General features: G+C 68.9%; 57 protein-coding genes (2 of these 57 only partly in view). 27 read left to right on the forward strand and 30 right to left on the reverse strand.

The window, feature by feature from the left end; genetic code table 11:
* Positions 1-429, forward strand: the end of a protein-coding gene (locus WKR98_RS06805) for a fimbria/pilus outer membrane usher protein (RefSeq protein WP_341432436.1). It extends 2,118 nt beyond the left edge of the window; only the last 429 of its 2,547 coding nucleotides appear in the window; its start codon lies off the left edge, out of view; it ends in the stop codon at positions 427-429.
* Complete coding sequence (locus tag WKR98_RS06810) at positions 426-1,436, forward strand: fimbrial protein (protein ID WP_341432437.1); 1,011 nt, start codon at positions 426-428, stop codon at positions 1,434-1,436. Before WKR98_RS06805 ends, WKR98_RS06810 begins: the two co-directional genes overlap by 4 nt.
* On the opposite strand, the gene WKR98_RS06815 is transcribed toward WKR98_RS06810, so the two are convergent.
* Positions 1,417-2,976 carry an MFS transporter gene (locus tag WKR98_RS06815; RefSeq protein ID WP_341432438.1) on the reverse strand — a complete coding sequence of 520 codons (1,560 nt, stop codon included), beginning with the start codon at positions 2,974-2,976 and terminating at the stop codon, positions 1,417-1,419. The two genes, WKR98_RS06810 and WKR98_RS06815, sit on opposite strands and share 20 nt — an antisense overlap.
* Before the next feature lie 7 nt (positions 2,977-2,983).
* The gene (locus tag WKR98_RS06820) at positions 2,984-3,724 is read right to left on the reverse strand and encodes a 3-oxoacyl-ACP reductase family protein (RefSeq protein ID WP_124687418.1); all 741 of its coding nucleotides are present in this window, start codon (positions 3,722-3,724) and stop codon (positions 2,984-2,986) included.
* Positions 3,725-3,823: 99 nt separating this feature from the next.
* On the opposite strand from WKR98_RS06820, the gene WKR98_RS06825 reads away from it, so the two are divergent.
* Complete coding sequence (locus tag WKR98_RS06825; protein ID WP_124687419.1) at positions 3,824-4,417, forward strand: TetR/AcrR family transcriptional regulator; 594 nt, start codon at positions 3,824-3,826, stop codon at positions 4,415-4,417.
* Positions 4,418-4,451: 34 nt separating this feature from the next.
* On the opposite strand, the gene WKR98_RS06830 is transcribed toward WKR98_RS06825, so the two are convergent.
* A complete protein-coding gene (locus tag WKR98_RS06830) occupies positions 4,452-6,593 on the reverse strand; it encodes a xanthine dehydrogenase family protein molybdopterin-binding subunit (protein ID WP_341432439.1) in 2,142 nt (713 codons plus the stop codon).
* The gene (locus WKR98_RS06835; protein WP_124687421.1) at positions 6,590-7,057 is read right to left on the reverse strand and encodes a (2Fe-2S)-binding protein; all 468 of its coding nucleotides are present in this window, start codon (positions 7,055-7,057) and stop codon (positions 6,590-6,592) included. The genes WKR98_RS06830 and WKR98_RS06835 overlap by 4 nt, the downstream gene beginning before the upstream one ends.
* A gap of 110 nt (positions 7,058-7,167) precedes the next feature.
* Here WKR98_RS06835 and WKR98_RS06840 point away from each other — a divergent pair, with 110 nt between their 5' ends.
* Positions 7,168-8,100: a LysR substrate-binding domain-containing protein gene (locus tag WKR98_RS06840; protein ID WP_341432440.1), complete on the forward strand. Its 933-nt coding sequence runs from the start codon at positions 7,168-7,170 to the stop codon at positions 8,098-8,100.
* A gap of 25 nt (positions 8,101-8,125) precedes the next feature.
* On the opposite strand, the gene WKR98_RS06845 is transcribed toward WKR98_RS06840, so the two are convergent.
* Both WKR98_RS06845 and WKR98_RS06850 read right to left on the reverse strand, forming a co-directional pair.
* Positions 8,126-8,593, reverse strand: a complete 468-nt coding sequence (locus WKR98_RS06845) for a nucleoside deaminase (RefSeq protein ID WP_124687423.1) — start codon at positions 8,591-8,593, stop codon at positions 8,126-8,128.
* Between the two features lie 38 nt (positions 8,594-8,631).
* Positions 8,632-9,096 carry a nucleoside deaminase gene (locus WKR98_RS06850; RefSeq protein ID WP_124687424.1) on the reverse strand — a complete coding sequence of 155 codons (465 nt, stop codon included), beginning with the start codon at positions 9,094-9,096 and terminating at the stop codon, positions 8,632-8,634.
* A 124-nt stretch (positions 9,097-9,220) separates the two neighbouring features.
* Here WKR98_RS06850 and cynR point away from each other — a divergent pair, with 124 nt between their 5' ends.
* Positions 9,221-10,114 (forward strand): transcriptional regulator CynR, encoded by an 894-nt coding sequence (gene cynR / locus WKR98_RS06855; RefSeq protein ID WP_124687425.1) that lies wholly within the window; start codon positions 9,221-9,223, stop codon positions 10,112-10,114.
* A gap of 3 nt (positions 10,115-10,117) precedes the next feature.
* On the opposite strand, the gene WKR98_RS06860 is transcribed toward cynR, so the two are convergent.
* Positions 10,118-11,041 (reverse strand): Bug family tripartite tricarboxylate transporter substrate binding protein, encoded by a 924-nt coding sequence (locus WKR98_RS06860; RefSeq protein ID WP_341432441.1) that lies wholly within the window; start codon positions 11,039-11,041, stop codon positions 10,118-10,120.
* Positions 11,042-11,206: 165 nt separating this feature from the next.
* On the opposite strand from WKR98_RS06860, the gene WKR98_RS06865 reads away from it, so the two are divergent.
* Entirely contained in the window at positions 11,207-12,118 is a 912-nt protein-coding gene (locus tag WKR98_RS06865; protein ID WP_124687427.1) for a LysR family transcriptional regulator, read from the forward strand.
* Between the two features lie 9 nt (positions 12,119-12,127).
* Here the strand turns inward: WKR98_RS06865 and WKR98_RS06870 are convergent, their stop codons facing one another.
* The 5 genes from WKR98_RS06870 to WKR98_RS06890 all read right to left on the reverse strand — a co-directional run bounded on the left by WKR98_RS06870 (position 12,128) and on the right by WKR98_RS06890 (position 18,019).
* Complete coding sequence (locus WKR98_RS06870) at positions 12,128-13,093, reverse strand: tripartite tricarboxylate transporter substrate binding protein (protein ID WP_341432442.1); 966 nt, start codon at positions 13,091-13,093, stop codon at positions 12,128-12,130.
* Positions 13,094-13,128: 35 nt separating this feature from the next.
* On the reverse strand, positions 13,129-14,832 hold the full coding sequence (locus WKR98_RS06875; RefSeq protein WP_341432443.1) for a thiamine pyrophosphate-requiring protein: 1,704 nt from the start codon (positions 14,830-14,832) through the stop codon (positions 13,129-13,131).
* Between the two features lie 35 nt (positions 14,833-14,867).
* The gene (locus WKR98_RS06880; protein WP_341432444.1) at positions 14,868-15,863 is read right to left on the reverse strand and encodes a DODA-type extradiol aromatic ring-opening family dioxygenase; all 996 of its coding nucleotides are present in this window, start codon (positions 15,861-15,863) and stop codon (positions 14,868-14,870) included.
* A 114-nt stretch (positions 15,864-15,977) separates the two neighbouring features.
* Positions 15,978-16,424 (reverse strand): MarR family winged helix-turn-helix transcriptional regulator, encoded by a 447-nt coding sequence (locus tag WKR98_RS06885; protein WP_124687430.1) that lies wholly within the window; start codon positions 16,422-16,424, stop codon positions 15,978-15,980.
* The gene (locus tag WKR98_RS06890) at positions 16,421-18,019 is read right to left on the reverse strand and encodes an MDR family MFS transporter (RefSeq protein WP_124687431.1); all 1,599 of its coding nucleotides are present in this window, start codon (positions 18,017-18,019) and stop codon (positions 16,421-16,423) included. The genes WKR98_RS06885 and WKR98_RS06890 overlap by 4 nt, the downstream gene beginning before the upstream one ends.
* A 133-nt stretch (positions 18,020-18,152) precedes the next feature.
* Between WKR98_RS06890 and WKR98_RS06895 the strand changes: the two genes are divergently transcribed.
* From WKR98_RS06895 to WKR98_RS06905, 3 genes are all read left to right on the forward strand, one after another.
* Positions 18,153-18,941, forward strand: coding sequence for an EcsC family protein (locus WKR98_RS06895; protein ID WP_341432445.1), 789 nt, complete (start codon positions 18,153-18,155; stop codon positions 18,939-18,941).
* 133 nt (positions 18,942-19,074) lie between these two features.
* The gene (locus WKR98_RS06900) at positions 19,075-19,689 is read left to right on the forward strand and encodes a DUF937 domain-containing protein (protein ID WP_124687433.1); all 615 of its coding nucleotides are present in this window, start codon (positions 19,075-19,077) and stop codon (positions 19,687-19,689) included.
* A 1-nt stretch (position 19,690) separates the two neighbouring features.
* Positions 19,691-20,371 (forward strand): cysteine hydrolase, encoded by a 681-nt coding sequence (locus WKR98_RS06905; protein ID WP_341432446.1) that lies wholly within the window; start codon positions 19,691-19,693, stop codon positions 20,369-20,371.
* On the opposite strand, the gene WKR98_RS06910 is transcribed toward WKR98_RS06905, so the two are convergent.
* Positions 20,343-21,122 (reverse strand): phosphatase PAP2 family protein, encoded by a 780-nt coding sequence (locus WKR98_RS06910; RefSeq protein WP_341432447.1) that lies wholly within the window; start codon positions 21,120-21,122, stop codon positions 20,343-20,345. The genes WKR98_RS06905 and WKR98_RS06910 overlap by 29 nt on opposite strands.
* A 142-nt stretch (positions 21,123-21,264) precedes the next feature.
* Between WKR98_RS06910 and WKR98_RS06915 the strand changes: the two genes are divergently transcribed.
* Entirely contained in the window at positions 21,265-22,224 is a 960-nt protein-coding gene (locus tag WKR98_RS06915) for a Bug family tripartite tricarboxylate transporter substrate binding protein (protein WP_124687435.1), read from the forward strand.
* Positions 22,225-22,276: 52 nt separating this feature from the next.
* On the opposite strand, the gene WKR98_RS06920 is transcribed toward WKR98_RS06915, so the two are convergent.
* Both WKR98_RS06920 and WKR98_RS06925 read right to left on the reverse strand, forming a co-directional pair.
* Positions 22,277-23,587 (reverse strand): YfaP family protein, encoded by a 1,311-nt coding sequence (locus tag WKR98_RS06920; RefSeq protein ID WP_341432448.1) that lies wholly within the window; start codon positions 23,585-23,587, stop codon positions 22,277-22,279.
* Entirely contained in the window at positions 23,580-24,086 is a 507-nt protein-coding gene (locus WKR98_RS06925; protein WP_124687437.1) for a hypothetical protein, read from the reverse strand. Before WKR98_RS06925 ends, WKR98_RS06920 begins: the two co-directional genes overlap by 8 nt.
* A 215-nt stretch (positions 24,087-24,301) precedes the next feature.
* Between WKR98_RS06925 and WKR98_RS06930 the strand changes: the two genes are divergently transcribed.
* On the forward strand, positions 24,302-25,330 hold the full coding sequence (locus WKR98_RS06930) for a porin (protein WP_341432449.1): 1,029 nt from the start codon (positions 24,302-24,304) through the stop codon (positions 25,328-25,330).
* Between the two features lie 77 nt (positions 25,331-25,407).
* On the forward strand, positions 25,408-26,331 hold the full coding sequence (locus WKR98_RS06935) for a DUF808 domain-containing protein (protein ID WP_341432450.1): 924 nt from the start codon (positions 25,408-25,410) through the stop codon (positions 26,329-26,331).
* 7 nt (positions 26,332-26,338) lie between these two features.
* Here the strand turns inward: WKR98_RS06935 and WKR98_RS06940 are convergent, their stop codons facing one another.
* Both WKR98_RS06940 and WKR98_RS06945 read right to left on the reverse strand, forming a co-directional pair.
* The gene (locus WKR98_RS06940) at positions 26,339-27,376 is read right to left on the reverse strand and encodes a DUF5924 family protein (protein WP_341432451.1); all 1,038 of its coding nucleotides are present in this window, start codon (positions 27,374-27,376) and stop codon (positions 26,339-26,341) included.
* Positions 27,377-27,489: 113 nt separating this feature from the next.
* Positions 27,490-27,912: a VOC family protein gene (locus tag WKR98_RS06945; protein ID WP_341432452.1), complete on the reverse strand. Its 423-nt coding sequence runs from the start codon at positions 27,910-27,912 to the stop codon at positions 27,490-27,492.
* A gap of 108 nt (positions 27,913-28,020) precedes the next feature.
* Here WKR98_RS06945 and WKR98_RS06950 point away from each other — a divergent pair, with 108 nt between their 5' ends.
* Positions 28,021-28,665 (forward strand): TetR/AcrR family transcriptional regulator, encoded by a 645-nt coding sequence (locus tag WKR98_RS06950; RefSeq protein ID WP_341432453.1) that lies wholly within the window; start codon positions 28,021-28,023, stop codon positions 28,663-28,665.
* Positions 28,666-28,676: 11 nt separating this feature from the next.
* Here the strand turns inward: WKR98_RS06950 and WKR98_RS06955 are convergent, their stop codons facing one another.
* From WKR98_RS06955 to WKR98_RS06965, 3 genes are all read right to left on the reverse strand, one after another.
* On the reverse strand, positions 28,677-29,159 hold the full coding sequence (locus WKR98_RS06955) for an LEA type 2 family protein (protein WP_341432454.1): 483 nt from the start codon (positions 29,157-29,159) through the stop codon (positions 28,677-28,679).
* 99 nt (positions 29,160-29,258) lie between these two features.
* Complete coding sequence (sigJ, locus tag WKR98_RS06960; protein WP_341432455.1) at positions 29,259-30,143, reverse strand: RNA polymerase sigma factor SigJ; 885 nt, start codon at positions 30,141-30,143, stop codon at positions 29,259-29,261.
* 46 nt (positions 30,144-30,189) lie between these two features.
* A complete protein-coding gene (locus tag WKR98_RS06965) occupies positions 30,190-30,621 on the reverse strand; it encodes a carboxymuconolactone decarboxylase family protein (RefSeq protein ID WP_124687446.1) in 432 nt (143 codons plus the stop codon).
* Positions 30,622-30,798: 177 nt separating this feature from the next.
* On the opposite strand from WKR98_RS06965, the gene WKR98_RS06970 reads away from it, so the two are divergent.
* Both WKR98_RS06970 and WKR98_RS06975 read left to right on the forward strand, forming a co-directional pair.
* Positions 30,799-32,007 carry an FAD-dependent oxidoreductase gene (locus WKR98_RS06970; RefSeq protein WP_202865579.1) on the forward strand — a complete coding sequence of 403 codons (1,209 nt, stop codon included), beginning with the start codon at positions 30,799-30,801 and terminating at the stop codon, positions 32,005-32,007.
* A 10-nt stretch (positions 32,008-32,017) separates the two neighbouring features.
* Positions 32,018-33,517, forward strand: coding sequence for an aldehyde dehydrogenase (locus tag WKR98_RS06975; protein ID WP_341432456.1), 1,500 nt, complete (start codon positions 32,018-32,020; stop codon positions 33,515-33,517).
* 41 nt (positions 33,518-33,558) lie between these two features.
* On the opposite strand, the gene WKR98_RS06980 is transcribed toward WKR98_RS06975, so the two are convergent.
* Positions 33,559-34,317 (reverse strand): maleate cis-trans isomerase family protein, encoded by a 759-nt coding sequence (locus WKR98_RS06980; protein ID WP_124687448.1) that lies wholly within the window; start codon positions 34,315-34,317, stop codon positions 33,559-33,561.
* A gap of 7 nt (positions 34,318-34,324) precedes the next feature.
* Positions 34,325-35,335 (reverse strand): Bug family tripartite tricarboxylate transporter substrate binding protein, encoded by a 1,011-nt coding sequence (locus WKR98_RS06985; protein WP_341432458.1) that lies wholly within the window; start codon positions 35,333-35,335, stop codon positions 34,325-34,327.
* Positions 35,336-35,445: 110 nt separating this feature from the next.
* Here WKR98_RS06985 and WKR98_RS06990 point away from each other — a divergent pair, with 110 nt between their 5' ends.
* The 6 genes from WKR98_RS06990 to WKR98_RS07015 all read left to right on the forward strand — a co-directional run bounded on the left by WKR98_RS06990 (position 35,446) and on the right by WKR98_RS07015 (position 40,614).
* Complete coding sequence (locus tag WKR98_RS06990; protein ID WP_192901787.1) at positions 35,446-36,231, forward strand: GntR family transcriptional regulator; 786 nt, start codon at positions 35,446-35,448, stop codon at positions 36,229-36,231.
* Positions 36,232-36,355: 124 nt separating this feature from the next.
* Entirely contained in the window at positions 36,356-37,633 is a 1,278-nt protein-coding gene (locus WKR98_RS06995; RefSeq protein ID WP_341432459.1) for a 3-isopropylmalate dehydratase large subunit, read from the forward strand.
* Positions 37,630-38,157, forward strand: coding sequence for a LeuD/DmdB family oxidoreductase small subunit (locus WKR98_RS07000; protein WP_124687451.1), 528 nt, complete (start codon positions 37,630-37,632; stop codon positions 38,155-38,157). Before WKR98_RS06995 ends, WKR98_RS07000 begins: the two co-directional genes overlap by 4 nt.
* The gene (locus tag WKR98_RS07005; protein ID WP_341433818.1) at positions 38,157-38,777 is read left to right on the forward strand and encodes a cysteine hydrolase family protein; all 621 of its coding nucleotides are present in this window, start codon (positions 38,157-38,159) and stop codon (positions 38,775-38,777) included. Before WKR98_RS07000 ends, WKR98_RS07005 begins: the two co-directional genes overlap by 1 nt.
* Before the next feature lie 13 nt (positions 38,778-38,790).
* On the forward strand, positions 38,791-39,654 hold the full coding sequence (locus WKR98_RS07010; RefSeq protein WP_341432460.1) for an isocitrate lyase/PEP mutase family protein: 864 nt from the start codon (positions 38,791-38,793) through the stop codon (positions 39,652-39,654).
* 51 nt (positions 39,655-39,705) lie between these two features.
* Positions 39,706-40,614, forward strand: a complete 909-nt coding sequence (locus WKR98_RS07015) for a LysR substrate-binding domain-containing protein (RefSeq protein WP_124687453.1) — start codon at positions 39,706-39,708, stop codon at positions 40,612-40,614.
* 32 nt (positions 40,615-40,646) lie between these two features.
* On the opposite strand, the gene WKR98_RS07020 is transcribed toward WKR98_RS07015, so the two are convergent.
* Genes WKR98_RS07020 through WKR98_RS07035 form a run of 4 tightly spaced genes read right to left on the reverse strand, consistent with a single transcriptional unit; the run spans position 40,647 to position 44,045 of the window.
* Positions 40,647-41,624, reverse strand: coding sequence for a Bug family tripartite tricarboxylate transporter substrate binding protein (locus WKR98_RS07020; protein ID WP_341432461.1), 978 nt, complete (start codon positions 41,622-41,624; stop codon positions 40,647-40,649).
* Positions 41,621-42,475 (reverse strand): class III extradiol dioxygenase family protein, encoded by an 855-nt coding sequence (locus WKR98_RS07025; protein WP_341432462.1) that lies wholly within the window; start codon positions 42,473-42,475, stop codon positions 41,621-41,623. The genes WKR98_RS07020 and WKR98_RS07025 overlap by 4 nt, the downstream gene beginning before the upstream one ends.
* Positions 42,475-42,840, reverse strand: a complete 366-nt coding sequence (locus tag WKR98_RS07030; RefSeq protein WP_124687456.1) for a protocatechuate 3,4-dioxygenase — start codon at positions 42,838-42,840, stop codon at positions 42,475-42,477. The genes WKR98_RS07025 and WKR98_RS07030 overlap by 1 nt, the downstream gene beginning before the upstream one ends.
* Positions 42,841-42,866: 26 nt before the next feature.
* Entirely contained in the window at positions 42,867-44,045 is a 1,179-nt protein-coding gene (locus WKR98_RS07035; protein WP_124692182.1) for a 4-hydroxybenzoate 3-monooxygenase, read from the reverse strand.
* A gap of 234 nt (positions 44,046-44,279) precedes the next feature.
* On the opposite strand from WKR98_RS07035, the gene WKR98_RS07040 reads away from it, so the two are divergent.
* Positions 44,280-44,786, forward strand: coding sequence for a PRC-barrel domain-containing protein (locus tag WKR98_RS07040; RefSeq protein WP_124687457.1), 507 nt, complete (start codon positions 44,280-44,282; stop codon positions 44,784-44,786).
* Between the two features lies 1 nt (position 44,787).
* Here the strand turns inward: WKR98_RS07040 and WKR98_RS07045 are convergent, their stop codons facing one another.
* A complete protein-coding gene (locus WKR98_RS07045) occupies positions 44,788-45,837 on the reverse strand; it encodes an adenosine deaminase (protein ID WP_341432463.1) in 1,050 nt (349 codons plus the stop codon).
* 12 nt (positions 45,838-45,849) lie between these two features.
* Complete coding sequence (locus WKR98_RS07050) at positions 45,850-46,206, reverse strand: nucleotide pyrophosphohydrolase (RefSeq protein WP_341432465.1); 357 nt, start codon at positions 46,204-46,206, stop codon at positions 45,850-45,852.
* A 121-nt stretch (positions 46,207-46,327) separates the two neighbouring features.
* On the opposite strand from WKR98_RS07050, the gene WKR98_RS07055 reads away from it, so the two are divergent.
* Positions 46,328-47,176, forward strand: a complete 849-nt coding sequence (locus tag WKR98_RS07055) for an AraC family transcriptional regulator (RefSeq protein ID WP_341432467.1) — start codon at positions 46,328-46,330, stop codon at positions 47,174-47,176.
* A 1-nt stretch (position 47,177) separates the two neighbouring features.
* On the opposite strand, the gene WKR98_RS07060 is transcribed toward WKR98_RS07055, so the two are convergent.
* Together WKR98_RS07060 and WKR98_RS07065 are read right to left on the reverse strand one after the other, a co-directional pair.
* Complete coding sequence (locus WKR98_RS07060; protein WP_341432469.1) at positions 47,178-48,155, reverse strand: Bug family tripartite tricarboxylate transporter substrate binding protein; 978 nt, start codon at positions 48,153-48,155, stop codon at positions 47,178-47,180.
* 119 nt (positions 48,156-48,274) lie between these two features.
* The gene (locus WKR98_RS07065) at positions 48,275-49,156 is read right to left on the reverse strand and encodes a pirin family protein (RefSeq protein ID WP_341432470.1); all 882 of its coding nucleotides are present in this window, start codon (positions 49,154-49,156) and stop codon (positions 48,275-48,277) included.
* A gap of 117 nt (positions 49,157-49,273) precedes the next feature.
* On the opposite strand from WKR98_RS07065, the gene WKR98_RS07070 reads away from it, so the two are divergent.
* The 4 genes from WKR98_RS07070 to WKR98_RS07085 form a co-directional block, all read left to right on the forward strand.
* Positions 49,274-51,691 (forward strand): AsmA family protein, encoded by a 2,418-nt coding sequence (locus WKR98_RS07070; protein ID WP_341432471.1) that lies wholly within the window; start codon positions 49,274-49,276, stop codon positions 51,689-51,691.
* A gap of 22 nt (positions 51,692-51,713) precedes the next feature.
* A complete protein-coding gene (locus WKR98_RS07075) occupies positions 51,714-52,586 on the forward strand; it encodes an MOSC domain-containing protein (protein ID WP_341432472.1) in 873 nt (290 codons plus the stop codon).
* A 217-nt stretch (positions 52,587-52,803) separates the two neighbouring features.
* Positions 52,804-53,781 (forward strand): Bug family tripartite tricarboxylate transporter substrate binding protein, encoded by a 978-nt coding sequence (locus tag WKR98_RS07080; RefSeq protein WP_124687465.1) that lies wholly within the window; start codon positions 52,804-52,806, stop codon positions 53,779-53,781.
* A gap of 58 nt (positions 53,782-53,839) precedes the next feature.
* A protein-coding gene (locus WKR98_RS07085) for a Bug family tripartite tricarboxylate transporter substrate binding protein (RefSeq protein WP_161567662.1) crosses the window boundary here: on the forward strand, positions 53,840-53,927 show its start. The gene runs 860 nt beyond the window's last position; only the first 88 of its 948 coding nucleotides appear in the window; its start codon is at positions 53,840-53,842; its stop codon lies beyond the right edge, outside the window.

Here is a 53,927-nt window from a genome sequence, read left to right on the forward strand (position 1 = left end):
TACCTGACGCCCTATGCGCTGAACAGCGTGGAGCTCGATCCCAAGGGCTTGCCGCTGGACGTCGAGCTGTCGGCCACCCGCGCCCGGATCGCCCCGCGCGCCAACTCGGTCGTCATGGTGCGCTTCGCCACCGTTGCCGGCCGTTCCGCGATGGTGACGGTGGCGCTGCCCGACGGCTCCCATCCGCCTTTCGGCGCCAGCGTCCGGGATGCCAGCGGAGCGGAAGTGGGCCTGGTGGGACAGGGCGGCCGCGCGCTGGTGCGCGGCGTGGCCGACACCGGTTCGCTCGACATCCGTTGGGGCGAGCAGCCCGACGCCCGGTGCCGCCTCGACTATCGCCTGCCCGAGCGCGGCCAGCCGAGCCTTTCCTATTTCCATTTGAAGGCGGTGTGCACGATGCCCGAGGTATCCACCGCCCTGCGACCATGAAACATTCCTTCCTTCGCCGCATCCGCCATCCGCTACGCGCCGCGGCGGGACTGGCCGTGCTTGGTGCCGCGACGCTGGCCGGCGCGCCCGCGCGGGGCGCCGACGGCATCGCGCAGGCTGCTCCCTTGAGCGGGAGCAGCTATGTCATCACCCTGAGCCCGTCCTATACGCCGCAGGGCGACCCCCCGGTCGGTACCATCCTGCAGGATAAGGAGGGGGCGTTCGTCCAAACCATCATCCTGACCCGGGTCAGGACCTGCACGGTCCAGAAGCGAATGCGGGTGAACGGCACGCTGGTACCGGGCATGGAGAAGACCTATCGCACCAACGTGGCCGGTATCGGGGTGCGCTTCTATACCACCCGAGGGTGGGCCGGCGGCTGGGAACTCGGTCCGGTCGACACCAACTACTACGTGCCGCCTTCCTCGCGCACGACGTGGCGGGCCGCCGCCGAACTGGTGGTGACCGGTCCCGTGGAGGGCGGCACGCTGATCACGCTCCCCAGTCTCTACGTCACGATGAGCGATTGCTACAACAACTTCCTTCCCTTCGACATCACCATCGCCCCCGGGGCGCGGATCGTGAGCGGGACCTGCCTCGTCACCACGCCGTCGGTGGCCGTGACCTTGCCGCCGGTCAACACGCGGGACTTTGCCGGCGTGGGGTCGACCCGTGGCGATACGAACCTGCGCATCGGCCTGGACTGCAAGCGGAGCGCGGATGTCTACGTCACGTTGACCGATGCCACCAATCCCGGCAACCGCGGCAACCTGCTGACGCCGGCGGCCGGTTCCACCGCCGAGGGCGTGCAACTGCGCCTGCTGCACGACGGCGTGCCCGTCGCCTACGGCCCGGATTCCGCCGCCGCGGGCAACCCGAACCAATGGCGCCTGGGCGCCACGGGCAGCGTGGCCGAGGTGCCGCTGACGGCGCAGTACGTCGCCACCGGCACGGTCAAGCCCGGGGTCGTCAAGGGCATCGCCACGTTCACGTTGAGCTACCAGTAGCGGCGGGGCCGCGGTCGGCCACGCCGGCCCGGCCGGGCCGGAGCAGCAGCCAGGCGGCCAGCGCCCCGGCCAGGGTCACCGCGGCCAGGACCCGCAGCAAGGCGCTGAAGGATTCGGCGTACACCGCCACCAGCAGTGCCCGCCCTTCACCGCCCAATTGCGTGGCCGCATGCCCCAATGCCCCCGCCGCCATATCGTTGGCCAGGGCCGGGATGGCCGCCACTGTGCCCGGCTCGTGCAGGACATGCGCCAGTCCCGACTGCGTCAGGGCCAGCAGCAGCGCCGCGGCGGCCGCCAGCGCGACCGCCTCGCCCGCGAGCCGCATGGTCGAGAAGATGCCGGTGGCCATGCCGGCGCGTTCCTTAGGCACCACGCTGACCGACAGGTCGTCCATCAGTCCCCAGGGCAGGCCGGTACCCACGCCGATCAGCAGCATGGGCCAGACGATGGCCGTGGACTGCTGCCCCAAGGGTATCGCGGCCAGCCATGCCAGGCCCGCGGCAGCCACCACCAGGCCCGCCGCGGACAGCGCGCCCGCCGGGTACCTGCGCGCCAGCATCCCCGCCAGGAACGGCACGATGGCCATAGGCAGCGACAGCGGGATCATCATCAGGCCGGCCTGGATTTCCGAATAGCCCTCGACGCCGATGAACCCGATGGGCAGGAGGATCAGCAGCACGACGAAGCACACCGCCGTGGCGAGCGGCAGCAATTGCACGCCTACGAAGCGGCGGTAGCGGAACAGCGACAGGTCCAGCATGGGCCGGACCTGCCGCCGCTCGACGGCGACGAATGCGGCCAGCAGGGCAACCGATCCGCCCAGCAGCGCGAGCACGGCCGGACTCGACCAGCCGTACTGGGGCCCGGTCACGATGCCGAAGATCAGCAGACACAGCGCGGCGGTGAAGGCCGCGGTTCCCCAGGCGTCGATGCCGCGCGCACCGGGATCGCGCGTTTCGCGCATCCGCGGCACGCCGGCGAGCAGCACCAGCAGCCCGATGCCCGTGCCCGACAGGAAGATGGCCCGCCAGCCGAAGTGTTCGATCAGCAGGCCCGACCAGAGCGGGCCGAAGGCCAGGCCGACGCCGAAGGTGGTGCCCAGCAGGCTGAAGGCCCGCGTGCGCGCCGGACCGTCGAACTCCTGGGCCAGCGAGGCCGCGCCGCCTGCCATCGCCATCGCCGCCGCGATGCCTTGCGCGCCGCGCAGCAGGTCCAGCACCAGCAGGCTGGGAGCGAAGGCGGTCACGGCCGACAGCAGGGTGAAGCCCAGCACCCCCAGACGGAAGATGCGTTTGCGGCCATACTGGTCGGCCAGCGTTCCGGCCGCCAGCACGAAGCTGCCGAACGCGAGCACGAAGGCGTTCACGACCCAGCCCAGGGCGATGGGGCTGCCGCCCAGGTCCCGCGCGATGGCCGGGGTGGCCACGGCGGGACCGGTGAAGCTGAGCGGCATCATGAGCCCCGCCAGGCAGACGGCGGCCAGGACGATGGCCTGGCCGGCGGTGTCGGAACGATGGGGAGTGGAGGCGGTCGTTTCCATGTCCGGCTCAGATGTTGTAGCCGCCGTCTATGGTCAGCGCGGTACCGGTGATGAATCGGCTCTCGGCGCTTGCCAGATAGGCGACCAGCCCCGCCACGTCCTCGCCTTCGCCGTAGTGTCCCAGCGCCATCAGCGCGCGCAGGCCGTCCGCGCGTTCGCCGTCGGCCGGATTCATGTCGGTGTCGATCGGGCCGGGCTGGACCAGGTTGGCGGTGATGCCGCGCGGGCCCAGGTCGCGCGCCATGCCCTTGGTCAGGCCGATCAGCGCCGACTTGCTCATTGCATAGAGCGTCGAGCCGGGGGCCGGCACGCGATCGGCGTTGCAACTGCCGATCGTGATGATGCGGCCGCCTTGCCCCATGCGCGCCGCCGCGGCCTGGGCGCCCGTGAAGGCCGCGCGCACGTTCACCGCCATCACGCGGTCGAATTCCTCGATGGTGAAATCCTCCAGCGCCTTCCAGTAGCCGATCCCGGCGTTGCTGACCAGGATGTCGAGCTGGCCGAATTCCTCGACCACGCGCGCCACCGCCTGCGCGGGAGCGTGGGGTTCGGCGCTGTCGCTGCGCAGGGCCACGGCGCGGCGGCCCGTCTCGCGCAGTTCGCCGGCCACCGCCTCGGCCTTGTCCGGCGAACTGGCGTAGGTGATCGCCACATCCGCGCCCTCGCGCGCCAGGCGCAACGCGATGGCCGCGCCTATGCCACGGCTCGCGCCGGTTACCAAGGCTACTTTTCCTGTCAATCGGGACATGCTGTGCTCCATTTCCGTAATGATCGTTATAAAATGATCCATGACCTCTTCACGGAGCGTCAAGGATTTTTATATCGATCGTTACAAAAAAGGTGCGATATGGCTGAACGGGGACGCCCGCGCGGCTTCGACCGCGACGCTGCCTTGCAGCGGGCAATGGAAGTTTTCTGGGAGCGTGGCTATGAAGGCACGTCGCTGTCGGATCTGACGACGGCGATGGGCATCAACGCGCCCAGCCTGTACGGGGCCTTCGGCGGCAAGGAGGCCTTGTTCCGGGAGGCCGTGGAACGCTACCGCCACACCGATGGCGGGATGACCGACGTGGCGCTGCGCGAGGGCAAGACCGCGCGGGCGGCGGTCGAAGGCATGCTGATGGCCGCCGCGACGGCGCTGACGCTGCCGGGCAAGCCCAAGGGATGCTTCATGGTGCTGGGGGCGACCAATTGCACGCCGGCCAATCAAGGCATGGCGGCTTTCCTGCGGAGCCATCGGCTGGCCTCGACCCAGCACGTGCGCGAACGCCTGGAGCAGGGCGTGGCCGATGGGGAGCTGTCGCCGGAGGTCGACCTGGACACCCTGGCCCGGTATTTCACGACGGTCGTGCAGGGGATGTCGCTGCAGGCCAGGGACGGCGTCAAGCGCGGGGAGCTGGAGCGGGTGGCCCGCGCGGCGATGGCGATCTGGCCCGCCTAGGCGGAGGCTTCCCCCGGAAGGGAAGCCTCGTTTCCTACACCAGTTCGTACCCGTGCCGCGACAGCGGCAACGACCGGATGCGTTCGCCCGTGGCGGCGAACAGCGCATTGGCCAGCGCCGGCGCCAGCGTCGGCACCGCCGATTCGCCCACGCCGCCGATGCGCTCACCGCTGGGGGCCAGCACGGCCTCGAACGGCGGCACCTGCGACAGGTACAGAAGCGGATAGTCGTGGAAGTTCGACTGCTGCACGGCGCCGTCGCGGATGGTGATGTCGCCCGACATGGCGGCGGTCAGGCCCCAGATGCTGGCGCCTTCGAGCTGGCGTTCCACCGTGGCGGGGTTGATGACGGTGCCGCAGTCGATGGCGTTGACGATGCGGTGCAGCGTGATCTGCTTGTCCTTCACCGACAGCTCCACCATCGTGGCGCACAGCGAGCCCCAGGCCTCGGTGATCGCCAGGCCCTGGAAGCGCCCGGCGGCGGCCTTGCCCCAGCCCGCCTGCTCGCCCAGCCTGCGCAGCAGCGTGGCGTGGCGAGGACGGCTGGCCAGCATGGCGAGCCGGAATTGCAGCGGGTCGCGCTGCTGGCGCGCGGCCAGTTCATCGATGAAGCTTTCGGCGAAGAAGGTGTTCTGCGTGTAGCCCACCCCGCGCCAGAAGCCCACCGGTATCGCCGTGTTGACCATCGCATAGCGCACGGCGAAGTGGGGCAGGTCGTAGATCAGGTCGACCGCGCCTTCGACCGACTTGGGATCGATGCCGCCCTTGACCCGGTCGGTGAAGTTGCGGATGTAGATCGACGAGCAGGACAGCCGGGCCTCCAGCGCCAGGATGTTGCCGTCCTTGCCGGGAGCCATGGTAGCGCTCAGGCGGGCCGCGGCGGCGGGGCGGTAGAAGTCGTGGCGGATGTCTTCCTCGCGCGACCAGATCAGCTTGACCGGACGGCCCACCGCCTTGGAGGCCAGCGCGGCCTGGGTGAAGACGTCGAATTCCTCGCGCCGGCCGAAGCCGCCGCCCACCAGGGTCGAGTGCACGGTGATGCGGTCGGCGGGCAGTTCCAGCGCCGGCGCCAGGCGTTCGGCGATCTCCCCGCAGACCTGGGTGGGGCCCCACAGCTCGGCCTTGCCGCCGCGCACGTCGGCGGTGGCGTTCATGGGTTCCATGGTGGCGTGGGCCAGGTACGGCACCTCGTACTCGGCGCTGTAGACGGTCTCGCCTTGCAGGTGTTGGTCGGGGTTGCCGACACGCCGCGCCTCGGCCGTCGCGTTGCGCGCCGCTTCGCGGTAGCCCTGCATCAACGCGTCGCCGTCCAGCGGTGTGCCGTCCGGCATCCGCCATTCGGGCTCGAGGGCGAGCACGCCCTGGCGCGCGGTCCAGTAGCTGTCGCCCAGTACGATCACCGCGTCATGCAGCGGGACCACGTGCTTGACGCCGCGCACCGCCAGGGCCGGCTTGGCATCGACCTTGGCCAGCTTGCCGCCGAACGCGGGGCAGGCCACGATGGTGCCGATCAGCATGCCCTCGCGCTTGACGTCCACGCCGAAGGTCGCGGCGCCGCGCGTCTTCTCGGGGATGTCGAGGCGGTCGATCGAATGGCCGATCAGTTTCCAGTCGCGCGGCTCCTTCAGGACCACGTTGGCCGGGCGGGGCAGGGCGGCCGCGCGCGCGGCCAGTTCGCCGTAGCCGAGCGTGCGGCCGCTGGGCGTGTGGCGGACCAGGCCCTGGGAGGCCAGGCATTCGGCCACGGGCACCTTCCACGTTTGCGCCGCGGCTTCGCGCAGCATCTCGCGGGCGGTGGCGCCGATGCGCCGCAGCGGCTCGAACGACCAGCGGGCCGAGGTGCTGCTGGAGGTGGCCTGCACCTTGAAGATGCGGTTGGCGTAGACCGGGTCGGTGGGGGCCAGTTCGGCCCGCACGCGGGTCCAGTCGCATTCGAGTTCCTCGGCGACCAGCATGGGCGCGGAGGTCGTCACGCCCTGGCCCAGTTCAGCCGACGGCACCATGATGGTGACTTCGCCATCGGTGGCGATGCGCAGCCAGGCGTTGACGTCGTCCGGGTCGCGCGCGGGCGCGCCGGCGGCCTGGACCACGGGGATGCGAAAGCCCAGCACCAGTCCGGCCGACACGGCGCCGGCCGCCTGCAGGAACTGGCGGCGATTGACGGCGGGCGCGTTCATGATTGGCCCCCGTTGGTGGCCGCGGCCACGCGCAGGATGGCGCGCTCGACGCGCGGATAGGTGCCGCAGCGGCACAGGTTGCTGATGCCGTCGTGGATGTCCTGGCGCGTGGGCGTGGGGTTTTCCTTCAGCAGGGCGCAGGCGGCCATGATCATGCCCGACTGGCAATATCCGCATTGGGGGACCTGCTCGGCGATCCACGCCGCCTGCACGGGATGCGTGCCGTCCTTGGACAGGCCTTCGATGGTGGTGATGTCGGCGTCCAGCACGGTACCGACCGGCGTGACGCACGACCGCGTGGCCTTGCCGTCGACGTGCACCGTACAGGCGCCGCACAGGCCCATGCCGCAACCGAACTTGGTGCCGGTATAGCCAAGGTAGTCGCGCAGTACCCACAGCAGGGGCATGTCGCCGTCGGCGTCGACGGCGAGGGGCTCGCCGTTGACCTTGAGCTGCAATTTCATAGGATCTCCTCCCGGCCTGCAGGCCGGCTGTCCGGCGCCGAGTATCGGCGAGTCCGCGCGGCCGGGACAATCGACTTGTTTTGGCATGACCTGTGAGGCAGAATCACAGGATGGTTCGCCGCCTTCCCTCCATGCAGATCCTGCAGGCATTCACCACCACGGCCCGCTACGGCAGCATGACGCGCGCGGCGGACGCCTTGTACGTCACGCACGGGGCCATCAGCCGGCATATCCGTTCGCTGGAGGATCAGCTGGGTTGCGAGCTGTTCCAGCGCGCCGGCCGCCAGGTCGAGCTCACGCCCGCGGGGCGGCAGCTGGCCGACGGGCTGGAAAGCGCGCTGCGCGCGGTCGAGGCCTCGCTCACGGACGCGGCCGAACGCCGCAAGCGTGACCGCTCGTCACTGAACGTCAACGTCAGCCCGGAACTCGCGGGGGCCTGGCTCGTCCCGCGCCTGTCGCAGTTGCGCGCGGCCCTGCCGGAACTCGACCTTTCCATCGCCACGACCACCGACGATCCGGACTTCGAGCGGGCGGACCTGGACGTCGGCCTGCGCTATGCGGCCGCGCCCTTCACGGGCTACCAGTGCGCCAAGCTGTTGGATGACGAGATAGTCGTGGTTTGCAGTCCCGAGTTCGCGCAGCGGCATTCCGGCATGCGCATCGATGACGTCGCCCGGCTGCCGAGGCTGAGGCACGCGCGCTTTCGCTGGTCGCAATGGGGCGCCGCGGCGGGCGTGGAACTGGACGAGCCAGAGGACGGTATCGTGTTCGACAACCGGGCGCTGATGGCCGAGGCAGCGGCCAGCGGCCTCGGGCTCGCGCTGACCCGAGCGCTGCTGGTGCGCGACGCGCTGGCGGCGGGACGGCTGGTGCGTCCGCTGGCCGCGTGTTTTCCGGCCAGCGTCAATTGCTACATCGTCTGGCGCGGGGACAATCCCAAGCAGGAGCTGATACGCCGCTTCGCCCGGTGGCTGCGCAACGCGGCGCTGCCTCCTGGCGCGCCGCTCTCGTCCGATCGCGGCGTGTTTCCGGACCAGGCCTGACGGCCGGGACCGGCATGGGGGCGCTTCAAGCCCGTTCGATGGTCGCGGCGCGCCACGACTCGTACAACTGCGGCGCGGGCGAGATCGGATGGTGGACGATGCGGATGGACTGTTCGGACAGCGGCAGGGCCAGTTCGCGGTAGACGGGCGCGGACGACAACCCGTAGGGTTCGGCGTCGTCGTTCGAGTAGGCGTAGACGACCTCGCGTATGCCGGTCATGTGGATCGCGGCCAGGCACATCGGGCAGGGCTGCGCGCTGGCGTACACCACGCAGCCGTCCAGGCGCGGTGACTCCAGCGCGCGGCAGGCCGCGCGGATGGCGGACAGTTCGGCGTGGGCGGTGGGGTCGGCGCACGAGAGTATCTGGTTGACCCCGGTGCCGATGACCGAACCGTTCCTGACTATGACCGCGCCGAAGGGGCGGCCGCCGCATTCCGCGTTCTTGCGGGCGAGATCGACCGCCATGCGCAGGAAATGCTCGGGCATGTTCATGTTGCTGTCTCCCAATGAGGCCGGGTCGGCCGGTGTCTTCAAGCGTTCAGTTCCTTCCACCGCCGGTAGACTTCGATCGCATCCTGGTGTCCCTGCCGCACCATGGGCAGCCGCCGCTCGTCCATGGGCTTGGCGAATTCGGCGTAGAGCGTATCGAGTTCGAAGTACTTGCGGTCGTCCCGGTAGAACGGCGCATAGTCTTCGCGGGTGGTGATGTAGATCACCTGCCTTGGGCTGCAATAGTAGAGCGAACCCAGGCACATGGGGCACGGGCTGGCCAGAATGTAGATATCGCAATCGGACAGGTGTTCGGTGCCGAGTTTCGTGCAAGCCTGACGGATGGCCAGGATTTCGGCGTGCGCGGTGGGGTCGGACGTTTGCGCGACCAGGTTGGGGCTCTCGGCAAGGATCTCGCCGTCCCGGACGATCACGGTGGCGAAGGGTCGGCCGCCTTCCTCCACGTTCTTCATCGCGAGATTGATAGTGTGTTTCACGAAATCCATCTGGGGTTTCCTGGGGTATTTGAAGCGGGGCCGGCGCAGTGACATCAAGCTTACGTCGCGCTATTAATAAGGTAAAAGACGGATTTGTTATATTTTCGATAATCAAATCTTATAGGATTCGTCCATGCTGCTTCGCCCCATCCACTATTTCCTGGCCGTGGCCGAACATCGCAGCTTCACGCGCGCCGCGGCGGCGATGCATGTTTCGCAGCCGGCGCTGTCGCAGCAGATACGGCAACTGGAAGAGATGCTGGGGGCATCGCTGTTCGACCGGACGGGACGGGCGACGCGGCTGACGGACGCGGGCCACGTCTATTTCAAGCATGCCCGCAAGGCCTTGCAGGACCTGGAGGAAGGCCGGCGCGCGATCCACGACGTAAGCGACCTGAGCCGGGGGTCGCTGCGGCTGGCGGTCACGCCGACCTTCGCCTCGTACCTGGTCGGGCCGCTGGTCGAGCGCTTTCACGCCCGCCACCCCAAGGTTTCGCTGATCCTGCGCGAGATGCCGCAGGAGCGCATCGAGGCGCTGCTGGCGGACGACGAGTACGACGTGGGCATAGGCTTCGAGGAAGTGCGCTCGCCCGAGATCGCCTCGCAGCGGCTGCTGGTGGAAACGCTGGCGCTGGTGGTCGGCAGCCGGCACCCGCTGGCCGGGCGGCGGCGGATGGCGCTGAAGGCGCTGGATGCCGAATCGCTGGTGTTGCTGACCGCGGAGTTCGCGACGCGCGAGCAGATCGACCGCTATTGCCGCCGGCATGGCTTGCGTCCCCGCGTCCTGATGGAGGCCAACTCGCTGGGCGCCGTCATCGAGATCGTGCGGCGCACCTCGTTGTCCACCCTGCTGCCGGCCACCATCGCCAGCGGCCGGGACGGCCTCGTGTCGATCGCGCTTACGCCGTCCCTGCTGGAAAGGACCGCGGTGCTGATGCAGCGGCGCGGCGCCTACCAGACGGCGGCGGCGCGCGAATTCGTCCGGCTCGCGCTCGAACACGAGGGCGAGCGCGTCGCCCGCGGCTAGGGCCTATTCCGGCCGTATCCGCATTTTTCGCAGCACCTCGCCCCACATCCGGTGTTCGGCGGCCGCCTTGCGGCGCAGGTCGTCGACGGTGCCCGGCGTGGGCACGACGCCGTGGCGGGCCAGGGCACCGCCGACCTCGGCCTGGCCGATGGCCTCGTTCAGCAGCCCGTTGTAGCGCGCCAGCGCATCGGGCGGCGTGCCGCGCGGCGCCCATAAGGCGAACCAGGGTTCGACGTCGAATCCCGCCAGCCCCTGGTCGTGCAGCGAGGGAATGTCCGGGTACAGCGGAAAGGGCGTCCTGCTGGTGGCGCCCAGGATGCGCAGGTCGCCGCTGCGCGCGTGCTCGGCGGCGATCTGTATGGGCACGATCATGATGCGGACTTCGCCGCGCAGCAGGTCCGCCATCGCGCCGGCCGAACCCTTGTAGAACACGGGGTTCAACTGGATGCTCGCCATGGCCTGGATCATGGCCATGCACAGATGATGATGGGTGGCCAGGCCCGGCGCCGCGTATTCCATGCCGGGGTGCCGGGCGGCGTAGGCGAGGAAGTCGCGCACGTTCTCGACCGGCACGCTCCGGTGCACCACCAGCGCGTGGTTGCCGTAGCCTTCGATGCCGACCGGTTCCAGGTCGGCCAGCACGTCGAACGGCAGGTTCTTGTAGAAGTAGGGCAGCGCCAGGGTGTTCGAGACGTTGTTCAGCAGCGTCAGGCCGTCGGGGGCGGACTTGGCCGCGGCATCCATGCCGAGCATGCCCGAGGCGCCTTCGCGGTTCTCCACCAGAAAGGGGCGGCCGGCCAGCGCCGCCAGCCCGGGTGCGATGGCGCGGGCCAGCAGGTCGTTGGTGGTGCCCGCGGTTTGCGGGACCAGGATCCTGGCGGGCCGGCCGGTGCCGGCGCCTTCGGCCGTCGATGCGTGCGATGCCATGGCTTGTGCGCCTGTCGAGTCATGCCCCGTCGTCGATGCGGCATCCGCGTCGGCCGGAGGGATCGTCACGTTCACGGCTGGGGGCGGTTGCCATTATAGTGGTCGCCTATGCCCGGCACGGCGACACCACGATCCGCGCAAGGAACCCCATCGCAGGCACAGCCCATGCCCATGAGCCTCAGGCAGTTGAGAATCTTCGTTGCCGTTGCCAAGACCGGCAGCACCATGGGCGCGGCATCGGAAATCGCCCTGTCCCAGTCGGCCGTCAGCGCGGCGCTGAACGAGCTCGAAGGCCTGCTGCATACGCGTCTGTTCGACCGGGTGGGCAAGCGCCTGATCCTCAACGACAACGGCCGAGGCCTGCTGGCCGAGGCCACGGCGCTGCTGGACAACGCCCAGCAGATCGAACGCGGCTTCTTCGACAAGCTCGGGCACGCGGCGGCCACCCTGAAGCTCGGATGCAGCACCACCATCGGCAACTACGTGCTGCCGGGACTGCTGGCGCGCTATCGGCTGCGCGCGCCGCACACGCCCATCGAGGTCACCATCGCCAACACCGCGCAGGTGTCGGCCGCCGTGGCGGGGTTCGACGTCGACATGGGCCTGATCGAAGGGCCGTGCCAGGATGCCGACATCCAGCCGACGCCGTGGCTGCTGGACGAGATGGTGATCGTATGTTCCGCGCGGCATCCGCTTGCGTCCGAATGGCATACGCGCCGCATCACCCGCGAGCAGTTGCGCGAGTCGCGCTGGCTGCTGCGCGAGCGCGGCTCCGGCAGCAGGCTGGCGGTGGAGCAGGCGCTGCTGCCCTATCTGCACCAGCTCAACATGGACATCGAACTGGGCAGCACGGAAGCCATCAAGTACGCGGCCGCCGAAGGGCTGTGGCTGGCCTGCCTGTCGCGCTGCGCGGTGAAGGACATGGTGGCCGCCGGCCAGTTGAGCATACTGGACACCGATCTGCCGCCGCTCACCCGCCGCTTCTATCTCATCCACCACAAGAAGAAATTCCTGTCGGACAACCTCAAGGACTTCTTCGAGCATTGTCGCGGCGACACGGTCATCCAGGGCGCGTGAGCAGCCGTTTCAATCGACGCGCACGCCGGCGTCCTTGACCACCTTCTTCCATTTGGGCGACTCGGACGCGATCAGCGCGGCGAATGCCTCGGGCGTGCTGCCCACCGCTTCCACCCCCTGTTCGGCCAGCTTCTTCTTGACGTCCGGCGCCTGGACGACCTTGGCCAGTGCGGTGCTCAGCCTGTGGACGATTTCGGACGGCGTGCCGGCGGTCGTCATGATGCCGAACCAGGGCGTGACGTCGAAGCCGGGCACGCCCGACTCCGCCACCGTGGGCACGTCGGGCAGCATGGGGGAGCGCCGGGCCGCCGGCATCGCGAGCGCCTTGAGCTTGCCGGCCCGGATATGGGGCAGGGCCACGGCCATCTGCAGGAACATCAGCGAGACCTGTCCGCCCAGCAGGTCGGTCGTGGCGGGGCCCACGCCCTTGTAGGGCACGTGCAGCAGGTCCACGCCCAGGTCGGATTCCAGCATCTCCATGGCCAGGTGCGCGCCGCTGCCGTTGCCCGGCGATGCATAGGCGATCTTGCCCGGAGTCTTGCGCGCGGCGTCGAGCAGTTCGCGGAAGTTGCCGACCGGCAGGGACGGGTGGGCCACCAGCACCATGGGCGACCACACCAACTGGCTGACCGGCGCGAAATCGCGGTCGGGGTCATAGGGCAGCTTGTCGTAGAGCGCGCTGCGCAGGGTGACGTCGCGGCCGGTGACGAAGAGGGTGTAGCCGTCCGGCGCGGCGCGCGCGACGAAGTTCTCGGCAATGGTGCTGCCGCCGCCGCCCTTGTTCTCGACGATGACCTGCCAGCCTTCGTCCTCGCCCAGCTTCTGGCTGACCAGGCGCGCCAGGATGTCGGTGAAGCCGCCGGGCGGATGCGGGACGATAAGGCGTATCGGCTGGTTCGGGTAGGCCGGTGCCTGCGCCAGCGCGGGGGCCGCGCATCCGGCGATCAGCGTGGCGATCAGGGATCTCGTGAACATGGTGCTCTCCTCCTCGTCTTGTATGAGGGCGCCCTTCAATGGGTCGCCGAAAGGGACGTGCGGACCTCCACCAGCGCCTGCCGGCGTTCGTTGCGGATGACGTCGATCGCCCGTTCGAGCGCGCCGGCAAGCCGGGCGCCGTCCTCCACCACTTCCACGTGGGCACGGCTGGCGGCCGCCACCATCGAATAGGACGGAGAGGGTTCGAGCGACGTGAGCGGCATGGCTGCCGCCCGCGCGGCGTGGCCGTCCCGATGCACGCCCAGCGTGGAGCGGCGCACGGCGTTCCACATGCCGTTGTTCTTGACGATGGTCAGGATGGGCAGCGCCTGCGCCTCGGCGATCTGGTGGCAGGCGACGGGGTTGGCGAACACGTAGGAGCCGTCGCCCACGCACGCCACCACGAGCCGGTCGCGGTCGGCGAGCTGCGCGCCCAGGGCGGCAGGCATGCCCCAGCCCAGCGCGCCGGAATAAGGCGTGAAGAAATAGCGGTTGGGACCCTTGAGGTCCATGTAGTCCGGCACGGTGCCAAGTTCGCTGAAGCAGAGGCCGTCGTCGCCGAGCACGTCGGACACGCAAGCGGAGATGTAGGCGCCGGAGACCGGCTTGCCGCCACCGCGCAGGGCCTCTTCGCGTGCGTGCTGCCGGCGCTGTCCGGACAGCCGGGTGTAGTGGGCCCGGCGCCGCTCCACCTCGGCCGTCGGCGGCGGCAGGGCGGCCAGCAGGGCATCCAGCCCGGCGGCGGTATCGCAGCAGATCGCGAGATCGGTCTGGAAGCTGCGCACGGGCTGCCGTCCCGCCAGCGGATCGGGACCCAGGTGCGCGATGCGCTTGCCGGGGCTCGGGCGATGCAGCCGTTCCACCCAGGGCGTGGAGGCGTCGACGACCAGGATGACGTCGGCCGCCTCGAGATGGTCGCCGGCGGCATGGCCCAGCATCATCGGGTGGGACGAGGGCATGACGTTGCGCACCGGCATGATCTCGATGACGGGAATGGCATGGGCCTGCGCCAGCCGGGCCAGCGATGCCCCCACCTTGCCGGCCGGATCGCCGCGTTCGGCCACGATCAGCGGACGTCGCGCCTGCGCCAGCCATTGCGCGAGTTCATCGATGGCGGCCGGATCCGGGTGCGGGGCCGTGGGACGGGCCACCGGGAACGGTTCGAAGCGCACGCCCGGCGGCAGGGGGTCGAGCAGCGGTTCGCGCGGAAAGCCCAGGAAGACCGGTCCGCGCGGTTGCGCCATCGCCAGCGCGGCCGCCCGGGCGACCAGTCCGCACGCCTGTTCGGGATAACGCAGCTCGTATTCCCACTTGACCAGCTCGCGCACCATGGCGTGCTGGTCGTACAGCTCCTGCCCGTACTGCACGGGAGTCAGCCGCGCGCCGTCGCGTCCATGCTCGGTCAGCGGCGTGCGCCCGGCCAGCAGGAACACCGGCACGTTGTCGCTGTGGGCGTTCAGCAGGCCGCACAGCGCATTGGCCATGCCCACGTTCACGTGGACCATCACGGCCTGCATGCGGCCGCTGGCCAGGTAATGGCCGTGCGCCATTCCCATCGCGGCGGTCTCGTGCATGCAGGTGACGGGCACGGGCACGGCGTCGCGCAGCCGGGGGTTGGCCAGCGCCTCGATGATGGGGGCGAAGTCGTTGCCGGCATTGGCGAACAGGTAATCGATGCCGCTGGCCTTCAAGGCCATCAGCAGGGCTTCGGCCGCCGTCGTGTCCTGCTCGATCCGCATGCTGGCTCCTGTCGGGTGGGGCATGGCCCGCGATGTCAATCCTGTTTCCAGACCGCGAAGGCCATGCCGCAGCCCGTCCCCGCGGGTGTCCGATAGCACGGTTCGTAGGCCTGCCACGCAAAGTCCAGGTGCTCGGCCGCGCCCGCCGTGGTGATCCAGTTGCGGATCTCGGAAGATCCCGAGTTCAGGCGAGCCGGATCGATGCCGGCCAGCGCGGCCGCGTCCTTCTCGGCGCAGGCGCGCAGCACCAGGTGGTCCAGATCCTCGTCCACCGTGAAATGGCTCAATCCGCCCGAGGCGACGATGCCGACGCGGGCCGGCGTGTCCCAGCTGTCGACCGCGCGCGCGATGGCCCGGCCGAGTTCATAGCACCGGCGCGGCCGGGGCTGGTTGGGCGGGTAATAGGTGTTCAGGGAAATCGGCAGCATGGGAATCGGCCGCGCCGGCATCAGGCGCCGGTGCACGAAGCCGAAGGCGTGGCCCTCGCCATGGGCCTTGGCCAGGTGGCGGGAGGTGCTGAGGTCGAAGTCCTCGTCCATCAGGGAGCCGATGAGATGCCGGCCCAGTTCGTGGGCGACGGGATACTCGCGCGGCGTTTCGTCCTCATGGTATTGGGACCGCGCGTGGCGCCAGAACGGCGGGGCGTCCGCCGGCATGGACAGCGGCCGGTTGGCGATGGTCTGCCCCCAGTAGACCAGGATGGCCGGCAGGTTTTCCTCGCCGTACTGTTCGTTCTGGTCGTCGCCGATCACGATCAGCGCGTCCAGCGCCGCGGCCTCGATCGTGCCGGCCAGGCGGCGGATGTGGGCGTCGCAGGCGGCGGCCTTGCGCGTCAGCTCGTCCGGCTCGAGCGCCCGGGCCAGGCTGTCGCCGCGGCGCGCCAGCAGCGCGTCGTAGCTGACCGGCCGGCCGTCCAGGTCCAGCAGCTTGCGGCCGGCCAGGTCGATCGCGCCATGCTTGGCGTAGTCCTCGGCGGGACTGTTGAGCATGGGGCTGTGTGAGGATCCGATACCCAGGACGATTCTTGCCATGGCCTGCGTCGCGCCTTGCTAGGGGAACAGGCGCCCAGTGTAGGCAGGCGCATCGGCGCGGGATAACGGATTCTTTGTATAGGCCTTAGCAAAAAAGCAGATAGAACGGCGAAGCTAGTTGCCCGCGGGCCCCGTGGCCGCCCGCCGGAAATTGCCCTCCAGCGTCTCCAGCGTTCGCAGCAGCGCATCCAGCTCCTTCTCCGACAAGCCCTGCAGGACCTCGTCGAGGAAGGCGGCCCGCCGGGGCATGGCTTCGTCCACCACTTCCTGCCCCGCCGCGGTCAGGCTGACGTTGGTCTGGCGGTTGTCCTGGGCATCCACCTGCCGCGCGAGCCAGCCCAGTTGTTCCATGGCATGGAGCAGCCGCGTCAGCGACGCCGGATCCAGGCGGCAGCGCTCGGCCAGGAGCTTCTGCGGGCAGGTGCCGTGCTCGGACAGCGTCAGCAGGATGCGCCAGCGCGGCAGCGCATGGCCGATGCGGCCGCTGAAGCCCGCCTGCATGGCGCGGTAGGTCTGGCCCAGGCGCTGGATGACCTGCAGGCCGCGCTGTTCGCGGTTCACGATTCGTCCCCGGAGGCCGGCTGCTTGCCGCGCTCGGGGCGCACGATCTGGATGGCCGGCACGCGCCGCACCAGCCACAGCCCGACCAGGGCGATCAGCACCGCCAGGATCTGGCCGTTGTGAATACCCGAAACCAGGGCCTCGCGCACGTGCTCGAGCAGTTCGGTGGCCTGGCCGCCATGCTGGGCCAACTGCTCGGCCAGCGTGCGCTGCGCTTGCGGGTCCACCAGGACCTGCGGGTTGTGCAGCTGCGGCAGCCATTGCAGCGCGTTCTCCGACTGCAGCACGTCGGTGACGCGCCACAGGTAGCTGTGCGAGACGATGGTGCCCACGATGGCCGTGCCCAGCATGCCGCCCACCATGCGCGTCGATTGCAGCGTGGCGGTGGCGATGCCCAGGTGGGTGCGATCGGCCGTGTGCTGGGCGAAGATCGTCAGGTTGGGCATGGTGAAGCCGATGCCTATGCCGGCCAGGAACATGTAGAACGCGAAGAGTGCGTGCGGCGTGTCGTGGTGGGTGGTGACGACCCCCAGGCAAGCCAGCGCCAGCGTGGAAAAGCCCGCATACAGCATGCGGTTGGGCTTGTCGATGTGGCTGATGATGCGGCCGTTCAGGATGCTGCCCACGGTGATGCAGGCGGCCATGGGCGTGATGAGCAGGCCGGCCTCCTGGGGCGACAGCCCGAAGCCGCCCTGCAGCAGCAGCGGCGCGTAGAACATCAGCGCGAAGATGATGAAGCCGACCAGCGTCGCCAGCACGAACAGCACGGCCAGCGCCGGGTTGCGGAACATGTCGATGGGCAGCAGCGGCTGCGGGCAGCGCTGTTCCCAGAAATACAGGCCGGCGAACGCGGCCAGGCTGCCGGCCCCCAGCAGCAGCACGGTGGTCGAGGCGGCGCCCTTGGGCAGGAGTTCGACGACCATCTGCAGGCAGCCCAGCGCCACCGCGATCAGCAGCGCGCCGGGCCAGTCGAGCTGAATCTTGCCGGCCGTGTGGTGGCGGATTCGGGGCAGGAAGCGCGCCACGAACAGGATCCCCAGGAGGCCGACCGGCAGGTTGACGTAGAACACCGATCGCCAGCCGTACTGCTCGGTCATCACCCCGCCCAGCGAGGGGCCGATGGCGTTGGCGATGCCGAAGGCCGAACTGACGATGATCTGCCAGCGCAGGCGCACGCGCGGCTCGGGGAACAGGTCGGGGATGCACGCGAACGCACACCCCACCAGCATGCCGCCGCCTATGCCCTGCAGGCCCCGCGCCACGACCAGCCACAGCATGCTGGTGGCCGCGCCGCACAGCACCGAGGCCGCCGTGAAGACGAAGATGGCGGCGATCACGAACGGCTTGCGGCCGTAGTAGTCGCCCAGCCGGCCGAAGATGGGCACGGTGATGACGGACGGCAGCAGGTAGGCGGTGGCCACCCACGCGTACAGGTCGAATCCCCGCAGTTCGGCCACGATGGTGGGCAGCGCGGTGCCCACGACGGTCTGGTCGATGGCGACCATCATCATGACGAAGCACATGCCGAGGACGGCCATCAGCGATTGCCGGAAGGGCAGGACCTGGCCTTCGGAATGCTGGGGAAGCGTGGACATGGGAAGATGCCAAAATCATTGATTGATCAATGATTGTAGTCCTCCCGGCGTTTCGGGGCAGCGCCGCCGGGTCGCGGCAGGCATGGGAGCTTTTTTGTTTAACATGGACCAGGACGTCTTCCGAGGACTTTCCATGCCGCTTTCCGAATCCGACCTGCAGGAACTGGCGCGGGCCCGGCACCTGCTGGAGCACCCGGGCATCGCCGCGCGCATCGCGGGGATCGCCGGCAAGCCCATCGAGCGCACGCTGGCCGCGCTGCCGGACCGGGTGTCGTCGATGATCGACGAGATCGCCCGCCGCTCCATCAGCAAGGCGCTGGACGTGGCGGTCAGGACCATGGATCCGACCCGGCCGGCGGCCGCCGCCGACTGGTGGCACAAACTGGCGGCCGGGGCCTCGGGCGCCGCGGGCGGCGCTTTCGGCATGGCGGGGTTGGCCGTGGAACTGCCGATCTCGACCACCATCATGCTGCGTTCCATCGCCGACATCGCCCGCAGCCAGGGCGAGGACCTGAAGACGCCGGAATCGCGGCTGGAGTGCCTGCACGTGCTGGCGCTGGGCGGTTCCTCGAAGTCCGACGACGCGACCGACGCCGGCTACTTCGCCTCGCGCGCCGCGCTGGCGCAGGCCATCGCCTCGGCCAGCCAGTACCTCGCGCAGCATGGCACGGCCAAGGGCAGCGCGCCGGTGCTGGTCCGGCTGATCTCCGAGGTCGCCTCGCGCTTTTCGATCGCGGTGTCCGAGAAGGCGCTGGCCCAGGCGGTGCCGATGATAGGAGCCATCGGCGGCGGGGCGATCAACGCGCTGTTCATCGATCATTTCCAGGACATGGGGCGGGGCCACTTCACCGTGCGGCGATTGGAGCGCGTCCATGGGACCGACGCCGTGCGCGAGGCGTACCTGGCGCTGCCGCGGCGTTGACCCCGTGCGGGCGCGGTCGAAACAATCGGGTCCGCCAGACGTATCAGTCTGTTAACGCCATGCGCGCTCATGCATGGCGAGCTACGATGGCCCCTGTGCCGGCACAGCGCCGGCGTCTTCAGCGAGAATCGCCATGAACGCCTCCTCTTCCCTGTCAGACGAACTGATGTCCCAGCTGCAAGGCGCCCCCCTGCAGCAGCTCGCGCAGCAACTGGGCACGGACACCGCCCAGACCCAGCAGGCCGTGGGCGCCGCGCTGCCCCTGCTGCTGGGCGCGATGGGCAACAACGCGGCCCAGCCGCAGGGCGCCCAGGCGCTGTTCGGCGCGCTGCAGGACCACGGCGGGGGCGGCGGCCTGGAAGGCATGCTGGGGTCGCTGCTGGGCGGCGGCAATGCGGGCGCGCAATCGGATGGCGGCGCCATCCTGGGCCACATCTTCGGTGCCGGGCAGCAGCGCGCCGAGGCTGGTCTGGGCGAGGCCACCGGCCTGGGCGGCGGCAATGCCGCCAATCTGCTGAAGATGCTCGCCCCCATCGTGATGGCCTTCCTGGCGCAGCGCGTGCAGTCGGGCGGCATGACGCCGGACAGCCTAGGCAACACGCTGGGCCAGGAGCGCGATGCCGCGCGCCAGCAGGGCGGCCTGGGCGGCGGCCTGCTGGGTTCGTTGCTCGACCAGAACGGCGACGGGCAGGTAGGCCTGGAGGACCTGATCAAGATCGGCGGCAGCCTCCTGGGTGGCCGGCGCTAGCATGCATACGCTACCGATACGCCAGCACATCGTCGATCGCGTCGTCGCCCGGCGCGGCCGCGTCCACCTGCACGAGCGGCTTGATCCGGCCAGGACCGCCCTCGTTGTCATCGACATGCAGCCCACCTTCGTCGCTCCAGGCAGTCCGGCCGAGGTTCCCGAGTCCCGCTCCGTGGTCGGCAACATCAACGCCCTGGCCCGCGTGCTGCGCCGCCGGGGCGGGTTGGTCGTGTGGGTCACGCACGCGAACCTGCCGGTGGGGCAGGGATCGGACTGGTCCGGTTTCTACGACCATTTCGTGGCCGCCGACGTACGCGCCCGCACCATCGAGGCGAACGCCCCGAGGCCGGTGTCCGAGGCGCTGTGGCAGGGCATGGAGCCCGCCCCGGGCGACGTCCACCTGGCCAAGAACCGCTACAGCGCCCTGGCGCACGGTTCGTCCGGGCTGGAGCGGGTGCTGCGCAGCGCGGGGATCACCCATCTGCTGATCGCCGGCACCAAGACCAACATCTGCTGCGAGTCCACCGGCCGCGACGCCATGATGCTGGACTTCTTCCCCATCATGGTGGCGGACTGCCTGGCGGCCCTGTCCGACGAGGAGCACCGGGCGGCGCTGGAGACCTTCGTGCAGAACTTCGGAGACGTGCGCGAGGTCAGCGAGCTCGAGGGCCTGATGGCGTGAGCCCGCGCGAGCGGTCCGCCCGCTCGCGCACGGCCACGCATGCCATCAGCCAGGCCGCCGTGACGGCGAAGGCGGCGATGACGTCGCTCAGGTAGTGCACCTGCAGCATCACCCGGCTGTAGCCGACGCTGGCGATCAGGCCGGCCGCGAACATGGCCATGGCCTGGCGCCACGCCGGCGGCGCCAGGCCCGCCAGCAGATAGGCCAGCATGCCGTAGACCGCCATCGCGCCGGTGGCGTGTCCGCTGGGAAAGCTCCACCCCAGTTCCTGGGTGAATCCGTGCAGGTGTTCGGGGCGAACCCGCTGGAAAGCGCCCTTGAGCAGCACGTTCAGCCCCGCCGCGCCCAGCGTTCCCGCCAGCCAGAGCACCGCGTCGCGCCCGCGGCGGCGCCACAGCAGCAGGGCCAGCACGACGGTGCCCAGCCCCAGCAGGAAGTCCCGGTCGCCAGCCACGGTCAGCACGGCCAGGAACCGCAGCCACGCCGGCGAGGCCCGTTCGGCCAGGGTTTCGGCCAGGGTCTTGTCCAGGACCACCAGCCGTGACTCGGTCACGACGTTGGCGGCGATGAGTCCGAACACGGCAACGCCGCCCACGATCAGCGCCGCCATCACGCGCGACCGGCGTGCCGGCGAGACCCGGCTCGCGTCCAGCAGTCCGCCCACCCACAGGCCGAGCGCGCACGCGCCGGCCAGCCAGGCGAGAAAGGCAAGACCGGCATGGCGGCCGGCGATCAGTTCCAGGGTTGTCATCGTGCGATCTCGCGTCCGTACGGCGTCATCACCTGCCGGCAATGGCCGCATTGCCTCGCGCCGATGGCGGGAGAGGCGCCCGCCTTCTACAGTGCTGCGATCGGGCGCGCACCACGATACATGACAACAACGGAGACGGCACATGATCCGAGCGTTCTGGCACGGCCTGACGGCGGCCATTCTTCTGGCACCGCTCGCCCCGGCGGTGGCCGCTTACCCGGAACGGCCGATACGGCTCATCGTTCCTTTCGTGGCGGGCGGTTCGATCGACCGCGTGGCGCGCCTGCTGGCCGAGCGCATCCAGGCCCGGGTGGGGCAGCCGGTCATCGTCGACAACCGGACCGGCGCGACCGGCAACATCGGCACCCAGGCCGTCGTGGCGGCGCCGCCGGACGGCTATACGCTGCTGATGCAGACCTCGGCGCTGGCCATCACCCCCTGGTTGTCCCGGCTGCCGTTCGACGTGGAGCGCGACCTCGTGCCCGTGACCCGCATCGCGCGCACCCCCTATGCGCTGGTCGTCAGGGCGTCCCTGCCGGTGGATTCGTTCGAGGCCTTCGTGGCCTATGCGGCGGCCCACCCCGGCAAGCTGACCTGTTCGAGCTACGGCGTGGGATCGCCGCCGCACCTGGCGCTGGAACTGATCAAGCAGGCGGCCTCGGTCGATATCGTCCACGCCCCGTACCGGAGCTTCTCGCAGGCCGCGCCCAGCCTGGCGTCCGGGCAGCTCGACTGCGGCATCGACACACCCACGAACGTGCAGCCTCTGGTCGGCACGGGCACCGTCCGCGTGCTGGGCGTGACCTCGGCCGAGCCCTTTTTCCTGTTCCCGTCGGCCCAGCCCATGGCTGGCCGCTATCCGGGCACGGAGGTCGAGGGCTTCCAGCTGCTGTTCGTCGCCAAGGGCACGCCGCCGGACATCGTGGACCGCATCCACGCCGAGTTCGCCCGCGCCCTGCGCGATCCCGAGGTCGGGAAACAGCTCGGGGCCATGGGCTTCGTGCCGGTGGGCGACGACCCCCGCTCGGCGGCGGCCGGTTTCGCCAAGGACTACGCGCGTTTCGGGCGGGTGATCAAGGAGCGGGGCATACGCGCCGAGTGAGCCGTGCGCTGCCTTGGGGCCTGTGCGAGGCTCCTTTTGGCGCGAACAGGCCCTAGTGGACGGAGACCGTCCACGCCGGGCCGGACCGGGCCACCGCCACGCGCAGGACGATGAGCGGCGACGTATCCCCCGCTTCGCCGCGCGGCGGGCCCGCATCCACCTGGACGGTGCGGATCACGCCGTGGTCGGCGGTGGCGACCTGCAACATCGCCTGCCTGCCCGCGGGCGCCGCATAGTTGTTCAAGCCCACGCTGAAGATGCCGGCCTGCAGGCGCTGCGGGTCGCAGGTCGCGTGATAGTGCTCCGGACCATGGCCCGCGGTGTTGTCCAGATCGAGGGTGCCGCTGGCGCCGACGCGCGCGCCATAATGGACGTGGTCGCCGCCCGGCTCCATCACGTGGAGGTCGATGTCGCCTTCGCCGTCCCAGGCCAGCGTGGCGGTGAAGTATCCCGGGCTGGCCCGGGGTTCGGGGGTCTTCAGCGCCAGCAGGCCGTCGGCCATCAGGGTACCGGCGGAGGACCGGCCGTTGCGGTCAGCGTCGAGATAGGTCTCGATCAACTGATGGCCGGAGGCATCGCGGGCCGAAGGCGGGATCCAGAGATTGGGCGGCGGCGGGGTGCCTGGCACCACGCCGCGCAGTGCCGCGATGACCATGTCGTTGCCTGACAGCAGGTGCGGGCCACTGGTACGGGCCGAGGCGGGCGCGAGGTGGACGGCCGCGAGCGCCGCCGGATCGGGCAGGGTCCGGTAAGCGGCGTTCAGGAAGAAGTTGCCCTGCGAATGGCCCACCAGCAGGACGCCCCGCCTCAACGCATGCAGCGCGCGCAGGCGCAGCCGATGGGCGGCGTAGTCGATCCCGGTGGGCGGGTCGGCCGCGAACGAGGTGGCCTGGGCAAGCAGGCGCGCGTTGCGCGCCTCGGTCAGCGCGACGGCGGTGTCGTAGGCGCGAGGCAGCACGGCGGCTATCCGGCGCCAGCCGTTCTGGCGGCCATCGACGATTTCCCAGAACAGCTCCCAGCGCTGGCGCACGGCGTCGTCGAGTTCCGCGGCGCGCTGCGCGAAGACCTCGACCAGGTCTTCGATGCCCTGGCGCCTTCCACGCTGCAATCCGCTGGCGTTGTAGAACACCTCGGCCCCGATGGCCAGCGTGGCGCGGGCCGGGTGCGGGCGCAGCGCCTCGTCCAGCGTGGCGAGCAGGGCCCGCGCGCCCCCGGCGGCGGCGTCGGGCGTGTTCCAGACGCCGTTGAAGAAGGCCAGGGTGTGGGTATGGGCCGGGCACAGGCTCGTTGCCCAAGCACCCTGCGCCAGCAGGCTCGCCGCCGCCAGCAGCGCCCGTGCGAATTGGCGCGGTGTCTTATTCATCGCAGCCGTCTCCGGCGGGCAGCGACAGGATGGCGCCGTCCAGCGCGGCGGAGTAGTCGAGATAAGCCAGGACCCGGGCCTGGGTGTTGGCGGACATCTTGCGCATGTCGGCCACGGCGTCGGCCCCTTCGGTGCTGGAGCCGCTGCGCGCCATCACGCAGGACACGCCCCGGGTGGTGCGCCAGGCGGCCTCCTGCGCCGCGACGGAATCGCCTCGGGCCAGCAGGGCATCGCGGAAGGACCGGGCGAGCTGCCTGAGCGCGTCCTGCCGCGCGGGCGCCCCGCCCTGGCGCGCGATCCACGCATCGATGTCGTCGCGCACGCCGTTGCCGTCGGCATCGGGACCGCCCAGGTCCTCGGAGCGATCCAGCACGGGAAGTTCGCCCTGGCGTTCCAGGTCGGCGATGGAGCGGGCCTGCCGCGGGGCGGGATCTTCGCCGCCGCAGGCGGCAAGCAGGAGCAGGCAGGGGGCCAGGATGGCCCGGTGGCGTGGTGTCATGGCGATCCCCATGCGTGGCGTTCCTTCGCCCGCATGGCGAAGGCGTCCCGGCCGATGCGGCGTGGGCGAGGTGCCATTAGGCCGGGACCCGCGCACGCGCGGAGCGTGGACGCGGCAATTTGTCCGTCGGGGGTGGCGCGTAGGCGGCGCTTTGCCAAGCCGCGCCGATCGCGCCACACTTGCGTCGGGTTTCGTTTTTCCAGGCATGTCCGAACATGACAAGATCGCATCGCATCCGGCTGGCCGTACTGTCCGCGTGGCTGGTGCCGGCAAGCGCGGCGTACGCCCAGTCGTCCCTGACCCTGTACGGCGTGGTCGACGCCGGCATCTACCGCCTGGCGCGCGGCGCCACCTCCATCGGCAACATCCAGCGCAGCTACTGGGGCATCAAGGGGATGGAGGATCTGGGCAATGGCTATACCGCCCTGTTCCATCTCCAGTCCCGCTTCGAGATAGACACCGGCCGCCTGGAGGCCAGCGGCGGCGCTCCCCTGTTCTACGGCGAGTCCACGGTGGGGATGAAGGGGCCCTTCGGCCAGTTGCGGCTGGGGCGGGCCATGACGCCCATGTGGGCGCTCGATTGGCAGTTCGACCCCTGGTACAACTTCGACCGCGTGGCCTCCATCGCGTGGCAGATCTATCACCCGGCGTACCGGACGGATCCCTATCGCAACGGCCCGCTGGGCGACTACAACCGCGCGAACAACGGCGTGTTCTACGACTCGCCGGCGGCGCGCGGCTGGTCGGTACACCTGGCGGCCAACGGCGAGCGCAGCAAGGTGCCCGACGCGAACGGCACGGTCGAAAGCAGGCGCGGGCTGGCGGCCGGAATCAACTACGACGACGGCGCGGCGACCTTCCTGCTGTCCGCCGAACGCAACAGCGTGAACGACAAGACCTATTTCGTCGGCCTGGCCTACGGGTCGGGTCCGACGCGGGTCATGGCCTCCGCCAACCTGACCGACCTGACGGCGGCCAGCCAGGTGTTCCTGGGCGAGAGCCGCCGGCGCCGCACCAGCGCCATGCTGGCCGCCTCCCACCGCATCGGCGCGGCCACGTTCAAGGTCGGCGTGGGCCGCGACTTCCAGGGCTACGGCCGCAGCGGCGCGACGAACTACGTCAGCGCCGGCGTCTCGTATGCGCTGTCCAAGCGCACGCAGGTCTACGCCGGGCTGGGCCACGCACGGCCGTCCAGCGAAGGCAGCCGGACCAACGTCGGCATGGGCGTGAACCATAGTTTCTGAGGACACCGCTGTCGCCAGGCGTTACAGACGTCCCGGCGCGGCGCCCCTACCATGGCTGCGACGTTCAAGGAGCCTCGATGGCAGGAAGCAGCTTCTTCGCCTTGCTCGACGATATCGCGTCGGTTCTGGACGACATCTCGTTGATGACCAAGGTCGCCGCCAAGAAGACGGCGGGTGTGCTGGGCGACGATCTCGCCCTGAACGCGCAGCAAGTGACCGGCGTGTCGGTGAACCGCGAGCTGCCGGTGGTATGGGCGGTGGCCAAGGGCTCGCTGCGCAACAAGGCCATCCTGGTGCCGGCGGCGCTGCTCATCAGTGCCTTCGCGCCATGGGCGATCCTGCCGCTGCTGATGGTGGGCGGCGCCTTCCTGTGCTTCGAGGGCGCCGAGAAACTGGCGGAGAAATTCCTGCCCGGGCACGACAAGGAGGCCCGGCACGATGAGCGGCGCAAGGCGCTGGAGGACCCGGGCGTGGACATGGTGGCCTTCGAACGCGACAAGATCCGCGGCGCCGTGCGGACCGACTTCATCCTGTCCGCCGAGATCGTCGCGATTGCCCTGGGGACGGTGGCCGGCGCGGGTTTCGGCACGCAGGTGGCCGTGCTGGTGGGGATCGCGCTGCTGATGACGGTGGGGGTCTACGGCATCGTGGCCGGCGTGGTGAAGCTGGACGATGCCGGGGCGTACCTGGGCGCGAGGCGCTCCGCGCTGGCCCGCGCGGTGGGGCGGGGCATCGTCGGCGCCGCGCCGTTCCTGATGCGCAGCCTGTCGGTCATCGGCACGGTGGCGATGTTCGCGGTGGGAGGCTCCATCCTGACGCACGGGCTGGACCCGGTGCACGGCGGCATCGAACGCCTGGCGCATGCGGCGGCCGGCCTGCCGGCGATCGGCGCCGTCGCGGCGGCGGTGCTGCCCGTGCTGCTCAACATCGCGTTCGGCGTGGCCGCCGGAGCGCTCATCGTGCTCGTCGTCGAACTCGTCCGCAAGCTGCTGCGGAAATAGCGGCGGGCTACGGTGCGGCGGCCGGCGTCTCTTGGTTCTCCACGCGGAATCGCAGCATGCCTATCATCTGCCCGGCGTTCGTCACCACCTTGACCTGCCAGCGGCCGCGCACGTCGGCGGGGAAGTTCTGCTTGTGGGTCCAGGCCCGGTAGCCTTCCTTGCGCCCGCCGCGTATGTCCAGCGCGATGCGATCCACCTCGTGCCCGTCGTGCAGCCAGACGTGGTAGATGTGTTCCTCCAGGCCCAGTGGAGCATTGATCGCGGTATAGGCGTAGATGCCCTGGTCGCGCATCTGGGCGGGCGTCACGGTGCGCAGGCGCTCGCCGGCCTTCATGTTGAGGCTGTCCATGCTGGTTGAAATGGCGACCTCGGTCAGCCACAGCGTGGCGGGGGGGACCCACAGTCGCAGCAGCCATCCGCCGGAGCCGAGCGCCAGCATCAGCGCCACGACCGCCCATTTGCGCCAGCGGGCTTCCAGCGGCACCAGCTCGGCCAGCGTGGGAAAGGACAGCAGCACGGCGACCGCCAGCGCGAGCTTGTAGCTGTTGCCCGTCGGGATGTGCAGGACCAGGGGCAGCGCGGTCAGCAGCACCGCGAACAGCGTGAAGGTGTGATACGTCAGGAACACCCAGCGGCGGGTCGACAGCCACCGGAAATACAGCGGATCGACCAGGGCCACCAGCGCGGCGGCGCCCACGAGGCCGGTGAACAGGGCCTGGCCGCTGTTCCAGGTGGTGGCGGTGTACAGGAAGGGCAGCACGAAGAACAGGCCTTCCTGGTGGATCATCTGCGTGCCGTAGCGCAGCACCGGTATCGGTATGGTCCAGCCGAAGCGCCGTGCGATGCGCCGCCGCAGCGCCCGCTCGAGCATCAGCCAGAGCCAGCTCAGCAGCATCACCGCGGCGATCACGCGGGCAAAGGCCTCGTGGCGCTCGACGGTGAAGAAGCTGACCACCCCGGAAGCGAAGCCGAAGGCCGCGATGGTGCCGGGGTAGCGCTGGGCCAGCGCGATGAGTCGAAGGGGGATGGTCTTCCAGATAGGCACGGTAAAGCCAGCCGGGCATGTAAAAAATGCCGGGTGCCACTCATGTTAGCACCGGCGGAACGTCGCTTCGCGCGGTCCGCCCGGTGCCGTGCCAGCCCCTTCCCGGACCCCGGTCAGGGGGCGACCTGCACCATCCAGGTCACGCCGAAGCGGTCGGTCACCATGCCGAAGCGCGACGAGAAGAAGGTGGGCCCCATCGGCGCGATCACGGTGCCGCCCTCGCCCAGGGCGGCGAACTTGCGTTCGGCGTCGGCGTCGTCGGCCACGCTCAGCGCCAGCGAGACGCCCTTGAATTCGGCCGGGCCCTTGCACATGCCGTCCGATCCCATCACGACGGCGCCGCCGATCTGCAGCGACATGTGCATGACCTTGTTTTCCGACCCCGGCGGCGGTGCGCAATTCTCGTCATCGCCCGAGGCCGGCGGAGCGTCCTTGAAACGCAGCATTATCGTGACCTGGGCGCCGAGCGCCTTGGCGTAGAACTCGGCCGCTTCCTCGGCCCGGCCTTCGAAGAACAGATAGGGCTGGATGTGCATGACGGTCTCCTCGTCTGACTGCTGGATGAAGGGGGGGGAGGTGAAAAATTGTGGACGCTGTACACATAAGTTATCAGAGATAATGTACAGTGTCCACATGGAGTTCCCATGACCAGCGCCGTTACCCCGCCCGCCTCGCGCAGCACCTACCGCCACGGCGACCTGCGCCGCGCCCTGCTGGAAGCGGGCATCGAGCTTGCCCGCCAGGGCGGCCCGTCGGCGATCGTGCTGCGCGAAGCCACCCGCCGCGCCGGCGTCGTCCCGAACGCCGCCTACCGCCATTTCGCCAGCCGGGAAGACCTGCTGCTGGCGGTGCGGGCCGCCGCGTTGTCCGAGCTGGCAAGCGCCATGGAAACCGAACTCGACAAACTGGACGGCAACAGCCCGCCCGCCGACTACGCCCGCGCCAGCCTGCGCGCGGTGGGCGCGGGCTACCTGCGTTTCGCCTGGCTGGAGCCCGGCCTGTTCCGCACCGCTTTCGCCCCGGCCGACGGGCCGCTGAAGGTACCTCCCGCCGACAAGGCCGGCCGTGGCGGGCTGGATCCGTTCCAGTTGCTCAGCGCCGCGCTGGATCGCATGGCGGCGGCGGACCTGCTGACGCCGGAGCGGCGCCACGCCGCCGAATACCTGGCATGGTCGTCCGTCCACGGGTTGGCCATGCTCGTGATAGAAGGGCCGCTGCGCGGCTTCGGTCCCGCGCAGGTGGAAGCGGTAAGCCAGCGGCTGCTGCAGATGGTCGAGAAGGGCTTGTAGTAGGGCCTCGTTCAGTAACCGGGCAGGCTCAGGCTGCCCTTGTCCGAAAACCGCGTCGTGCCGAACATGCCGCCCGACAGCTTGCCGCGGACCACATAGGGAATGTTGTCCAGGCTGGAGCCATCGGCCAGGCCCAGTGCCTGCCGGATGGCGCTGAGCGCGGACACCGATACCGGTACTGTCAGCACGGTTTCGCCGAAGCGGGGCACGCTGCCGCGCTCGTTGCTGACGCCCGTGGCGAAGCGCTTGCCGTTCAACTCCAGCTCCAGCGCGGCGCCGTCGTAGTCCACCGCGGAGTCGTTGGGGTTCTGGACCCGCAGCTTGACCGCCATCCGCATCTCCAGGCCCTGGCCTTCCAGAGGCTCGATGCCGGCGACCTGCACGTTGAGCGGGTCGCGGCCGGGCAGGCTGGCGCAGCCGGCCAGCGCCAGGGCCAGCAGGCCGGCCAGGGCGGCCCGGCGCGGCGACGAAAATCCATGGAAGAAAGGGTGCATGATCGGTGCCCGTGAAAGCCGCGTAGCCTTCATCTTAGAAACGTGGTGCACGGTCCGCAAAACTTGTTACCTCTTGCGGCAAGCCCTGCAAGCGCCGCGTCACGGGCCCTGGAGGCAAGCGAGCTTGTCCGGGTTGCGCATCAGGTAGATGTTCGATACCGCGCCGTTCTCTCCATAGGCGAAGGTCAGCGCGCCGATGACCACGCCGTTCTCGCGCAGCAGCACGCCCCTGGCGCCGCTGATGTCGGCCACGATCCAGTCCATGCCCTGCCAGAACCGTATCAGGCCGCGTTCGACGAAGCGTATCACCGACACCTTGCCCATCAGTTCCTGTTGCAGCGTGATGGCCTTGCCGCCGCCGTCCGACGAGAAGCGGACGTCGTCCGACAGCAGCGCCGCCAGCGGCCCCGTGCCATGGCCGTTGATGGCGTCCTGGAACGCCGACAGCAATTGCTCCTGGCGTTCGGCCGGCGTGGCGTGCCGGACCTTGCTGGACTCGATGGCCTCGCGCGCCCGCGAGACCAGCTTGCGGCAGGCGCTTTCCTGCATGCCCAGCGTGGCGGCGATGTCGGGGTAGGGCGTGTCGAATATCTCGTGCAGCAGGTACGCCGCGCGCTCCTTGGGCGTGAGCCGTTCCAGCACCAGCAGGAAGGCCGTGGTCAGCGACGAGGCCAGTTCCAGCCGCGACTCCGGCGTGTCGTCCTCGCGGGTATGGATGGGTTCCGGCAGCCACGAACCCACGTAGTCCACCCGCGTGCGGTGCGCCGCGCGCAGCATGTCCACGCACAGGTTGGTGCAGATGCTGGTCAGCCACGCCGCCGGATTCGCGATCGCGCCGCGATCCGCCTGCATCCACTTGATGAAGGTTTCTTGCACGGCATCCTCGGCATCCGCCCGCGTGCCCAGCATGCGGTAGGCCAGCCCGAACAGGAACCGCCGCCGCGCCTCGAAGGCCTCCGTCCCATCCCCCGCCATCATGTCCATGGGGCACCACTGGTCATTTGCCGCGTTTCATCTGCCTGGCGTCCCATCAGTGCATCGACACCTGGAGCCGGTTCCAGAGGTTGATCATCGCGATCGTGCTGGTCAGCACGGCGATTTCCTGGTCCGAGAAGTGTTCCCGCAGCCGGGCGCGCAGCGGGGCGTAGTCGGCCTTGCGGTCGAGCACGGTCAGGGCCTCCGTCCAGGCCAGGGCGGCTTTCTCGCGCTCGGTGAAGTCGCTGACGTGCTCCCAGACGACCAGGCGGTCCAGGCGCTCGCTGGTCTCGCCGTCCTCCCGGGCTTCCCGGATGTGCATTTTCACGCAGAACGCGCATTGGTTGATCTGCGAGGCGCGCAGGACGACGAGGTGGTGCAGCAGGGGATCCAGGCCCTGTTCGCGGATCTGCGCCTGCGCGGCGGCGAAAGCCTGGTAGACGGACGGAAGCCGGGCGGCGGTATTGACGGGCGAGGCGTTGCTCATGGCGATCTCCAAAAAAGGGGTTTACGCCTGTATGACGAGCGAGCCAGCCGGTTTGTGACGTCTGCGCGCGACGGCGCCCGAGATCCCGAACCAGGCGGTTCAATTGTCCTATTGACAGGTCAATAGAATAAATGTGAAATGACTCGAAAAAATCCGATAACCCAAGCGAGGTAGCGTGTGAGCACCGGGACCCCCGAGCAGGTCATTATTGTAGGCGGCGGCCCCGTGGGCCTGGTCGCGGCGATGCGGCTGGGCCATTACGGCATTCCGGTCGTGGTCGTGGAAGCCGAGGAACAGGTGTCGCGGGCCTTGAAGGCCTCCACCTTCCATCCTCCCACGCTGGAAATGCTGGACGAATACGGTATCACGCCCGGGCTGATCGAAGCCGGGCTGGTCGCCCCCACCTGGCAGGTGCGCATGCACGAGACGGGCGAGTTCGCCGAATTCGACCTGTCGGCGCTCAAGGACGAGACCGCCCACCCTTATCGCCTGCAGACCGAGCAGTGGAAACTGTCCGAGCTGCTGCTGGCCCACATCCGGGAAAAGCTGCCGGCGGTGCGGGTGCTGATGGGGCATCCATGCGTGGCGGTGTCGCAGGACGAGGATTCGGTCCGTGTCACGGTGGAGACGCCCGGCGGCGAGCGCCAGGAACTGACGGGGCGCTACCTGATCGCGGCCGATGGTGCCCGCAGCACGGTGCGCACGGCGCTGGACCTGAGCTTCGAGGGGCATACCTTTCCCGAGACCACGGTGCTGGCCACCACCCGGTTTCCGTTCCACGAGCACATTCCCACGCTGTCCTACATCAACTACTGCTGGGCTTCGACCGGCACCTTCAGCCTGTTGCGGCTGCCTGGCCTGTGGCGGGTCAGCCTGTATCCCTGGGAAGGCGAGTCCATCGACGATGCCCTCCAGCCCGAATCCATCCAGAGAAAGCTCCAGCACGTCCTGCCGCGAGAACAGGCCTACGACGTGATGGAGATCCGGCCCTACCGCATCCACCAGCGGGTCGTGAACAACTATGTCAACGGCCGTATCGTACTGGCCGGCGATGCCGCCCACATCAACAGTCCCAGCGGCGGCATGGGCATGAACGGCGGCATCCACGACGCCTTCAACCTCACGGACAAGCTGCGCCGCATCTACGCGGGCGAAAGCGATGCGCTGCTGGGCCAGTACGAGCGCCAGCGGCGCCCGATCGCCATCAAGCACGTGCTGCAGCAGTCGGGCCGCAACCGCGCCCGCATGCAGGAGCGCGGGGAAGCGCAGCGCCGCGCGACGCTGGAGGACTTGAAGCGCAAGGCGGACGATCCTCGCCTTGCCCGCGAGTACCTGCTTGAAACATCGATGATCCTGAGCCTGCGCGAAGCGGCCGCGATCGAGTAGGCGCAGCGCCATGAGCCAATCCATGCAAGCGGGATTCCCTATCCGCGAACAGGTAACGAGTTTCATCGAGGGGCGCTACACGCGCTTGGCCGGGCACGAACTGCCGGTAGTCTTCCCCGGCGACGCGCGGCGCATATCGACCCTGGTCGAGGCGCCGGCGGACGAGGTCGACGCGGCGGTGCGGTCCGCCCGGGCCGCTTTCGAAGACGGACGCTGGCGCAGGCAGCCGGTCGAGGCCCGGCAGGCCGTGATGCGCAAGGTGGCCGACCTGGTCGACCAGCACCGCGACGAACTGGCCTACCTGGAATGCATGAATTCCGGCATTCCCATGCGCCATCTGCAAAAGGGGCAGATTCCCCGCACCGCCTACAACTTCCGTTTCTTCGCGGAGTTCCTGGGCCAGCATGCCGAGAAGCTGCATGGCCAGACGGACGGGTACCTGACCCTGGTGCTGCGCGAGCCGGTGGGCGTCGCGGCGCTGATCGGCCCGTGGAACGCGCCGCTGGCCCTGACGTCGATGAAGATCGCCGGCGCCATCGCGTTCGGCAACAGCTGCGTCTGCAAGCCGTCCGAGGTCACGCCGCTGGCGGTCGCGCGCTTCATGGAATTGCTGGTGGAAGCGGGCGTGCCGCCGGGCGTCGTCAACCTGGTCAACGGCCGGGGCGGCGTCACGGGCGAAGCGCTGGTGGCGCACCCGCAGGTGGACCTGGTGTCCTTCACGGGCGGCACGCAGACGGCGCGGCGGATCTCGGCCAGCGCCGGCGAAGGGCTCAAGCCCCTGTCGCTGGAGCTGGGCGGCAAGTCGGCCAACATCGTCTTCGAATCGGCCGACCTGGACCGCGCGGTGGATGCGGCGCTGGTCGGCATCTTCTCGAACAACGGCCAGCAGTGCCTGGCGGGCTCGCGCATCCTGGTGCAGCGTACGGTGCTGGAGCGCTTCGTCGAGGCCTTCGCGCAGCGTGCCCGGAAACTGCGCATAGGCAGCCCGCTGGACCCGGCCACCGAGATCGGTCCCCTGGCGTTCCAGGCGCATCGGCAGCGGGTGGCCGGCTACGTGGACATCGCCCGTGCCGACGGCGCGCAACTGCTGTGCGGCGGCGCGCCGGTCGAGGCGCTGGAGCCGGGCTTTTATTTCCAGCCGACGGCGGTGCTGGCGCGGGACAACACCGCGCGCGTCTGCCGCGAAGAAATCTTCGGCCCCTTCGCGACCATCGTGCCGTTCGATACGCAGGACGAGGCCTACGCCATCGCCAACGACAGCGAGTTCGGCCTGGTGTCCTATGTGTGGAGCGACCATCAACCCACGGTGATGCGCGCGCTGTCGGAGATCCGGGCCGGCATGGTGTGGATCAATACGCCCATGACGCGCGACCTGCGAGCGCCTTTCGGCGGCATCAAGGCCTCGGGCTACGGCCGCGAGGGCGGCGAGTCCAGCATGAAGTTCTATACCTTCGAAAAGACGGTCATGCTGCCCACGGTGCCGCCATCGATCCCTCGCATGGGTATATAAAAAACGGCGCTTTCTGGTGAAAGCGCCGTTTTCTTGTCGGCCTAGGGTTGCTGCCGCGCGAGGCGTTCGCGCCAGTGGTCGCCCCGCAGCCAGGGCTCCAGCGGCGCGGGCCGGCCGTCCACGGCCGAGACGCCCATCCAGGCCAGGCACAGCATGCATGACAGCACCGGCACGCGCGACCGGGCATTCGCCGCCAGCAGCGGGGCCAGCGTGGGCATGCCCGTGCCCAGCATCAGGATGGCGTCGGTGTCGTCGCGGGCCAGGTCGTCCAGCAGCGCGCCGGCGGCGTCCGCCTTCATCGAATAGATGGGATGGAACTGCGTGTGGTCCATGGCCGCCGACGCCACCCGCGATACCGTGAAGCCCTGGGATTCCCAATAGGCCTTGCTGGCGGCGGTCAGTTCGGCGGGATAGGGCGAGGCCAGCGCGATCCGGCGGGCGCCCAGCTGCTTCAACGAGGCGACCACCGCGGTGGCCGCGGTGAAGGCCGGTACGCCGCGCTCGCGCTCGATGCCCGCCAGCACCTGTTCCTCGCGTTCGCGGCCCACCAGGTAGGAGGCGCCGGTGCAGCCCACCGCGACCGCCTTGATGGGCGCGTTGGCGAACTGGTCGCAGGCGGTGTCCAGCCTGTCCACGTAATCGACCAGCCGCGCCTCGATGGTGGACTTGTCGCTCATCAAGCGGGCATTGATGTGGGCGTAGCCGGCCGGAAGCAGGATGAAGTATTCCGGTTCGACCGTGGTGTTGGCCTGCGGGGTCAGCAGGCCGATGAGCCCCTTGGGTGCGTATTCGACGGCCATGCGGACTTCAATCCAGCTTGATGTTGGCGGCCTTGATGATGGGCGCCCATTTGCGGTCTTCGTCGTGCAGGAATTTCACGAACTCGGCCTGCGGGGCACCGACGGGAGTAAGCCCCAGGTCGGACAGCTTGGTGCGGATCTCGGCGTTGGCCATGACCTTGCCCAGCGCGGCCTGCAGCCGGTCGACGACGGCGGCGGGCGTGCCGGCGGGCGCCGAGACGCCGAACCAGGCCTCGCCCACCGTGCCCGGCACGATTTCGTCCATGGTGGGCACGTCCGGGAAGGCGGCGACGCGCTTGGGTCCGCTGACCGCCAGGATGCGCACGTTGCCAGCCTTGGCCTGGGTCGAGGCGACCGACATGTTGTTGAAGATGGCGTCGAGCTGTCCGCCCAGCAGGTCGTTCATGGCCGGCCCGGTGCCCTTGTAGGGTACGTGGGTCATGTCCAGGCGGGCCTTTTGCTTGAGCATTTCGCCGGTCAGGAAGCCGGCCGAGCCTACGCCCGCCGAACCGTAGTTGTACTTGCCGCCGGCCTGGCGGGCCAGTTCGACGAATTCCTTGAAGTTCTTCGCCGGATGGCTGGTGCGCACGATGAGACCGTTGGGAAAGGTGCCCAGCAGCATGATGTGCGTGAAGTCGCGGAACGGATCGTAGGGGATCTTCTGGCCGAGCAGCGGCCCGGTGGTGATGGCCGCGCCGTTGGTGATGACCAGCGTGTAGCCGTCGGCGGGCGCCTTGGCGCCGAGGTCGGTGCCGAGGATGGAGCCCGCGCCGCCCTTGTTGTCGACGATGACGGACTGGCCGACCTGCTCGGCCAGCGCGCTGGCGACGAGGCGGCCGATGACGTCGGTCGAGCCGCCCGGACTGAACGGCACGATCAGCTTGATGGGGCGGTCCGGGTAGGTTTGCGCATGGACCGTGAACGAGGCCGCAGCCAGGCCCAGGGCCAGGACTGCACGGCGGCAGATATTCAGCGCGCGGGGGTGGGCGCGGTGTTCCCCTGTACTATGATGGCGCATGGCAGGACCTGAAAGAATATGAACGACGCATGTGGATATTCCGTCAGGTTTCGCCATCGAGTCAAGCTAAATTGTTCTATTGGACAGACAATAAGACAGAACCCCAGTCTATGCAGCAAACCTTGCCCCTGCCGAAGTACCACAGCGTATACCTGGTGTTGAAAGAAAGGCTGCGCGATGGCCTGTACGACCAGCGCGTGCCCGGCGAACTGGAGCTGATGGAGGAGTTCGCCGTCTCGCGGGCGACCGTTCGCAAGGCCCTGGAGAACCTGACCCAGGAAGGATTGATCGAACGATCGGCTGGCCGCGGGACGCGGCGTTTGCAGCCTCCGGGCCAGGCGGGGCAGCAGGCCTCGCCCGCCCACCGGATGGCGGGCCTGCTGGACAACATCATCGCCGCCAGCCTCGACACGACGGTCAAGGTCATCGAGCACGAGTACGTCCCCGCGACCGGACCGGTGGCGCAGATGCTGCAGATCGAGCCACGCAGTCAGGTGCTGCGGGCGGTGCGGGTGCGCAGCACCAAGGCGGGGCCCGTGTCGTTCATCACGACCTGGGTGCCGCGCGAGTTCGCCCATAACCTCGGGCGCCGGCAGCTCGGGCGCAAGGCCATGCTGGTGCTGATCGAGGAATCGGGCGTGGAGATCGGCCGGGCCCGGCAAAGCATTTCCGCGCGCCAGGCCGATGCCAACGTGGCGGCCCTGCTGGGCCTGCCGCTGGGAGCGGCCCTGCTGTCGGTCAGCCGCGTGGTCTACGACGTGAAGGATCGCCCGGTGCTCTGGCTGCAGGGCCTGTATTGCCCTGACCGCTACGAGTACGAGATGGAGCTGTCGCGGGTGGGCAACATCGATGCCAAGGTCTGGGTCAGCAAGGATTTCAACGCCTACATGCGCTGACGTGGCGCGCCGGGTATCCGGCGCGCCACAAATACGAACACAAGAACCCGAATCAAATGTACTATTGTTAGGACAATAGATAGCAGGAGCCCGGCAGGGCTCTTCGAGGATTTCGGGTGACAGCTTGATTACACCGCCGGATGAACGCCGGACGCTGGCGCAGAAGCTGATCGCGCGCGCGTCGGGACGCGCCAGCGTGCGCGTGGGCGAGATCGTGACCTGCAAGGTCGATCTCGCGATGTTCCATGACTCCTCGGGACCGAGGCGGCTCAAGCCCATGCTGGAAGAGCTGGGCGCGAGCATCTGGGACAAGTCGCGCGTGGTGCTGGTCATGGACCACTACGTGCCCGAGCGCGACGAGGATTCCCGCAGGATCGTCCGCATTGCGCGCGAATGGGCGCGCGAGCAGGATCTGCCGCACGTCTACGACAGCCAGGGCATCTGCCACGTCGTGGTGCCGCAGGGCGGGCACATCCTGCCCGGCATGTTCTGCGTGGGAGGGGATTCGCATTCGCCCACGGGCGGCGCGTTCGGCGCCTACATGTTCGGCATCGGCTCGACCGAGATGCTGGGCGTGGTCGTGACGGGCGAGATCTGGCTGCGCGTGCCGGACACTCTGCTCATGCACTGGTCCGGCACCCTGGCCGAAGGCGTCACCGCCAAGGACATGATGCTGCACATGCTGGGCCGCTTCGGCATGAACGGCGGCGCCTACCAGGCCGTGGAGTTCTGCGGGCCGGCGGTGCGGGCGCTGGGCATGCAGGAACGCATGACGCTGTCGAACATGAGCGCCGAGCTGGGCGCCCAGGCCGGCCTGATCGCGCCCGACGACGTCACGGCCGAATGGCTGGCCGCCACCGGCGCCAAGGTGCCCGACCTGAGCGGATGGCATACGGACGAAGGGGCCGCCTGCACCCGGTACGACTTCGATGCCGGCGCGCTGTCGCCCATGGTGGCCGCGCCGCACAGCCCCGCCAATTCGCGGCCGGTGGACGACTATCGCGGCGTGCCGGTCCACGTGGCCTATGTCGGCGCCTGCACGGGCGCCAAGCTCGACGACCTGCGCGCCGCCGCGTCGGTGCTGCGGGGGCACCGGGTGGCGCCGGGGGTGCGGCTGATCGTCGCGCCGGCCAGCCTGCGCGACCAGGACGCCGCGCGCGACGAAGGCGTGCTGCAGGTATTGATGGACGCCGGCGCCGAACTCTTTCCGACCTCCTGCGGCGCCTGCTCCGGCTACGGCAGTCCCATGGGGGACGACGTCACGGTCATCTCGACCACCGCGCGCAACTTCAAGGGCCGCATGGGCTCGCCCACCGCCCAGGTCTACCTGGGTTCGCCCTATACCGTGGCCGCCTCGGCATTGCGCGGCGTCATCAGCGATCCCAGGGAGGTGCTGGCATGAGCGGGACCACGCATCGTGTCTGGAAGCTGGGACAGGACATCGATACCGACCTGCTGGCGCCCGGCTACGTCATGAAGCACGGTATCGACGTCATCGCCAGTCATTGCCTGGAGTCGGTCCGGCCCGAGTTCGCCGCCGCCGTGAGGCCGGGCGACGTCGTGGCGGCGGGGCCGGGCTTCGGCATCGGTTCCTCGCGCGAGCAGGCCGCGGCGGCGCTGGTGCGCCTGGGCGTGGCGGCGGTGATCGCGCCGTCCTATGGCGGCCTGTTCTTCCGCAATGCCTTCAACGTCGGGCTGATGCTGTTGACCTGCCCGCAGGCGGAGTCGCTGGACGAGGCCGCGCAGATCGAGATCCGGTTCCATGAGACGCCGCAGGTGGCGACCCGGGACGGCCGGGTGCTCGAATGCGAGGCCATCCCGGATTTCCTGGTCGACATGGCCCGCAGCGGCGGCCTGCTGAACCAGTTGCGCAGGCGCCTGGCCGGGAACGGTCCCGACACTTCTTCCACCGGACATCGATCGTGATGACGAACGCATCCTTTCCCGCCGACCCGGCGCGCACCGCGCTGCTGATCGTCGACCTGCAGAACGACTTCCTCGCGCCCGACGGCGCCTATGCGAGGGGCGGGGCCGTCAGCGCCGCCGCGGCCGTACTGCCGCCGCGCGTGGCGGCAGCGGCGCGCGCGCTGAAGGCGGCCGGCGGCCTGGTGGTCGCCAGCCAGTTCACGTTGTGGCCCGACGGCCGCGGCGAGCCGATGATCGCCCCGCACCTGGCGGCGCTGCGGCCGTTCCTGCGCAAGGGCGACTTCGCGCCGGGCAGCCGCGGGCAGGCCAATGTCGCCGAACTGGATGGCCTGGTGGACGTGTCGGTCTGCAAGGTGGCGTACTCCGCCTTCTTCAATACGCAGTTGGACTGGGTGCTGCGCCACGCGGGCATCGATACGGTGGCCGTGTGCGGCATCGTCACCAACGGCGGCGTGGCGAGCACGGTCCGCGACGCCCACATGCGCGAGTACCACGTCGCCGTGCTGGCGGACGGTTGCGCCGCCTTTCGCGAGAAAGTGCACGCCACGGCGCTGGCCGACATGGCGGGCATCGCCGACGTGATCGATTGCCGCAGCTTCGAGCGCGGCCTGGCCGCCTGAAGGAAACTCCGCCATGTCCCACGATTTGCGTACCCGTCTGGCCCGTCCCGGCATCGTGCTCGCCCCGGGCGTCTACGACGCCTTCAGCGCCCTGATCGCCGAACAGGCGGGCTTCGAGGCGCTGTACCTGTCCGGCGCATCCATCGCCTATACCCGCCTCGGGCGCTCGGACGTCGGCCTGACCACCTATACCGAAGTTGCCGATACCCTGGCGCGCATCACCGAGCGGGTATCGCTGCCCGTGATCGTCGATGCGGACACCGGGTTCGGCAACGCGTTGAACGCGATGCGCACGGTGCGCGGCCTGGAACGCGCCGGCGCCGCGATGATCCAGCTCGAGGACCAGACCTTCCCCAAGCGCTGCGGCCACCTGGACGGCAAGTCCGTGGTGCCGGCCGCCGAGATGGCCGGCAAGCTCAAGGCCGCGCTGGACGCGCGGGTGTCCTCGTCCACCCTGATCCTGGCGCGTACCGATGCGGTCGCCGTCGAAGGACTGGAGGCGGCCCTGGACCGGGCCGAACGATACCTGGAGACCGGAGTGGACGCGCTGTTCATCGAGGCCCTGAGGACTCCGGAGCAGATGGACGCCGCCTGCCGCCGCTTCAACGGCCGGGCGCCGCTGCTGGCCAACATGGTGGAGGGCGGCAAGACCCCCATCCAGAGCGCGGCGGAACTGGAGCGGCACGGCTTCGGCATCGCGATCTTCCCGGGCGGCACCGCGCGCGCGGTGGCCCACGTGCTGCAGAGCTACTACGGCAGCCTGCGCGAGCACGGCACGACCGCCCCCTGGCGCGACCGCATGCTGGATTTCGACGAATTGAACGCGCTGATCGGCACGCCGGAACTGATGCGGCTGGGAAGTTCGTATTCCACCTGAGCACGCGGGCCCCATGTGATGCGATCATGGCGGCTTCGACAAGGAGCCGCGATGACGCTGCAGCAACTGCGCGACTTTCTGGCCGTGGTGGAGCAGGGCAGCTTCAGGCAGGCCGCCCGTATCCTGGACGTTTCCCAGGCTGGCCTGACCAATAGCGTGAAGGCGCTCGAATCCTCGTTGGGGGGATCCTTGCTCGCCCGTTCGGGGCGCGGGGTCCACCTGACCGACGCCGGCCACCGGCTGTATGCCCGGGCGATCCTGATCGACCGCGAGGCCAGGCGCGCCGAGGACGAGGTGCGGCAGATGCACGGCCACGAGACGGGCACGGTGGACGTGGCGATCGGGCCGTCCATGACCGCGCTGCTGCTGCCGCGCGTGGTGGCGGATTTCCGCGCGCGCTTCCCCAAGGTCGAACTGCGCCTGACCAGCGGTTTCTTCGAGCAGATCCTGCCCTCGCTGCAGCTAGGGCAGGTGGATTTCGCGGTGACGTCGGTGCCGGACGAAGGCGCGGGCGGAGGGCTGGTCAGCACGCCCCTGTTGCAGACGCGCCTGGGCGTGGTGGCCCGCAAGGGACATCCGATGGCGGATGCCCGGTCGCTGCGCGAACTGACCGACTGCGAATGGGTGGTGATGGGGCCGCCGGGGCGGCCGGGCGGCACGATCGTGCGTTTCTTCGAGGACAACGGTCTGCCCGCGCCCAAGGCCGCGGTGCGCTGTGAATCGTTCGCCCAGGTCATGGCGCTGGTCAATTCCACCGATCTGCTGGCACTGGTCCCGCGCGTGATGCTGGACCAGGGACTGCTGGGCAGCCTCGTGGTGCCGGTCGAGCTGGACGAGCACGCGCACAGCTTCGAGATCTGCCTGGTGCGCCGCGCCGAGGCCTCGCTGACGCCCGCCGCGGCCGCCTTCGCCGCGATGTGCGAATCGTGCAGCCGCATCATCGCCGGCATGGGCCGGTAGAAGGGCCCGCGGTTGCCCGCGGGCCGCATGCCTCAGTCCAGCTGGAGGTCCAGGCTGCGGACGATGGGCTCCCAGCGTGCCGTATCGGCCTTGAGCATCGCGGCGGCCTCGGCCGACGGGGTGCCGGCGGTCACCATGTCGAGTTCGGTCAGCCGGGCGATGATGGCCGGGTGTTTCATCGCGCGGGCGACCGCCTCCTGCAGGACCGCGATGCTGGCGGGCGGCGTGTCCTTGTGCACCCACACGTACTGCTTGAACGTCGCGTCCAGGCCGTCCACGCCCGTGGCCTGAGCGAGCGTGGGCACCTCGGGAAGGCTGGGCGACCGGATCGCGGTGGACACCGCAAGCGCCGTCAGCCTGCCGGTCTTGATGTGGGGCAGCACGGTCGGACCCGCCAGCCAGCCGCAATCGACCTGGCCGCCCAGCACGTCGGTCAGCGCGGGACCGGGGCCGCGATAGGCCACATGCTGGATGTCGGCGCCCGTGGCGCGCAGGAACATGGCGCCGGCCAGGTGTCCGGGCGTGCCGTTGCCGCCCGAGGCATAGGTCAGCCGCTTCTTCCCGGCCAGCTCCACCAGCTGGCTGGCGCGGTCGACCTTCACGCCCGGATGGCAGACCAGCACCTGGTTGAAGGTGGCCACCATGGATACGGGTACCATGTCGCGGCGCGCATCGAAGCTGAGTTTTTTGTAGACCAGCGGGTTCACGGTGACGACCGTGTCGGCGCCGACCAGCAGCACGTGCCCATCGGGCCGGGCCCGCAGCATCTCGCCGGGCGCGAGATTCAGGCCGGCCCCCGGCCGGTTCTCGACCGTGAAGGTCTGGCCGAACGAGGCGGCCAACTGTTCGGCCAGCGACCGGGCGATGATGTCCGACGGCGCGCCCGGCGGGGAGCCGGACAGCATGCGGACCGGCCCGCCGGGATAGGCGGGTTGCGCGGCTGCGCAGGGCGCGGCCGCGGTCGCTACTGCAAGGGCCAGCAGGCATGCCGGCGGGGTAAGGCGGATCATGAGGTCTCCTCCTCGGCGTCCACGAAAGTGATCAGCCCCATGCCGCTGGTCATCGGGGCGTAGTAGTTCTTGTGCAGCCGCCGGACCCGCGGCGTCATCGCGCCGCGCATGATCAGCCACATGATCAGCTCGACCGCCTCGGCCCCGGCCGCCTGCATGATGTCCTCGTGGCTCATGGCCGCGAGCGACGCGGGGTCGGACTCGATCAGGTCCAGCCATCTCCGGTCGAAGGCTTCGTCCAGATGGCCGAAGCGTTCCCCGTGCAACTGGTGCGACATGCCGCCGGTGCCGACGATCGCCACGCGTGCGTCGGCGGGGTAGCTTTCGACGGCGCGGCGCAGGGCCTGGCCCAGCCGCAGGCAGCGGCGAGCGGTGGGCAGCGGATGCTGGATCACGTTGACGACCAGCGGCACGACCTTGATGTTCCAGTCGGGCTGGTAGGACCACAGCAGCGGCAGAGGCACGAGCAGGCCGTGGTCCACCGCCATTTCCTGACATACCGTCAGGTCGAATTCGTCGGCGATCAGGGCATTGGCCAGGTGCCAGGACAGGTCCGCGTCACCCCTGACGGCGGGCAGCGGCCGCTGGCCGAAGCCTTCGTCGGCCAGCGGATAGCTGTCGGCCGTGCCCAGCGCGAAGGTGGGGCAGCGGTCCAGGCCGAAGTCCGAGCCGTGGTCGTTGTAGACGAAGATCACGGCGTCGGCGCGTACTTCGTTCTCCAGCCAGTCCTTGACCGGCAGATAGCCGTCGAAAAGCGGCTTCCATGCCGGGTCCTGCTGCTTGCCCAGGTCGAAGGCGCGTCCGATGGACGGAACGTGCGAACTGCCTATGCCTGCCACGATGCGTGCCATCAGACGGCTCCCTTGTCCTGGCGCGTGGCGAGGAATTCGTCCAGGCTCTGGCCGCGCATCTGCGCGCCCATCGTGTAGAGCCCGGCTCCCACCGTCGCGCCGATCTTGATCATGTAGTAGATGTTGCCGCCCAGCCTGACCAGTTCCAGCCAGTCGCGATCGCGGATGGCCCGCTTCTGGGCCTCGGACAGTCCGAACGAAGCCATGTAGGCGTCCTCGTCCTGCCGGAAGCGTTCGCGGTTTTCGGGCCGGGTGAGCGACATGCACAGCTTGTTGACGGGATAGCCCTGGCGGCTGCGATCGCCGTCGAAGACATAGGTGCCGTCTATGCCCCAATCCCGGGGCGGGGGTGATGCGTCCGTCATCGTGTCTCCTGGTAGGACGTGGGCGGTCAGACGTCGAAGGGCAGGCCCGTGTAGTTGCGCGCGAACAATTCCGCGGCACGCGGGTCTTCGACGATCTGTTCGAGTTCGGCAAGCTGCATCCGCATGTGGAAGCGCGGCTCGTCGTGGAAGCGGTGCAGCAGCGTGCATAGCGAGGCGGCGAAGCGCTGGGTCTTCCATACCCGGCGCAGGGCGATCTCGGAGTACCGTTCGAGCAGGTCGCCGTCGCCGTGGCGGTAATAGGCCTCCAGCGCCGCCGCCATGACGCGCACGTCGCCCACCGCGCTGTTCAATCCCTTGGCGCCCGTGGGTGGAACGATGTGCGCGGCGTCTCCCGCCAGCATCAGCCGGCCGTGGCGCATCGGCGCGGCCACGAAGCTGCGCATGGGCGTCAGCGATTTCTGCACGATGCGGCCTTCGTTCAGGCGGAAGCCGTCATGGGTGGCGAAGCGCGCGTGCAGTTCCGACCAGATGCGGTCGTCGGACCACTGCTCGACGTCGTCGTCCACCGGGCATTGCAGGTACAGGCGGCTGACCGTGGGCGAGCGCATGCTTTGCAGCGCGAAGCCGCGTTCGTGGTGGGCGTAGATCACTTCATGCGAGGCCGGGGCCGCCTCGGCCAGGATGCCGAGCCAGGCGAAGGGATAGTCCCTGCCGTAGCTGTCGATGCGGTCGCCGGGGATGGCCGGACGGCTGATGCCGTGGAAGCCGTCGCAGCCGGCCACGAAGTCGCACGCGAGTTCGCGGGTTTCGCCTTCCTGCTCGAAGCGGATGCGGGGCCGGGACGATTCCAGGTCGGACAGCGAGGCCACCCGCGCCTCGAACAAGAGCGGCCGGCCCGTTTGCAGGCGCGCGGCCACCAGGTCCTTGACGATTTCATGCTGGGGATAGACGGTGACGCACTGTCCGCCGGACAGCGCCTTGACGTCGAGGCGGTGGCTGGTTTCCCCGAAGCGTATGTCTATGCCTTCGTGGACCATGCCTTCGCGCGCGAGGCGGGCGCCGACGCCGCAGTCCGCCAGCGTCCGCACCACGCCGTGCTCGAGCACGCCGGCGCGCTGCCGGTTCTCGATGTACGAGCGCGGGCGGCTTTCGAGGATGACCGAGTCGATGCCCGCCAGATGCAGCATCTGTGCCAGCAGTAGTCCGGAGGGGCCGGCGCCGACGATGCCGACTTGAGTCTTGATGGTTTCCATGCCGTGGGTCGTAGTTCCGTTGCCGGGCCCGTTCATCCAGGCCCGGCGGCAGTATCACGATCCACGCGCACAGCGAAAAGCCAGTTTTTCCTTATCTCGATAACGGTTTGCTATCAGCAACCGCGGATCACGGGGCACGTTCCTTGCTGGTATCCCGACGCTTCCGCAGTTTCTCGTCCCCGGACGCAGGCGTGGAAGCCGCCGGCGTCCATGAAGGAGATCAACATGGCACAAATCGACAGCACCGCGGCGCGCCAGCAGGGCGGCGCCGGCATCGTGGGCAAGGGCAGCGCCACGGCCGATGGGCCGGGCCCGCACATCATGGCCGCCTCGACGCTGGACGGCAACAAGGTCTACAGCGCAGACGATGTCCATGTCGGATCGATCAAGGACATCATGCTGGACGTGTCGGCGGGACGCATCGCCTATGCGGTGCTGTCGAGCGGCGGCTTCCTGGGCATGGGGGACAAGCTGGTGGCCATCCCCTGGAACGCGCTGACGCTGGACACCGACCGCAAGGTGTTCATCCTGGGCGTCGCGGCCGATGTGGTGAAGCAGGCCGAAGGTTTCGACAAGGACCGCTGGCCCAGCTTCGCCGACGCGGGCTGGGCCACCGAGCTGCACGGCCGCTACGGCACGGAGCCCTATTGGCATCAGCGCCAGGGCGAACGGGTCGTCATAGACCAGCCGGTGGTGAACGCCCCGCGCACGGGTTTCTCGGAAGGCTTGTAGCCTAGCCCGTGGGAATGCCGTCGAAGGCCTTGTCCAGCCTTCGCCGCCAGGCCTGCTTGTCCGTTTCGGGCGCGAAGCTCGCGTCGAGGCTGTTGCGCGCCAGCCGGTACGCGTCGCGCGCGCCCAGTTCGGGCAGGGCCTCGAAACAGGCCAGGTAGTTCCGGTTCACGTAGCCGCCGAAATAGGCGGGGTCGTCGGAGTTCACCGTCACGCACAGCCCGGCGTCCAGCAACCGCGCGAGAGTGTGCCGCTCCATGCTGGGATAGACCTTCAGCATGACGTTGGACAGCGGACAGACGGTCAGCGGGATCCGGTGCTCGGCCAGGTGGGCCACCAGCCGCGGATCGTCCAGGCAGCGCACGCCGTGATCGATGCGTTCGGCCTTCAGGTCGCGCAGGGCACTCCAGATGTACGAGGCCGGCCCTTCCTCGCCGGCGTGGGCGACGGCATGCCATCCCAGTTCGCGGCAGCGCCGGAAGACCTCGGTGAATTTTTCGGGCGGATTGCCGACTTCGCCGCTGTCCAGCCCCACGCCCCGGATGCGGTCGCGGTAGGGCAGCGCCGCCGCCAGGGTCTCGAAGGCCGATTCCTGGGGCAGGTGGCGCAGGAAGCACATGATCAGCTCGCTGCTGACACCCAGCGTGTCGCGGGCATCGCGGCGCGCGCGATCCAGGCCGGCGATGACCGTGCCGAATTCCACGCCGCGCACCGTGTGCGTCTGCGGGTCGAAGAATATCTCGGCATGCACGACATTGTCCGCCGCGGCGCGCCGGAAGTAGGCCATGCCCATGTCGTAGAAGTCTTCCTCGCGCTGCAGCACGGCGGCACCCGCGTAGTACAGGTCCAGAAAGCTTTGCAGGTCCTGGAACGCATAGGCCCGGCGCAGGCTGTCGATGTCGGGGTAGGGCAGGTCGAGGCCGTTGCGCCGCGCCAGCGCGAAGATCAGCTCGGGTTCCAGGGTGCCTTCGATGTGCAGGTGCAGCTCGGCCTTGGGCATGGCCTGCAGCAGCGTCGCGAGGTGGTGCGGGGTTACGGGCTGGGACGGAGTCATGGCGGCCGCCTTTCAGGTCTCGTCGCTTTCGTTGTACTTGCGGGAGCTGCCGTAGAACGCCTGGGGCGGATACTTGATCGCGTTCTTCAGCATCTTGCGCTGCACCGCCTGGCCGATGTCGATGTCCAGCTTGTCGGCCAGCGCGACCAGGTAGAGCTGCACGTCGGCGATTTCGTCGGCGGCCTCGGCCAGCTTGATGGGATTGAGTTCCTTGGATTCTTCCTCGGTCATCCACTGGAAGATGGAGACGAGTTCGCCCGCTTCGCCGCTCAGCGCCATGGCGAGGTTCTTGGGGGAGTGGAACTGGTCCCAGTTGCGTTCTTCGGTGAAGCGCCGGACGGCGCGCCTGATCTGGTCGAAGTCGGACACGTTGATACCTTGCAAAGCGGGACGCTTATATTCTAGCCCTCGCCGCCGGCCGGTCCGCCGGGCACCAAATCCGCAAAATCCGCAATACGTCCCCCCGTACAGTTCGTACCCGGAGGTACTCATGAAATCGCAAACACGCAGCCATTACGAACGACGCCTGGAGCCGGTCCTGGCCTGGCTGGCCGCGCATCCGGACCAGGATGCCGACCTGTACCACCTGGCCGGACTGGCCTGCCTGTCGCCGTATCACTTCCACCGGGTCTATCGCGCCATGCTGGGCGAGACCGTGGCGGCCACGGTGCAGCGGGTCAGGCTGATGCGGGCATCGGCGGAACTGCGCCGGGACGGCCGCACGCTGGACCAGGTCGCGCGGCGGGCGGGCTACGGCTCGACCGCCGCGTTCAGCCGGGCATTCAGCGCGGCGTTCGGCATGCCGCCCGGGCGATATCGCGAGGACCGTTCCCCCGACGTCATCTATCGCAGCAAGGAGCTCACCATGTATCCCGTGCAGATCGCATCTTTTCCCGGCGCCTCCCTGGCGGCCCTGCCGCACGCCGGCGACTATCTCCAGATAGGCGCCACCTTCGACCGCCTGTTCATGCTGGCCGGCAGCCGCAACCTGCTGCGGGGCGAACCGCGCAGCTTCGGCGTGTACTACGACGATCCCGAGCAGGTGGCCGCGCAGGACCTGCGCAGCGAGGCCGGCCTGGAGGTGCCGCCCGGCGTCGCCGTGGATGAGCCCCTGCATCGCCTGGAACTGCCCGCCGGCCGCTGCGCGGTACTCGAACACACCGGGCCGTACAGCGAACTGGAGTCCGCCTATGCATGGCTGTTCGGGGGATGGCTGCCGGCCAGCGGCGAGCAGCCGGCCGACTTCCCGGTGTTCGAGGAATACGTGAACGACCCGAAGACCACCCCGCCGTCCGACCTGAAGACCCGCATCTACCTGCCTCTGGCGGACAAGACCTAGATCAGCCTCCGCTCAGGTCTATCCGCGACGCGATGTCGCCGTAGACCGACAGCTCGCGGGACAGCTTGGCGCGGAACTCCTCGGCCGTCAGCGGCTTGGCTGCGAGATTGCCTTGCGCTTCCATGGCTCGCTGCACGGCGGGGTCGCGCAAGATGTCGGCGACGTCGGCGTTGATCCTGGCCACCACCTCGGGCGGGGTGCCCGCGGGGGCCAGCAGGCCGTGCCAGGTGCTGATCAGGTAATCGGGCACGCCGGCCTCGGCGAAGGTGGGCACGTCCTTCAACTGCGCCAGCCGCTCGCGGGAGGCCACGGCCAGCGCCCGCAGCTTGCCCTGGCTGATGTAGCCCATGGCCGAGCCCGGGGTGGGGAAGGACATGTCGACGACGCCGCCCATCAGGTCGGTCATGCCCTGCGCCGCGCCTTTGTAGGGTACGTGCAGGATGTCGGTGCCGGTGCGGAGCTTGAACAGTTCCCCCGCCAGGTGCGGCACGCCGCCTATGCCCTGGGAACTGTAGCTGAACGGCTTCTTCTTCTCGCGCAGCGCGGCCAGCAACTGGCCCAGGTCCCGGTAGGGCGAGGCCGCGTTCACCACCAGCACGTTGGGCACCTCGACGGTCAGGGCGACCGGCGTGAACGATTTTTCCACGTCGTAGCGCAGATTCTTGTTCACGAACTTGTTGAGGTTGTGGCTGCTGGCGGCCACCAGCAGCGTATAGCCGTCCGGCCGGGCGTTGGCCACCGCCGTGGCGGCGATCGTGGCGTTGGCGCCGGGCTTGTTGTCGACGATGACCGACTGCTTCCAGCGCTTGGCGAGTTCGCTGGCGATCAGGCGGGCGGACTGGTCGATGGCTCCGCCGGGGGTGTAGCCGACCACGAAGGTGACGGGCTGGGACGGGTAGTCGGCCGCCAGGGCCGGGGGGCACAGCGCAAACGCGGCGGTCAGTGCGGCCGCGAGCCGTCCGGGTGCAAGGACGCGCATGGAAGTCTCCGGATGTTTTTGTGAGGACATGGCGCGCCTGCGGGGCGCGCCAAGCACACTAGACACCGGGCGTAGAGCGATCTCAAGCCGGATTTTCCGAGTTTCCGCCCTGCGAAAACCTACCAGGGCACGGGCGGCGCGACCAGGCGCCGGTTCTCGTAGCCCCGGACCGAGCCGAAGCGCGCGCTGCCCGCTTCCCAGTCGCGCTGCGCCTGGGCGATGGCCGACTTGCTGCCGACGAAGTTCCACCAGATGGTGATGTCGTCGGTGGGCGGTTCGCCGCCGATCAGCAGCAGGCGGCTGCCGGCTTCCGTGGACAGGGCCAGTTCCGTCCGCCCCTTGGGAAGGTAGGCGAGCTCGTTCGTGGCGAAGCGCTGGCCGTCGACCTGCGCCGCGCCTTCCAGCACCAGCAGGCCGTGTTCGAAGCCGGGCTCGAGCGCCAGGCGCACCGAAGCATCGGCCGGGCTTTGCAGGTCCATGCCGACCAGCGGCGTATGGACGCGGGTCGGCGCGGTGCGTCCCACATGGGAGCCGGCCAGCAGGGTGAAGTCCACGCCGCCTTCCGACCAGCGTGGCAGGTCGGGATAGTGGTCGAACGCCGGGGGAATTTCCTGCTTGCCGGGAGGCAGCGCGATCCACAACTGCGCCGCGTGCAGCACGCGCTGGTCGGCCAGGGATTCCTCGGTATGGCTGATGCCGATGCCGGCCGTCATCAGGTTGACCTGGCCCGGGCGCAGAACTTGCTCGTTGCCCAGGCTGTCGCGATGCAGGGCCTCGCCCTCGATCAGCCAGGTGAAGGTCTGCAGGCCGATGTGGGGGTGTGCCTCGACCAGCATCCCCTGGCCGGGCTCGAACCGGGCCGGGCCGGCATGGTCCAGGAAACACCAGGCCCCGATGCGCCGGCGCTGCCGTACGGGCAGCACCCGGTCCACGCTGATGCCGCCCCCGATCTGCGCCGTGCGCGACTCGATGCGTTCGATACCTGAATTCTCGGCGGTCATGTCAGTGCTCCATATGCAGCGCGTAGGGGGGACCCGTTATCATATAGTCCTCCTGGGGTACAGTCGCGGAACCGGCAGCGGCACGCCGGCCATCCAGGTTTTTCGGAGACGTGTTAAATGCGGTGGTTCAAGCGCATCGCAATCGGTGCGGCTGTCCTGCTCGCCGTGGCGGCCATCGGATTGACGGCCCTGGTGGTGCTGGTCGATCCCAATCACTACAAGGGCCCGGTCGCCGACGCGGTCAAGAAGCGCTACGACCGTACCCTGCGCATGGATGGCAACGTCCGGTTCAGCGTCTTCCCCAACCTGGGCGTGGAGATCGAGAAGCTGTCGCTGTCCGAACCGCGCTCCACCCAGATATTCGCGGCGGTGGATACCGCGCGGGTATCGGTGGCGGTGCTGCCGCTGCTGTCCGGGCGCATCGTGGTCGACCGCGTCCGGGTGGTCGGGCTCAAGGCCAACGTGGTGCGCTACCAGAGCGGCAAGTTCAATTTCGAGGATCTGCTGGGCCCGGCGCCCAAGGCACCGGGCCAGCCGGGCGGCGGCGAACTCGACGCCGGCGGCAAGCCCCTGCTGTTCGACGTAGCCGGCATCGAATTCAGCGGCGGCGAACTGGCGCTGCGCGACTACATGAAAGGCACGTCCATGCGGGTGGAGCGGCTGTCCGCCACCACGGGCCGGGTGGCGCCCCGCACGCCGTTCGACATGGAGCTGTCGGCCCGGGTGCTGGGCCAGAGTCCCCGCGTGGACGCCACCATCCAGGTCCAGGGACGGCTGACGGTGGACCCCGAGCAACGGTTCTTCTCGGCCAAGGGCTTCGACCTGAAGGCGACCGGCGTGCTGCCCTCCATCCGGGCCACCGCGCTTACGGCGCAGGGCGACCTGGCCTACGACGGGCAGCGTCAGGCCATCGACGCCTCGGGCGTCGCCGTCGCCTTCCAGGGCGACGTGGCGGGCAGCCGGCCGCTCAGCGGCGTGGACCTGCGGCTGGACGCCCCGCGGCTGAACGCCGGACTGGCCGAGGGCCGGGTGCAGGTCGAGAAGCTGTCGCTGTCCGCGCAGGGCAAGCTGGGCGCCGATCCCTTCGAACTGTCGCTGTCCGCGCCGGCGCTGCATGTTTCGCCGCAATCGGCGCAAGGCGAGGCGCTGACCGCCCGCGTAAGCCTGGACGGCAAGCGGGACCTGGATCTGCGCGTGGCCTTGTCGGGCATATCCGGCACCGCCGACAAGCTCAGCATCGAGCGCCTGGCGCTCGACGGCGAACTCAAGGAAGGCGATCGCGTGGTCCGGCTCGCCAGCGCATCGCCGGTCCAGGCCAGCCTGCCCCGCAGGAAGGTGTCGGTGCCCCAGCTGACGGGCCAGTTGGAGATCCAGGATCCCGCGTTTCCCGCCAGCCAGATGGCGATTCCCATCAAGGGCAGCGTGCGCGCCAACTTCGAGAAGGAACACGCGGTGGCCAAGCTCGAGGCCACCATCGAGGGCGGCGAGTTCAACGCCTCGGCCGAGGTGTCGCAGTTCGACGAACCCCGCATTGCCTTCACGGTCGCCGCCGATACGCTGGACCTGGACAAGCTGCTGCCCTCGGCCCGGCCGGGGGCGGCGGGCGGTGGATCCGGCGCGGGCGCCCGCGCCCCGGCGGATCCGCCGGTGGACCTGTCCGCGCTCGAGGACATCACGGCCAGCGGCACCATCAAGGTCGGCAAACTGGTCGCGCGGGGGCTCAAGGCCAGCAACGTCTCCGCCTCGGTGCGCGTGGCCAAGGGGCGCGCCGACGTGAGCGGCCTGAAGGCGTCGCTGTACGGCGGCTCGCTGTCGGGCAGCGTGTTCGCGGACGCGGCCACGAATCGCATCGGCCTCGCGCCCACGCTCACGAACGTGGCGCTGCAGCCGCTGTTGTCGGATGTGAAACACAAGGACGGACTGATCGGCCGCGCGACGGTCGCGCTCAACCTGACCGCGACCGGCAAGACCGTGGGGCAGATGAAGCGCGCCCTGAACGGCACGGCCAGCCTCGCGGTGCGCGACGGCGCGGTCAAGGGCGTGAACATCGCCCAGTCCCTGCGCGAATTCCGTTCGCTGCTGTCGGCGCGCAAGGACGACGCCAGGCAGCACCAGGATGCGCTCCAGACCGACTTCTCGGAAATGCAGGCCCAGCTGGTGTTCGCCAGCGGCATCGGGACCGTGCGCAGCCTGAGCGTCAAGGCGCCGCTGCTGCGCGTCGCGGAAGGGGAACCGGCTCGCATCGACGTTCCCGGCGAACGCTTCGACCTGGTGGCGCTGGTCACCGTCGTGAACACCTCCACGGGCCAGGACGGCAAGGACCTCGCGGACCTGCGCAACGTTACCGTGCCGGTCCACGTGGCCGGCCCCTTCGCGTCGCCGTCCTATACCATCCAGTGGAGCAAGGTCGCCACCGACGTGCTCAGGAACACCGTCAAGAACAAACTCAAGGAAGAGCTGGGCATCGAGCCGTCCGAATCGGGCGACAAGCTGCGCGGCAAGGTCAAGGACCGGCTCAAGGGATTGTTCCGGTAGTCGAATCTTCAGCAAAAAGCCGATGTCCATTTCCATCTCCGGCCTCTACATCTATCCCATCAAGTCCTGCGGCGGCATTGCCCTGGACCGTTCCGCCATCGGCATGGCCGGCCTGCACAACGACCGCCGGTGGATGGTGGTCGACGGCAAAGGCGTCTTTCTGACGCAGCGCAGCCATCCGGCCATGGCCCGGGTCCGTACCGAACTGCGCGACGGCTACCTGATCGTGACCGCGCCCGGACAGCCGCGCCTGGACATACCGGTCGACGTGGTCGAGGACGACGACAGCGTGCGCACGCGGGTCACGGTCTGGCGCGACGAGGTCGACGCCGTGGACGAAGGCGATCTGGCCGCCCAGTGGTTCGGCGCGCTGTTGGGTACGCCGTGCCGGCTGGTCAAGGTCCATCCGCAATCGCATCGGCTGGCCAGTGTGGACCGGATCGACCGCTGGCTGGCCGGGCATCCCGCGGTGGAGGGCTTTGCCCGCCAGCATGTCTTCGCGTTCGCCGACGGCTATCCCATCCTGGTGGCCAACGAGGGATCGCTGATCGAACTGAACGAGAAGCTGGCCGCCAGGGGCGAGGCGCCTGTCGGCATGGACCGGTTCCGGCCCAACGTGGTGCTGAGCGAATTCGGGGCCTTCGACGAGGACTACACCGTGCTCGTGGCCATCGGCGATATCCGGATGGCACTGGTCAAGCCCTGCGTGCGCTGCGAGATCCCCAATACCGATCAGTTCACCGGCGCGCGGGCGGCCGAGCCGATGTCCACGCTCACGACCTTCCGCAGCCAGCCCGGCGGCGGCGTCACTTTCGGGATGAACGCCATCGTCAGCGCGCCGCTGGGAGCGGTGCTGGAGGTAGGAGACCGCGCCGAAGTGCTGCTCGATTTCTGATCGGATCCAGGACGGCGGCAAGCCGTCGGCCCAAGCCATGGCACGCGCCCTCCGGGGCGCTTTTTTTTGCCTGCCTCTTTCCTATAAATCGATTTTTATTGACATAAACGATTGTCAAATAATATAAAAAAATAATCGAACAAAATATTAAAAATCGATTTATTCGGGATGAGTTGCCCAGCATTGCCGGAGATGCGGATTCTTCAGGAGAGTGCTCATGATGCGGTTGCCTTGCCGTGCGCTGGTCGTTGCCGTGGTTGCCTGCCTTGCCGGACCGCCGGTTGTGCTGGCCCAGACCTATCCGGCGCAGCCGGTCAAGATCGTCGTTCCTTTCCCGCCGGGCGGCGCCACCGATCTGCTGGCGCGACGGATCGCCGAGCAGCTTGCGCCCCGGCTCGGCCAGCCCGTGGTCGTGGAAAACAAGGCAGGCGCCGGCGGCATGATAGGCAGCCAGCAGGTGGCGCGTGCCGCGCCTGACGGCTACACGCTGGTGGTGGGCGTGACCGGCTCGCATTCCATCGCCAGCCACCTGACGGCCAAGCCCCTCTACGATGCGGTCCGGGACTTCGAGCCGGTCGCCTTGCTGGTGACCGCGCCGCTGGTGCTGGTGGTGCGCCCTTCGCTGCCTGTCTCGACACTGGGCGAGTTCGTCGCCTATGCACGGCGCAAGCCCGGCTCGATCACCTACGGTTCGTCGGGAGCGGGCACCTCGATGCATCTGACGGCGGAACTGATCAGCCGCGAGGCGGGAATAAGCCTGACGCACGTGCCGTACAAGGGCAGCGCCCAGGCCATGGCGGACCTGCTGGGCGGACAGATCGACGCGCTGTTCGTCGATCCGCCGGTCATCGCGCCCCACCTGGGGTCGGGCAAGCTCAAGCCGCTGGCGGTCAGTTCGCGCCAGCGCAACCCCGTCCTGCCGCAGGTGCCCACCATGGCCGAAAGCGGCCTGAAGGATTTCGAAGTGTTGTCCTGGCAAGGCCTGTTCGCGCCCGCCGGGACACCCGCGCCGGTGGTCGAGCGCCTGCACCGCGAGGTGGCGGCGGTGCTGGCCATGCCGGAAGTCTCCGGTTTTTTCGCCCAGCAGGGATTCGTGGTGGCGGGCGGCTCGGTGGCCGATTTCCAACGCTTCGTGGCCGATGAGTCGCGCCGCTGGGGCGAAGTCGTCAAACAGGCGGGCATCGCAGTCAATTGATGCCTTCTTTCCACGCGGGTGCCGGCCAGGCGGGCACCACATCTATGGAGGAGTTCGCATGAAACCGCTGTTCGCCTTGCTGTGGAGCGTATTGCTCGTGTCGTCGGCGCCCGCCATGGCCGCTTCGGCCTATCCCGAGCGCGCGA

Origin of the sequence: Pigmentiphaga sp. YJ18, assembly GCF_038066655.1 — a bacterium.
Classification (GTDB): domain Bacteria; phylum Pseudomonadota; class Gammaproteobacteria; order Burkholderiales; family Burkholderiaceae_B; genus Pigmentiphaga.

What these genes read in the sequence shown, in the direction of transcription:
- WKR98_RS06835 (WP_124687421.1), bottom strand. Translation starts at nt 7,057, where the DNA reads ATGAAATTGCAGCTCAAGGTCAACGGCGAGCCCCTCGCCGTCGACGCC.
- WKR98_RS06840 (WP_341432440.1), top strand. Translation starts at nt 7,168, where the DNA reads ATGGTTCGCCGCCTTCCCTCCATGCAGATCCTGCAGGCATTCACCACC.
- WKR98_RS06975 (WP_341432456.1), top strand. Translation starts at nt 32,018, where the DNA reads ATGAGCCAATCCATGCAAGCGGGATTCCCTATCCGCGAACAGGTAACG.
- WKR98_RS06930 (WP_341432449.1), top strand. Translation starts at nt 24,302, where the DNA reads ATGACAAGATCGCATCGCATCCGGCTGGCCGTACTGTCCGCGTGGCTG.
- WKR98_RS07040 (WP_124687457.1), top strand. Translation starts at nt 44,280, where the DNA reads ATGGCACAAATCGACAGCACCGCGGCGCGCCAGCAGGGCGGCGCCGGC.
- WKR98_RS07080 (WP_124687465.1), top strand. Translation starts at nt 52,804, where the DNA reads ATGATGCGGTTGCCTTGCCGTGCGCTGGTCGTTGCCGTGGTTGCCTGC.
- WKR98_RS06955 (WP_341432454.1), bottom strand. Translation starts at nt 29,159, where the DNA reads ATGCACCCTTTCTTCCATGGATTTTCGTCGCCGCGCCGGGCCGCCCTG.
- WKR98_RS06990 (WP_192901787.1), top strand. Translation starts at nt 35,446, where the DNA reads ATGCAGCAAACCTTGCCCCTGCCGAAGTACCACAGCGTATACCTGGTG.
- WKR98_RS06925 (WP_124687437.1), bottom strand. Translation starts at nt 24,086, where the DNA reads ATGACACCACGCCACCGGGCCATCCTGGCCCCCTGCCTGCTCCTGCTT.
- WKR98_RS06820 (WP_124687418.1), bottom strand. Translation starts at nt 3,724, where the DNA reads ATGTCCCGATTGACAGGAAAAGTAGCCTTGGTAACCGGCGCGAGCCGT.
- WKR98_RS06945 (WP_341432452.1), bottom strand. Translation starts at nt 27,912, where the DNA reads ATGCACATCCAGCCCTATCTGTTCTTCGAAGGCCGGGCCGAGGAAGCG.
- WKR98_RS07010 (WP_341432460.1), top strand. Translation starts at nt 38,791, where the DNA reads ATGTCCCACGATTTGCGTACCCGTCTGGCCCGTCCCGGCATCGTGCTC.
- WKR98_RS06875 (WP_341432443.1), bottom strand. Translation starts at nt 14,832, where the DNA reads ATGCGGATCGAGCAGGACACGACGGCGGCCGAAGCCCTGCTGATGGCC.
- WKR98_RS07000 (WP_124687451.1), top strand. Translation starts at nt 37,630, where the DNA reads ATGAGCGGGACCACGCATCGTGTCTGGAAGCTGGGACAGGACATCGAT.
- WKR98_RS06880 (WP_341432444.1), bottom strand. Translation starts at nt 15,863, where the DNA reads ATGGCAAGAATCGTCCTGGGTATCGGATCCTCACACAGCCCCATGCTC.
- WKR98_RS07055 (WP_341432467.1), top strand. Translation starts at nt 46,328, where the DNA reads ATGAAATCGCAAACACGCAGCCATTACGAACGACGCCTGGAGCCGGTC.
- WKR98_RS06950 (WP_341432453.1), top strand. Translation starts at nt 28,021, where the DNA reads ATGACCAGCGCCGTTACCCCGCCCGCCTCGCGCAGCACCTACCGCCAC.
- WKR98_RS07060 (WP_341432469.1), bottom strand. Translation starts at nt 48,155, where the DNA reads ATGCGCGTCCTTGCACCCGGACGGCTCGCGGCCGCACTGACCGCCGCG.
- WKR98_RS06865 (WP_124687427.1), top strand. Translation starts at nt 11,207, where the DNA reads ATGCCCATGAGCCTCAGGCAGTTGAGAATCTTCGTTGCCGTTGCCAAG.
- WKR98_RS07075 (WP_341432472.1), top strand. Translation starts at nt 51,714, where the DNA reads ATGTCCATTTCCATCTCCGGCCTCTACATCTATCCCATCAAGTCCTGC.
- WKR98_RS06845 (WP_124687423.1), bottom strand. Translation starts at nt 8,593, where the DNA reads ATGAACATGCCCGAGCATTTCCTGCGCATGGCGGTCGATCTCGCCCGC.
- WKR98_RS06915 (WP_124687435.1), top strand. Translation starts at nt 21,265, where the DNA reads ATGATCCGAGCGTTCTGGCACGGCCTGACGGCGGCCATTCTTCTGGCA.
- WKR98_RS06810 (WP_341432437.1), top strand. Translation starts at nt 426, where the DNA reads ATGAAACATTCCTTCCTTCGCCGCATCCGCCATCCGCTACGCGCCGCG.
- sigJ (WP_341432455.1), bottom strand. Translation starts at nt 30,143, where the DNA reads ATGGACATGATGGCGGGGGATGGGACGGAGGCCTTCGAGGCGCGGCGG.
- WKR98_RS07070 (WP_341432471.1), top strand. Translation starts at nt 49,274, where the DNA reads ATGCGGTGGTTCAAGCGCATCGCAATCGGTGCGGCTGTCCTGCTCGCC.
- WKR98_RS06910 (WP_341432447.1), bottom strand. Translation starts at nt 21,122, where the DNA reads ATGACAACCCTGGAACTGATCGCCGGCCGCCATGCCGGTCTTGCCTTT.
- WKR98_RS06850 (WP_124687424.1), bottom strand. Translation starts at nt 9,096, where the DNA reads ATGGATTTCGTGAAACACACTATCAATCTCGCGATGAAGAACGTGGAG.
- WKR98_RS07020 (WP_341432461.1), bottom strand. Translation starts at nt 41,624, where the DNA reads ATGATCCGCCTTACCCCGCCGGCATGCCTGCTGGCCCTTGCAGTAGCG.
- WKR98_RS06890 (WP_124687431.1), bottom strand. Translation starts at nt 18,019, where the DNA reads ATGTCCACGCTTCCCCAGCATTCCGAAGGCCAGGTCCTGCCCTTCCGG.
- WKR98_RS07015 (WP_124687453.1), top strand. Translation starts at nt 39,706, where the DNA reads ATGACGCTGCAGCAACTGCGCGACTTTCTGGCCGTGGTGGAGCAGGGC.
- WKR98_RS07005 (WP_341433818.1), top strand. Translation starts at nt 38,157, where the DNA reads ATGACGAACGCATCCTTTCCCGCCGACCCGGCGCGCACCGCGCTGCTG.
- WKR98_RS06815 (WP_341432438.1), bottom strand. Translation starts at nt 2,976, where the DNA reads ATGGAAACGACCGCCTCCACTCCCCATCGTTCCGACACCGCCGGCCAG.
- WKR98_RS07065 (WP_341432470.1), bottom strand. Translation starts at nt 49,156, where the DNA reads ATGACCGCCGAGAATTCAGGTATCGAACGCATCGAGTCGCGCACGGCG.
- WKR98_RS07030 (WP_124687456.1), bottom strand. Translation starts at nt 42,840, where the DNA reads ATGACGGACGCATCACCCCCGCCCCGGGATTGGGGCATAGACGGCACC.
- WKR98_RS06895 (WP_341432445.1), top strand. Translation starts at nt 18,153, where the DNA reads ATGCCGCTTTCCGAATCCGACCTGCAGGAACTGGCGCGGGCCCGGCAC.
- WKR98_RS06870 (WP_341432442.1), bottom strand. Translation starts at nt 13,093, where the DNA reads ATGTTCACGAGATCCCTGATCGCCACGCTGATCGCCGGATGCGCGGCC.
- WKR98_RS07045 (WP_341432463.1), bottom strand. Translation starts at nt 45,837, where the DNA reads ATGACTCCGTCCCAGCCCGTAACCCCGCACCACCTCGCGACGCTGCTG.
- cynR (WP_124687425.1), top strand. Translation starts at nt 9,221, where the DNA reads ATGCTGCTTCGCCCCATCCACTATTTCCTGGCCGTGGCCGAACATCGC.
- WKR98_RS07025 (WP_341432462.1), bottom strand. Translation starts at nt 42,475, where the DNA reads ATGGCACGCATCGTGGCAGGCATAGGCAGTTCGCACGTTCCGTCCATC.
- WKR98_RS06935 (WP_341432450.1), top strand. Translation starts at nt 25,408, where the DNA reads ATGGCAGGAAGCAGCTTCTTCGCCTTGCTCGACGATATCGCGTCGGTT.
- WKR98_RS06860 (WP_341432441.1), bottom strand. Translation starts at nt 11,041, where the DNA reads ATGGCATCGCACGCATCGACGGCCGAAGGCGCCGGCACCGGCCGGCCC.
- WKR98_RS06920 (WP_341432448.1), bottom strand. Translation starts at nt 23,587, where the DNA reads ATGAATAAGACACCGCGCCAATTCGCACGGGCGCTGCTGGCGGCGGCG.
- WKR98_RS06980 (WP_124687448.1), bottom strand. Translation starts at nt 34,317, where the DNA reads ATGGCCGTCGAATACGCACCCAAGGGGCTCATCGGCCTGCTGACCCCG.
- WKR98_RS06985 (WP_341432458.1), bottom strand. Translation starts at nt 35,335, where the DNA reads ATGCGCCATCATAGTACAGGGGAACACCGCGCCCACCCCCGCGCGCTG.
- WKR98_RS06830 (WP_341432439.1), bottom strand. Translation starts at nt 6,593, where the DNA reads ATGAACGCGCCCGCCGTCAATCGCCGCCAGTTCCTGCAGGCGGCCGGC.
- WKR98_RS06825 (WP_124687419.1), top strand. Translation starts at nt 3,824, where the DNA reads ATGGCTGAACGGGGACGCCCGCGCGGCTTCGACCGCGACGCTGCCTTG.
- WKR98_RS06900 (WP_124687433.1), top strand. Translation starts at nt 19,075, where the DNA reads ATGAACGCCTCCTCTTCCCTGTCAGACGAACTGATGTCCCAGCTGCAA.
- WKR98_RS06905 (WP_341432446.1), top strand. Translation starts at nt 19,691, where the DNA reads ATGCATACGCTACCGATACGCCAGCACATCGTCGATCGCGTCGTCGCC.
- WKR98_RS06965 (WP_124687446.1), bottom strand. Translation starts at nt 30,621, where the DNA reads ATGAGCAACGCCTCGCCCGTCAATACCGCCGCCCGGCTTCCGTCCGTC.